The following is a 44,991-nucleotide window of genomic DNA, read 5'->3' on the forward strand; positions in this document are numbered from 1 at the left end:
CGATCGTGGACGGAGAACCTGTCGCGGATTTCTTCGCCCTCGACGCTCGCGAACTCGCCGACGCCGCATGGCGCGACCCGCACCGTGGATACATCGACCCCGGCACTTTCACCGATGAACAGCGAGCGATGCAGTTGGCGAATAGGAACACCATGGAAACCCTGGCGGGCAGGAACATGAGCGATCCGACTCTGATGGCGCGGCTCGACGCAATCACAGTGCCGACGCTCGTGGTGTGGGGAGAGAGCGACCGAATTGTCACACCGGCCTACGGACGGGCCATCGCCGACGCGATCTCCGGCGCGCAGTTCGTCGAAATCGCCCACGCCGGACACCTGCCCCACTTGGAAGCGCCGGACGCGACCTGGACGGCTATCGATCCGTTCCTGGCGGACATCTGAAAGTTCATCGGACAATGCGCGGGCCGTCGAAGAGCCGTTGGGTCAACCGTTCGGATGGTTCAGCGACTCGATGATGGTCGACAGAATGCGCCGGGTCGCGACCTGGTCCTGATCGGACAACCCTGCGAGCATCTGCTTCTCGATTGCCCTGACGGCCACCGTCGCCCGGGCCAATCTCCGTCGCCCGGCGGCAGTGAGACTGGTGGGCAGGGCCTTGCCGACGGGTGCGCGAGCGGGCCGACTTACATATCCGTCGCGTTCGAGTGACTGCAGGAGAACATTCATCGCCTGCCGCGTGACAAAGGTGCCCCGTGCCAGATCCGAATTCGACAGGCCCGGACGTTGCGACAGAAGCTCGAGGCACGAGTAGTGGGTCACCGTCATCCCGAGGGGCCGAAGGGCCGCTTCCATAGCGGCACGAAGCGCACTGGAAGCCTCCTTCAGTTGATATCCCAGAGACGTCTTCAAGTCGATACCCTCATCCGCTTGACTCATGTCAGTAGTTTGACATAGCTTGATGTGTGTCAACAAACTGACAAACGAAACGGAGCATCACCATGGCTGTCACCGGACCCGACTTCATCAACCTCCAAGCAACCGACCTCGCCGCATCGCAGTCGTTCTACGAGCACTACCTCGGTCTCGTGCGTTCGCAGGCCGGCCCGCCTCACGCCGTCGTTTTCGAGACGTCCCCGATCGCATTCGCGCTCCGCGACGTCATCCCCGGCACCGACATCGCGTCCACCCCGCAGCCCGGCATCGGTGCGGCAATCTGGTTGCACGCCACAGATGTTCAGGCCATCCATGATGCCCTCGTCGCCGATGGCAAGACGATCGTCTCCGCGCCGATCGACGGACCCTTCGGCCGCACGTTCACATTCGCCGACCCCGACGGCTATCACATCACCCTCCACGACCGTGCCTGAACCGCGCACGAAGATCATGACGAGCCACACGCCCCCGAAGACCCGCCCGAGGCCCGCCACGGACAAGCCGGAGCAGCGGTTCTGGATCAACACCGTCAGCCTGGACCACGTCGAGGCAGCCACCAAGGGTGGCTTCACGCAGGCCGATCACGGCGCGAGAACGCGTCTCGGTCGACCTCGGCCGGGCGACGAAATGATCTTCTACTCCCCCCGCACGAGCCTCCAGAACGGTACTCCCGTCCGACAATTCACAGCATGGGCGACCATCACCGGGGACGAGCCCTATCGAGTCGACATCACCGAGAACTTCCGGCCGTGGAGACTGGCCGCCACGTTCCACCCCTGCACACCCGTGGACGCACGACCGCTTGTCGATCGACTGTCGTTCATTCCAGACGCTGCCCACTGGGGTCTTCCCTTTCGTCGCGGACTGTTCACCATTCCCCGAGAAGACTTTTCGATGATCTGTGCCCGGATGCGCCGCTGACCTCTCCACAACCACGTCACACCGCCAACGTGGATGGAGACGTCACAACGGCCACCATGCTCACAGCCGACTCGGCGAGCAAAGCAACCAAGTCAGCGCGCCTCGATTGATATCTCCCTGAGCGATCAGAGTCCGCCACGGCCTGACCGCGCCCGGGTCATGCCGAGCAGCACCAGCGCTGCAGCCGCCGCCGTGATGACGAACCCCGCTACGGTCACTCCGGTTTGGAAAGAGGCCGCTTGCTCGGCGCTCCACGTGGTACTCGAGATGTTGCCCGTGAAGAGAGCGGCGAGGATGGTGCCGGTGACGGTGATCCCGACGCCGGTAGCGACCTGACTCGATGTGTCGACCATGGCGGCCCCGATGGTGGTGCGGCTCTCCGGGAGACCTGCCATGACGTTGGTACCTGCGACGACACCGACTATGCGCATACCTACCGCGACGAGGACGAGGGCAAAAGCGACCCAGACATACCCGAATCGGCTACCAACGGCGAAGACGGCCAGCCCCAGCACCACCGCCGCCGCGCTCATCCAGGCGGCGTGGTTCATCCCCACTCGTCGCAGGAACGGTGCGACGAGTCGGCCGCCCACGAGCAGCACAACGACCTGAGGGAGCATCCCTATCGATGCGAGGGCCGGCGACCATCCCCATGCGAACTGCAGCTGCAGTGTGACCATGTAGCCGAGGCCGGCGATGGCGAGACCGGACGCGGCTTTGTAGGCGAGACCGCTGGACACGAGGGGAAGCGCGACGAGTTTCAGGTCCAAGAGCGGGTACCTTGCCGTGCGCGCGCGGACGACGAACAGCGTTGCCGCAGCGAGGGTTCCGGTAGTTGCTGCCCACGGCGTCCATGATTCGGGACCCACCTCGACGAACAGGGTCGGCGCGACGAGCGCCAGGACGATGGTGGCCGTCCCGAAAAACGCCCCAACGACATCGAGGGGGTCGCGGTGCAACTCCTCGGGAAGGTCTTTCATGACGCCCACGCGGATTCCGATGAACGCGAGAATCGCAATGGGTACGTTGATCACAAGCAGGACCTGCCAGGGCGCGAAAGCGAGAACGAAGCCTCCTGCGGTCGGTCCGATCGCCAACCCGACCAGACCGACTGTCGATATCAGGGTGAGGGCTCGAACGCGTAAGGACTCCTCACCGAAGAGCCGGAACGCGAGCGCCATGGAGCCGGGGGTGGTCATGGCCGCCGCGACACCCATCGCGGCACGCACTGCGATGAGCTGCTCGGGAGTCTCGACGACGGACGTAGCCGCGCTGGCAACCGCCAGTAATACCAGGCCGCTCAACATCATTCGACGTCGCCCGAATCGGTCTGCGATGGCACTGAACAGCAACATCAGTCCCCCGAACACGACCGCGTACACGCCGGAGACCCACTGCAGCGCGGTGGTCGACGCACCGAGTTCACGCCCGATGGTAGGAAGGGCAACGTTGAGGATCGAGTTGTCGAGCATCTCGAAAAGAAACACTGCAGAAAGGCCGGCCAGTGCTACCGCGGCGGCTTTCAAAGTCTGCGGACGGTGCCGCGTCGAAGAGGCCTGCGCCTCATCTGTGTTGGCTGGTCGCTCATTTTTCAGGCTCATACACGTCTCCATCCAAGGGAGAAGTGGCAGCTCGGTGAGCGGCGTATGAACGGGGCTGACAGCCCTCGCTTTTACTTCCGGTAATCCGACTCTAACAGGCAGCAGCAAGCGAGGGGAGCCCGACTTCGTTGCTGGAATGTTCCGGATTTCCGCCCCGACCGGGGTCCAAAACCAGCCGGCTACCGGACCACCAGATTCGGCGATTCGATGTGAGCGCGCGTGGCCGGTGCACACAACTATCACGATGATCTAATATCTCGACTATCGAGACACTTAGGAGGTTCGGTGAGTCGGTTCTCTGATAGCACCGCAGCTGAGAGATTCTTTTCGGCCTACGACCGCGTGCTGGGGAAGTGGCCGCTGCCCATCGACACCATCGACGTCGAATCCGACTACGGCACAACCCGAGTCAACGCCTCCGGACCCGCCGACGGACCTCCGGTGGTGCTGCTGCCCGGTGGCGGATCAACCTCGACCGTCTGGTTCGCCAACGTCGCGGCCCTGGCCCGGGAGAACCGGGTCTTCGCAATCGAGCCGATGGGTGACCCCGGACGAAGCGTGGTCGGTCCGAAAACGATCCGCACGGTCGATAACCTGATGTCCTGGCTCGATCAAGTCCTCGAAACACTCGTTGCCACGCGAACTTCGGTGGTCGGACATGGGTACGGGGCAACGGTGGCGCTCGCATAGGCGCTGCACCGACCGGAGCGCGTCGGCGCGCTCGTCCTGCTGGATCCCCCTTCGTGTTTCGTCGGCATGCGGCTGGCGTATTTTCTGCGCGCGGTGCCACTTCTGGTGCGACCGACTCGCGAACGGATGCGTTCTCTGATCCGGTGGGAAACGCAGAATTCGCAGCGCGACGCCGACTGGCTCGACCTCACAGAGCGAGGCACCGACTCCCGTCGGCGAAACCAGTGGTTCCTCGCCGCCCCAAGGGAGGTCGATGGGCGACGCTGTCCGCGGACGTCACCGTCGTCTTTGCCGGTGAGAGTGAGGTGCACAACGGTTCTCGTGTTGCCGAAGCTGCTGGGAAAGTTCTCCCGAACGCACACACCGTCGTCCTGACCGGCTGCAGCCACCACATGCTGCCGATGCTCCCGGCCGGGGAACTCGATGCCGTGCTGCTGACCGCCCTACGTTGACACATGTTGTCTGATCACCGCCAGCTGTATCTGGGCAGCGATCGAGAGGGCGGGAACCCGCTGTTCTTGTTCACAACGCTGGATTCGTAGGAACTTCGATGCCCCAGTCGGACTCGAACCGACACTGTGCGAATTCCAAGGGAACCAGGGGCCGCGGGTGTGACCCGCGGGGACGTCCCCATTTTTGCGTTCTCCGACCACCTCGCACTGTACGGTGACCGCGGGGATGGATACGGTTCGAGAAGAATGTCGGGGGATCATGACTCTGTTCGGTGTGCTCGATCGCGTACTGACTCGACGACTGCCCCTGGAGTCTCCGGACGATCCCCATGCCGCTATCCTCCCGACGCCGATCGACAACGACGCCTTCTTCCTCACCCCTCCCGGCATCGAGGACCTCGCGCCCGGTGCGGTGATCCGGCAGCGCACGACTCGCGGTCTGGTGCCTCGGCCGCGAACCGCCCTGCATCAGTTCATGGTGCGATCGACCGACGCGCGGGGTCTCCCCGCCGGCGTCACCGCCTCGCTGCTGATCCCGAGGCGGCCGTGGACCGGCCGCGGACCGCGGCCCGTCGTCGCCCACAACGTGGCCATCGATTCTCTCGGAGCCAAGAGCACGCCGTCGTACCGGCTCGTGCACGGTGTCGGTGCCGACCTCCCGCCGGTGATGCCGCTCTGGCTCGCCCGCGGATACGCCGTCCTCGTCGCCGATCACCAAGGCCCGCGGATGTCGTACTCCGAAGGCACGATGGCCGGGCATGCCGTCCTGGACTCGTTACGCGGGATGGCGGTCGTCGCCCCGGAGCTCGCCGACAGCCCAGTGGTGGCCTACGGCTATAGCGGAGGCGCGATCGCCACCACGTGGACGGCACAACTGCAGCCGAGGTACGCGCCGGACGTGAGGTTGGTGGGCGCCGTCGCCGGTGGAACACCCACCGACTTCTCGATGCTGCTGGACACCATGAACGGCACCATCGCGGCCGGCCTGCTGGGTGCGGCGAGCATGGGTCTCGCGCGTGAGCACCCCGAGATGGTCGAGCTGTTCGGCCCGAAGGCGCTGCTGTTGGCGTCCTGGGTCAAGGACATGTCCGTCCTCCCCCTGGCCTTGGGCGGGTTGGCACACATGCGAATCGAGGACTTGGCGTCCGAGCCCGACCCGTTCGACTCCGACATCGCGCGGCGGGTGATCGCCGCGAACCGTCCGGGTGCCGAAGCGCCGTCGGCACCGGTCGCGTTCTTCCACGGTTCCGAGAGCAAGTGGATCGGCGATCGCTTCATCCCCGAGGCCGGCGTGACTGCCCTGATCGAGCAGTGGCGCACCAAGGGTGCCGACGTGCACTACGAGCCCGTGGCGGGCGACCACTTCATCGGTGCCATGACTGGACTTCCGTTCGTTTTGCGTTGGACCGCAGGGCAATTCGCGATCAACGGTTCGGGTTAGCTCACCGAGGCGACATAGCGCTGTGACCTGAGGAATTCTGGTGCCCCCAGTCGGACTCGAACCGACACTGTGCGGATTTTAAGTCCCTAGAAGTGGATCCACCCAGACTTCAGAGGACTCGATATTTGTTTATTCACAACGCTTTTCGTGCATGACCGTCCAGCCCAGTCCAGGTCCGAACGTACCGACTTGTGACACTCTCGTGACACCGAACTGCCACCGATTCTCCGACACCGGACAGTCCTGATCGGTGTCGGACAGCCACGGTATCGGATGGACGAAGAGCGTCCTGGCGATCGACGCTCTGTGCGGACTCGTGACAACGAGACTCATTCGTCGCGAATCCATATCGCCCTCGAGTCAGTGGGACCGTGCGACTGCGGGCTCCACAGCGACGACTTTGCATCAGCGCACTTCAGCGTCGAACGGGCAGGTTTCGTCGCTGCCCTTGTACCGGCCGGGTTTCGCTACCCGGCCGCCTGCTTGATCTGTCTTTGGAGTTGCGGAGCCGCCAGAGCCGCGGTGCGCCTGGAGTGCTCTGGCGGTTCAGCAAAAAACCAACTCTCTCTGACGCAGTCGACGCTGTTCTCGGGCCACCGACCTAGCGGTCACGCTGCCAGGACATGACATCTGTCATGTCCTGCCGATGATGTTGTCACCACATCCAATGTTTGTGTGCACTGTTGTGTCCCGGTCGCCGAGACGACAGTAGGGGATGCACAGAGCGAACCGAAGCATCGACGAGGAGGGCACCATGAACAGGCCGGAATCGACATCGGACGACAACAACGAGACGCAGACGGTTCCCGGTGGCAAGACCACCGAAAAGACCGATGCCACAAAGCTTCTACTCGATAACCTCGGCGGAACCAGCGGAATGATCTACACCGCTGTTCCGGTCGTGGCATTCGTCACCGCCAACGCTTTGGTGGCCCTCCCCATCGCCGTCGGCGTCGCGATCGCCATCGCGCTGGTGATCACTGTTCTTCGCGTCAAGCGAGGCGAGCCGATCGCGCAGGCCAGTGGCGGTCTCCTGGGCGTCGTTGTCGCAGGTGGCGTTGCGGCGTGGACAGGGTCGGCAGGCGGATACTTCCTCATCGGCATCTGGCTGAGCTTGGGCGGAGCCGCACTGATGCTGATCTCGATACTCGCCCGACGGCCGTTGACCGGACTGCTGTGGAATGCGCTGCACGGCAACGAATACAGGTGGCGGTCGAATCGCTCCGTCGCCCGCGCCCACTACATCGCGACGTCGACATTCGCCGTATTGTTCGGTGCCCGCTACGTCGTTCAGGACTGGTTGTACAACACCGACGCCACCGGTTGGCTGGCGTTCGCCCGGATCGCAATGGGCACCCCGTTGCTCGCACTGGCAGTGCTCGTCACCGTCTGGGCCTTCCGCCACTCCACAACGCAGTTGATTCACCCGAACCCTGCGTAGACCCTGCTGCACGAGTTGGCCCTTGACTATGCCGTTAGGTCACAGTCCACACTGATTCCGACCGAAACGATCCGGAGGAGAGCGATATGGGCTGGAGCACCCGGCAGATCGCCGACCTCGCCGGCACCACCCTGAAGTCGGTGCGGCACTATCACGAAGTCGGACTACTCGATGAGCCCCAGCGTGCATCGAACGGCTACAAGCAGTACGGCGTCCCGCATCTCGTACGGCTGATGCAGATCAGACGCCTGACCGATCTAGGATTTTCGTTGGCCGACATAGCCGCTCTGGGAGATGGGCGCGACCATCCCGAACAGGCACTGCGCACCCTGGATGCAGAACTCGGGGCGACGATCGAGCGCCTTCAGCGAGCACGGTTGGAGATCGCGATGCTTCTCCATGAATCCCTTCCGACCGATCTGCCACCCGAACTCGGATCCGCTGCAGCACATCTGACGACAGCAGACCGACAGTTCATCACCTTCGCCAGCACGGTACTGAACCCGACGGCCCTCGACGCCTACTGCGACCTACTGCGGTCCACTCCGCAGCTACCCACCGATGCCGAGTTCGACGACCTCCCGGCCGACGCCGACAGCGACACCACCAGAGATCTGGCGGAACGGATGGCCCCACACGTTCGTCGGCTGGCGGCTCGTTTCCCGGACTTGTTCGCCGGCAACGACGCCGACCACGAAAGGAACCAGGTGAGACGCACACTCGCAGTCGCCGTGGAGGATCTGTACAACCCCGCCCAACGCGACGTGCTGCGACAGGTAGCGGCACTCAACGCCGCCGATTCCGAATAGATCACCATCACAATGCAATTCGACAGGAGCCGACCGACCATGCCCATATTCGACAACAGGAGAGCCAGATGGTTCGCTGCAGCGTCAGCGTCGACACTGCTCCTCGGTGCCTGCAGCCAGTCGCCGCCGGAACCGGACGCAGACTCCAAGCCGGCGGCCGATCTGCAGCAGTTCTACGACCAGACCGTGGCATTCGAACCGTGTGCGGGCTACGGCACCACCACAACCGACGACCAACTGTTCGCCAGCGACCCCAGGTTCGAGTGCGCCCGCGTGGACGTACCGCTGGACTACAACGATCCGGACGGGCGCACGGCGCAGATCGCGCTGCTCAAGGCCCCTGCACGCGGAGAGAAAGTGGGCTCGCTACTGCTCAACTCCGGCGGGCCGGGTGGGCCGGGGATGAGCATGGCGGCGTCAGGTGCGACGTCGACGTGGACGCAGAGCCCGCTGACCGAACGATTCGACCTGATCGGATTCGATCCCCGCGGCGTCGGTGCATCCACACCTGCCATCGACTGCTTCACCGATGAGGAGCACGACGCAGGAGAGGCCTACACCACGGTCCTCACCGGCTCGAGAACCCTCACCGAGGACGGTGCACGGCAGCTGGTACGCCAGTGCTCCGAACGATCCGGCGGCGACGACGTCCTCCAACACGTCGGAACGCGTGACGCGGCCCGCGACATGGACATTCTCCGGGCCGTTCTCGGCGACGACACCCTGAGCTATCTGGGCCAGAGCTACGGAACACGACTCGGTGCCGTCTACGCCGAGATGTTTCCGGAGAACGTGCGCGCGATGGTCCTCGACGGCGGAATCGATCCCGGGCAAGGCACCGCAGAGCGCAGGATCTACCAGTACACCAACTTCCAGAAGGCATTCGACGACATGGCGGCGTCATGCGCGAACGCCCCGGACTGCCCGTTGGGCACCGATCCGAGCAGGGCTGTCGACAATTTCCAACAGATCGTCAGACCGTTGATCGACAATCCGATCGTCACCCCCGATGGTCGCGCCATGGACTTCGACGCCGCATACGGTGCCGTGATAGCAGGGCTCTACGACTCCTCGGCGTGGCCGGTCATCACCAAGGGCATCGCCGAACTCCAAGCAGGACAGGCCGATACCCTTCTGAAGATCAACGATATCTTCGGCGGACGCGGCGCCGACGGCACCGTTCCGAACTTCTCTGAGGCGCTGCACGCGATCAACTGCATGGACGAGCAGCGCCACACCCCGGCACAGGAAGTGGACCTCAAACGGCAGATTCAAGAGATAGCACCGTTCACCGACGCGGGCCTGGGACCGGACGGCGCTCGCGATCCCTGCGAATTCTGGCCTGCAGAACCGACTCTCGACATCCCGTACGCCGCCGACGTCGACGGACTACCCGACACTCTGACCATCTCCGTGACCGGCGACCCGTCCACTCCGTACGAGGGAGGCGTCAACTTGGCGAACACCTTGGGCGGCTCGCTACTCCCCGTCGACGGCGAACAACACACCGTGGCGTTCGGCGCAACGAGCACCTGCGTCAACGACATCGTCGCGAACTACCTCGTCGATCTCGAATCCCCACCGACCGACGCCCGCTGCGCTCTGTGACAACCGAACGAAAGGACCAACCATGACTACACCCCCACTGATCTCGGTCGAGGATTTCTTCGGCCCACCCGTTCGCTCCGGTGCCTCTATTTCACCGGAGGGCAACAGGATGGCGTTTCTCGCGCCGTGGAAGAACCGTATGAACGTGTGGATCGAGGACCTGTCGCCCGGCAGCAAACCACGCTGCGTCACTGCGGACGAGACACGCAGTGTGCACGATTTCCAGTGGACGGACGGCCCCCGCTGGCTGCTGTATCTGCAGGACACCGGCGGTGACGAGAACAACCACGTGTTCCGCGTCGACCTGGACGACCCCGATGCCGTAGCAGTCGACCTGACACCGTTCCCCGGTTCCCGCGCGGTGTCCATCGAACCCGTGCGGGGCAAGGCTGGGGTGTACACCGTTCTGATCAACGCCAGGACCCTCGGCGAGTTCGACCTTTACCAAATCGAGATCGCCACAGGTGAACTGACGATGATCAGGCAGAGCCCCGGCGTCGGCCGGTACCCGATGCTCGGTGCCGACGGCGACGTATTCGTCTTCGCGATGACCACGGCCGGCACCATCGACATCACGCGGTTGGACGAGTCCGGCGCAGAAACCACGGTGGCGTCGTTCGACGGCACCGACTACCCGATGGGTATCAGTCCGATGCAGATCACCGCGGACGGTACCGGCATGTGGCTTTATTCCAATCGAGGGCGCGACTTGGCCTATCTGATTCGCCTCGATCTGAAGACCGGCGAGGAGACGATCGTCGACAGTCACCCGACGCTCGAACTCGACGGGGTGCGACGAGCCGTCGAGCAGACCTCGTCACCGCTGATCTGCGACAGTGCAACAGGAGAGCTCATCGGTGTTCGGTATCTGGGAGAACGCCAGGTGATCCATGCACTGGAACCAGGTTTCGCAGAGATCCTGAAGAATCTGGAGCAACTGTTCGACGGTGACATCGGAGCACTGTCCTCCGACGAGAGCGGACAGAGGTGGATCGTCAGCTTCGTCCACGACCGCGATCCGTCCGTCACTTACTACTACGATCACGCGACCGGATCGAGTCGCCAACTGTTCCGCCCGTACCCACATCTGGATCCCGAGGACATGGCCCCGATGGTGCCGGTGAGCATCCAGGCGCGCGACGGACTGACTCTGCCGTCATATCTGACGCTTCCGGTGGGCGTGAAACCCGTGGGCCTGCCGCTGGTTCTGGTGGTGCACGGCGGCCCCTGGTATCGAGATTCGTGGAACTTCGATCCCATCGCGCAGATGCTGGCGAACCGCGGATATGCAGTGTTGCAGGTCAACTTCCGCGGGTCGGTCGGGTACGGCACAGCACACATGAACGCCGGGGTCGGCGAATTCGCGGGCGCGATGCACGACGATCTGATCGATGCAGTGAACTGGGCAGTCGATGCGGGATACGCCGATCGCGAGCGGGTGGCGATCATGGGCGGCTCCTACGGCGGCTATGCGGCGCTGGTGGGTGCATCGTTCACTCCCGACACGTTTGCCGCGGCGATCGACTGCGTGGGCATCTCGGACCTCTCGAACTTCATGCGGACCCAACCGGCCTTCATCGGTCCGGGAATCATCAACAGCTGGTACCGCTTCGTGGGCGACCCCGCTGATCCCGATCAGCTGGCCGACATGCTCGCACGATCACCCATCTCCAAGCTCGACGCGATACGCGCCCCGCTCCTGATTGCGCAGGGGGCCAACGATCCTCGGGTCGTCAAGGCAGAATCGGACAATGTCGTCGAGCACCTGAGGTCGCGTGGTGTCGACGTCGACTACCTCGTGTTCGACGATGAGGGGCACGGATTCGTCAACCCGGAGAACAGTATTCGCTACTACCACGAGGTGGAGAAGTTTCTCGCCGAGCACCTCGGCGGCCGTAGTCTGCAGTGATCGGCAAACACAGTGGATGTCGATGCGATTCGACAGGATGTGACACCGGGCAATCGAACTCGAGCTCGTCGTCGAAGTCAGTCCGAGTCGCCCTTCGGTGTGGGTGCAGCGGTGCGAAAGAGCATCGAAATAGCGTGCTGCAGAACGTCTGTTTCCGAGCGAAGTCGAGCAGCGTCGGTCGGGAGGGCTCGTGCTACGGACAGCCCGTCGAGTACCACGTTGAGGTAGGCGGCGCGCTGGGTGTTGTCGCCCGGCGGCAGGGCACCTTCTTTGTCGAGGACGTCCAGCCAGTGTTCTATGTGCCGGAGTCCGGCCGCGCTGAGAGCGAGGTACGTGTCGATGGCATCAGCGTTGAGCTCCGAGCTGAGGTACGTGCCGAACGTCCGCCGCCACGTATCTCGGGCTTGCTCACCCGTCCCGGAGGCCGACAACACCTGCTGCATACACGCCAATAGTCGCCCCTCGGCAGGCACAGTGGCGTCGTCGATGACATTTTTGTTCGCCACCAGCCCGGTGATTCCCGCGGCGACTTCGTCCATCAGTGCTCGCTGCGTGGGAAAGAAATGACGCAGTGATCCTGTACTGACCCCGGCTCGCGCGGCGACCGCTCGGACGCTGAGCCGGGTACCCGGATCCTCGGACACCATCGTCGCGGCTGCGATCAGAATCCGATCCCTGGTGCTGGGTTCGCTTGCGCGAGTCTCCACATTGTCCGACACCTCCCCGATCCTAATACAGCGTGCTATCTTGAGCTCACTATTACGCTGTACTAGTCGCGCCGCGGGGGAGAACAACACAGCGCTCGCACCCATGCCGCCGAGCCTCTGAGAGAGGAATTACGATGCTCCACACTCGATCGCGCCGGACGTCAGTGCTCGAAACCGCCGCAGTGACAATGGCCGGATTGTGGGCCCTCACCTCATGCAGCGCACCGTCCTCGGTCGAGCCGCAGCCTTCACCTGCACCGACCCGCTACGAACAACAAACGCTCGACTTCTCTGCGTGCGACCCTGCTGTCACAGGCATCACCGACCACAGGGCCGAATGCACAACGCTCGAAGTACCGCTCGACTACGGCAACCTCGACGGACGCACCATCGAGCTCGGCATTTCCCGCATTCGAGCCACCGGAAACGATCGCGTCGGATCGGTCGTACTCAATCCCGGCGGCCCGGGAGCCCCGAGTCTCGGATTCGTGACCGCGGTCGCAGACTCCTGGGGGAACGGTCCCGCTCGCGAACACTTCGACATCGTATCGATGGATCCACGTGGCGTCGGGAGCTCGCAACCGGCCATCGACTGCTACACCGACCAGGAACGAGACGATGACGCCATCGTGTCCGGAGTTCCCGCTGGGGCGTTGGCCTGGACCGCGGAATCGACCCGCTCGGTTCTCGATCAGTGCGCTCGACGCAGCGGCGGTATGAATGTCCTGGGACAGATGGGTACCCAGAACGTGGCCCGAGATCTCGATGTCCTGCGCGCGGCGCTCGGCGACGAGCAGCTGACGTTCCTCGGTGCCAGCTACGGAACACGTTTGGGCACGATTTATGCGCGACAGTTTCCGCACCGGGTCCGTGCGATGGTTCTCGACGGTGCAGTCGACCCGCGCAAGAATGTTCTCGAACGCCAGATCCAGACGTTTTCCGGCGTACAGCGTTCCTTCGACGAGCTGGCTCGGTACTGCATCGAACGAGGAAACTGTCCTCTGGGAAGCGAACCGGCCCAAGCGACCGATGCGACCCAGAATTTGCTTCGACCACTTGTCGACGATCCGGTCCGAACTGCTGACGGTCGTCGGCTGACCTACTACTCGGCGATCGAAGCCATCACCCTCGGTCTCTACTCGAACCAGGCCTGGGACAGCGTCATCGGCGGTTTGGCCGACCTTCGGGCCGGACGCGGTGAGGTACTGCTCGCGCTGCGAGATCTCTCGGCGCAGCGCGGACCCGACGGAACGTATACCAACTCTTCCGAAGCCACTCTCGCCATCAACTGCCTCGACGAAATACGACCGACACCGGAGCAAACGACATCCGCCGTCGCCGAGATCAATTCCGCGGCACCGTACATGGATCCAGGTTTCGACGTGGACACACACTACGGGTGCGAGGGCTGGCCTGACGAACACGTACTCGACTATCCCTACGGCGAGAACATCACCGGCCTCCCGCAGACACTCGTGGTATCGGTCACCGGCGACGGACTGACACCACACGAAGGCGGTGTGGCACTGGCAGACAACCTCGGCGGGCGGCTCCTCACCGTAGACGGCGAACAGCACGGCGCCACCACCGCAGCGAACCCATGCGTCAACGCGATCGTCGAACGCTATCTGGTCGATCTCACCACTCCCGACGGCGACTTGCGTTGCACTCTGTAGAGCCACGACCGGCACGACGCTTAGCACCCAGCATCGCCGCGGCCCAACGGATCTGGGTACATGTCTGGTTGCTTCTACTCAACATTCGCGTCTGCTTTTCCGTGACCATGTTCCATCACAGTGTGCTAGCGTCATCGGCGACTATCACGCTGTACTAGTAGAGATCGAGGATCGAGGAGATGGGAATCGAACAGTGGCGCTACCGCCGCATTCGCGCCGGATCGGGTGAACCGCTCCGCCGCTACCGCTGGTGGCAGATGTTCGGCAGATCGCTCCGGTCGATCACGCTCACCGCACCCGACGGCACGACGTCGATCTATGCAGTCGATGTACGACACATGGGCGACGCAAAGGACGGTGAGGTGCGCGCTCGCCTCTACGTCGACGGGGCTCTGCAGTCGTACGCGAGGGTGCCGACCCGCTTCCCCGTCCCCGGTGGGCACATCGAGGTCGCACCCACCGGATTCGGGCTCAAACGATGCCTTTACGAGCGTGAGGACGGCACCGAACAACAGCTCTCTCCCGATCCCGCATCCGCAGAGGGACGCCGCGCTCGGCTGCACCACCGGCACCCCGGTCCCAGTCGCGTCATCGGTCTCATCTCGATGCTGCTCGTCATCGGCGGCCTCTGCGTGGAGGTGCCGCAGATCATCGCGTCCCTCTCTCTCATTCCCCCCATTGCCGACTCGATCGGAACATTCACCTCACCAATCCGACTCCCGCTCCACGTCAACCTGCTCATCGGATTCGCCGCCGCCATCGGCAGCACCGAACGAGCTCTACGGATGCGATCGAGCTGGATCGACGAACTCGCCAGCTGAACCCCGCCGAAGGAACACCACCATGACCGACACAGATACCCGACCGAAGAACGACGAACGACGGCGATTGCCGAAGCCGGTGATGGCGGCGGCCGCCGCTGCGTCAGTGCTCCTCCTCGCCGGATGCTCCAGTGCAGCACCGAATGATGACGACAGCGCGAACGGGATTGGCCTCGAACGGTTCATGGAGCAGGAGCTCGCGTTCGGGGCGTGCGACGCCAGCATCGTGGACTCCCAGCCGCCCGTTCCCGAAGTCATCGAGGCGGCAGAGAAGGCGAGGTGCGCGATGCTCACTGTCCCGATGGATTACGAGGATCTCGACGGCGGGACCATCGAGATCGCCGTGTCCCGCATTTCCGCCACCGGCGACAACCCGATCGGCTCTGTCCTGCTGAACCCGGGCGGTCCCGGAGCGGCGGGGACGACGCTCGCCCCGCTGGTGAATGCCCTGTGGACGGGAGGCCCCATCCCCGAACGCTTCGACATCGTCGGCTTCGATCCGCGTGGAGTCGGTCTCAGCAATCCGGCAATCGACTGCTATTCCGATGAGGAGCGCGACGCCGATGCACCCCTGTCGGCTCTCGGCAAGTGGACCGAAGAATCTGCGCGCGCCATCGTCGACAAATGCGCTGACGGCTCCGGGAGCGAAGAGGTACTTGCCCACCTCGGGACACGGGATGTCGCTCGCGACATGGATGTGCTCCGCTCCGCACTCGGCGATGACAAGCTCACCTATGCGGGAGTCAGCTACGGCAGTCGACTCGGTTCGGTGTACGCCGAGATGTTCCCCGAGAATGTCCGTGCTCTCGTTCTCGACGGCGCGGTGGATCCACTCATGGACACCGCGGATCGCAGGATCCAGCTCAGTGAAGGAGTTCAGGCTTCGTTTCAGCGTTTCGCCGACTTCTGCGTGACGCAGACCGCGTGCCCGCTCGGAACCGACTCGGCGCGGGCGACCGCTACAGCGCGGGAGCTCCTCCAACCTCTCGAGGAAGAGCCGCTGGTGGCCGCTGACGGACGAAAGGTCGGCTTCCTCGCCGCCAGCGAAGGAATTGTCTCCGGCCTCTACTCCGAAGCCAGCTGGCCCGCCATCGTCGCGGGGGTGACGGAACTGAAAGCCGGACGGCCCGACGCTCTCCTCGCGATTCGCGACGGGTACTACGGCCGGTCCGACAGTGGGGAGTACACCAATTCGTTCGAGGCGCTCTTCGCCATCAACTGCCTCGACGAGGAACGGTTCACCGGAGAAGAGATGACCCAGCTCGGCCGCGATCTCAACGAGGCCGTGCCGTTCCTCGACCCCGGATCCACTCCCCCTGCGCAGGACGGGTGCGAGTTCTGGCCGGCCGAACCCACACTCGGATACCCCTACGCCACCGACATCGACGGCCTTCCCGAGGTGCTCGTGGTCTCGGCCACCGGGGACCCCGTGACGCCTCACGAAGGAGGCATCAGCCTGGCCGACACCCTCGGTGCGCGGTTGCTCACGGTCGAGGCCAACCAGCACGGGACGCTCATCTCCGCCAACGCCTGTGTCGACGGGGCGCTCGCCGACTACCTGATCGACCTCGAACTGCCGGATGAAGGTACACGCTGCACCATCTGACCCTGCTGCTCAATCACGAGCTGCCGCAATCGCATCGGTGTGCAGCGCATCGACGTGGAAGGTCGCGGGTGTCGAGCAGGTTGAACAGGTCAGCAAGGTCCAGTTGTGACAGCCTGGTGACACCGAGCCACACGCGAGGAAAACGGTCCGCCAAAAAAACTAGGCCTGAGCTGCACGAATACGAAGTTTTGACGCCGGAAAGTGTCGAGAATACGCGGATCTGAAATCCGCTGTCTCGGTTGTCCACTCAGATCCGCAGAAAACCACCCAAGTCCACTCTACCACCCGAAAAGCACTGTCCTGGTCCGAAAATCTGGATCCATATGGACTCCAGTGCCCCCAGTCGGACTCGAACCGACACTGTGCGAATTTTAAGTCCCTGGAAGTGGATCCACTTGAACGCCTCTGGACTCGATATTTACTTATTCACAACGTTTTTCGTGCATGACCGTCCAGCCCAGTCCGGGTCCGAACGTACCGACTTGTGACACCCTCGTGACACCGAGACACCGCGGGTTCGTCAACGCAAGACGGCCGTGATCGGTCACGGACAGCCACGGTACCGGGTGGACGCAGAGCGCTAGATTGTAAAACCACTTTGTGCGGACTCGCGACAGCGAGACCCTGTAATCGAGCAGGCACAGAGCCGTCCGGTGACACGGATTTCGGCCTCCGACCGCGAATACGATGCGCGAAACATCCACAATGAACCCGTCACGATAGTGCCAGCCACGCGACGCATTCCCGAGCACAATGCAGTGCACAGCGACTACGGCTAATCGAAGCGATGAGATCGTCACTATTCGTGACCGGCCTTGTCGCGTATCGATTCGATGTCGGCGAGATCCGTGTAGTCCAAGGCATAGGTGAGTTCGCGTGATCACCGACAAGGCCGAACAATAGCTCGGTTTCAGCGCAAGAAGTGTGAGGTTCCCCCCGAAAAGTGGACAGTGGCTACGCGGCCATGATGGGCGCGTTCAGTGACTATCCGTAACTGTGAGGGCTGAGCATTCCGATTGTGGAGTGCCGTCGTCGAGTGTTGTAGAAGTTCATCCAGTTGTCAACTGCAGCAATCAATTCGGTCCTGTACGCGAACGTGTGGCGGTAGTAGTACTCGTGCTCGAACGTCGACCACAAGCTCTCCGCGCCGGCGTTGTTCCAGCAGATGCCGGTCTCGCCCATCGAGCGCCGCAACCCGTAGCGTTCGCACGCTTCCTTCATGATCGCAGCGGTCTACTGGCTTCCCCTGTCCGAGTGCATGATTGTGCCCGCAACATCGCCGCCACGTCCTGCAACTCCCATGTCCAGAGCGTCGAGGACGAGTGCGGTGCGCATGTGATCGGCGACGCCCCACCCGAGGACCTTTTTCGAGTGCTCGTCCTTGATGGCGCACAGGTACATATCGCCCTCTCCGCAGGTCAGGTACGTGACGTCCGAGGTCCACACCGCATCGACGTGCCCTGATCGAACCGGCGTTGCACCAGATCCTCGGGGAACGAGACGAAGGGGTCGACCACGGTGGTACGGATCTCGAACGTGCGTGGGCTGATCCCGACGACGCCGAGGGAGCGCATGATCTTCGCGACGGTTTTCTCGGTGATCACCTCGTCCCAGTCATGGAGTTCGGCGGTGGTTCGGGGTGCTCCGTAGACGCCTTTCGACTGCCGGTGGATCGCCAGGATCTTCACCTCCGATCAGCGCGTCGTTGTTCTCTCTCTGCCAATCTGGTTGTCACACTGCGTCCTTGGTGTTTATAGAAACCGGATGTCGAGACCTCGAGCAGTCGTGCCATCCGGTGGACTGCGGAGTTCGCGTACTCCGCGGCCATCAACGAGTAGAGCTCTACTCTTGTTGATTGGCTGCGAAGTACGCGGACGCTTTTTTAAAGAACGCGATGTCTTTCTCCTGCTCGGAGACCTGCCGGCGTAACCGGGCCAGCTCGGTGCGTTCGGCTGCTGTGAGCGGTTGATCACCTGAGGTGGCGGCGGCCTCGATCCGGCGGCGTTCGTCGGCGACCCAGCGGCCGAGCAGTCCTTCGTTGATGCCCAATTCGCGGGCGACCTCGGCGATGGTGCGGCCGGAATCGATCACCCTCCGGGCGGCCTCGACCTTGTACTTGGTCGTGAACGACCTGCGTTTGCGGGACATGAGGACACCCTTCAAGCGGAACCCTCGGTCCCGCTATCTCGGTGTCCACCAACCGGGGTAAACCTCAGCCGACAATGCTTCGTGCGACGCTGGCGGTTGTGACTGACGACGCTGCTACATCTCAGCAACCGACCCACCCCGACTGCGACGACCCTGATCGGGTCGAGGGCGTGGTGGCGTTCTCGTTCGTGCTTCCGTTCCTGCTTCCACTGGAACCGCAGGCAATACCGATCGGCGTCGACGAAGAGTACTTGCGTATCCGCGGCGTGGCACCGGCCGAGTTCGACCGGTCCTGGATGCAGATGCCGTGCAGCTGCGTGGCGATCTGGTCTGTGGTGACCGACGAAACCCATCCCGTCTACGAGGACACAAAGGTGGCATCCGCCGCGCTGGCCAAGATCACCGGTCAGGACCCTCAGCCCACCCCACCGCTCAGCGAAGACTTCGGACAGAAGCGCTCGACTGTAGTCGTTCTCATCCCCGTCAAGAACCGTGCTGCCGCCCTTACCCCACCGCGCGACGGCAAAGTAGATCCGCTGACGCTCGCACACTGGCTGATCGCTGATGCCGCGCGATCGTCACGGATAGCCTCCATGGTGCCGATACCAGAGCTTCACTACCGATCGCTGAACCCGATCGTTCCAGCCACGTTTGGGGTGATCAGTGAAGCCGGAGAGATCAACTTCAATGAGAAACAGACTGCGATTTTGCTGGACCACCTTCCCTCGATGCTCCACTCACCGGAGCCGGTCGACCCAACTGCGATCGGCAAGATCTTCCATGAACTTACTCGCGGCAGCATCAGCGCGCTGGTACGCGATCACTTCGCTCGCGCGTACGCCGAGCACTCCGCTGGTGACCGCCGCGCGTCAGTGCTCAGTCTTGCCATCACGTGTGAGCTAATGCTCGACAGCACCCTCGCCGCGTTGCTCTGGGAAGAAGGCCGAACGCCCGCCGAGGCCGCACAGATATGGGCCGCCACGAGTTGGATCACCGCACGGGTGAAAACCCTATATGCGGGCCGCCTCGGAGGCAGTTGGCACGTCGACGGTGACGGTCCAGTGAGTCGCTGGCGAGAGCACATCGTCGATGTCCGCAACAGCGTGATCCATTCCGGACGCGCTCCATCGGAACCAGAGTCGGAGAACTCCAATGCGGCGGCATCGGAATTGCTGACGTTCGTGAGCAAGCGGCTGGTGCTGAAGTGGAAGGCGTGCCCGAAATCGATGGCAGTGCTCTGCGGACCGTCCTCCGTAGAGCAGCACGCGTCGAAGAAACAACGGGACAACGTCCATGCAGAGCTCAAACGATGCTCAGCGTTCGCCGTCGAGTTTCATCAGTGGCGCGACGAGTGGCTACGCGAACGAGCGATGCTTAGCTAAGAAGCCACGCGTACCCGGACCAATCTTGGCGCAGCGGCCGAGGCCGCGCTGGAACTTTCCTTCGCCGAGTACGCACTTACGTATCCCGTACGCCCCACCCATAGTGGTAGAGAGTGCGGCGGGACTCCAAGGTGTCCGGGTGCTCGTCACCCAACAGCCGCTCACGATCAGCGAGGATTTGCTTGAACATTCTGACCGCATCTCTCCGCCGCCCCGACCAAAAGTAGGCACTGGCGAGATTGTCGCGGCACCTCAGAGTGTCCGGATGCTCGGCACCCAACAACCGCTCACGATCAGCCAGGATCCTCTCGTACAGTCCGGCCGCTTTCAGGTTGTTCGTATAGGCGTGGGCGAGATTTTCGCGGGACTTCACGGTATCCGGATGGTCGTCGCCCAACACCCGCTCACGATCAGCGAGGATCCTCTCGAACTGTTCAATCGCTTCATCTGTCCGCCCCGCCGACCAGTAGGCGTCCGCCAGATTCTTGCGGAATGTCAAAGTATGCGCGTGCTCGGCACCGAACTGCCGCTCCAGGTCTACGAGCGTCCGCTCAAACAATGAAATCACCTCACCCGTCTGCCCTGCAGACTCGTAGGCAAACGCAAGATTCTCGCGGAAGGCCAAGCTGCGGGGGTGCTCGCCGCCCAGCAGCCGCTCACGGTCGTCGAGGGTCCGCTCAAGTGCAATGATGTGCGGCAGTAGATTTCGCCAGACCGGCCAGCTGCCCGGCTTCTTATGGTCGGGCAGAGCGCGCCACATCGCGTCTATTGCGGTGGCGTGAGCGCGTTCGATCGCGACGCCGTCGCGGTGAGGGTCCAGCGGATCCGGGGTGCGGGAAACTGCTTGCACCAGCCGATGGATCGACACCGACTCACCGGCCGGATCTGCGGTGATCATGTTGTAAGCCAACAGCATCCCGATGGCAGCGTCACCACGGGCTTGATCGGTCTCGTCGCGACAAAGGGTGAGCGGAACGTTGTCGGGCGCGTACCAGGCAAGGATGCGGAGCAGTTCCACTGCGTAGGGCTCAGTCTCGGCGATGCGGTCCAACGTGACACACCAGATCCGAGTAATTGTGCGTTCGGCATCGGTGCCAGTGGCAGCGCAGTCCAGGGTCGGGCCGGGTTGGTCGTTGAGTAACTGCAGGTAGGCGCGCGGTGTGGTGAACCGCTGATGCGCCAGATACGCCCCGGCCTGATTGATTGCGAGAGGAAGGTAGCCCAACGCCTCACATAAGTCTGCGGCTCCGTCCAGGTTGCGAGGTCCGGCGGCGGTGACCAATCCAGTCAACAGCTCCTCGGCGTCGTCTGCATCGAGAACATCCAACGAGATCACCGCCGCATCGGACGGCCACAACATCGACAATCGACCGGTGACAATGATTCGCCCACCGCGAGCCCGCGCCCGGACTACAGCGATGTCCGCCGGGTTCTCCACGTTGTCGAGGATCAGCAACCACCCAGTGTGAGTGCCCAGCCACTGCAATCCGCGCTCGACCAAGGCCTCGACGGTCAGCACCTCGGCCAAAGCGGGCTGCAGCCGAGTCGCGAACGCTGCCAGACCCTGCTCGACACCGGCGCGGGAGTCCGCTCGGATCCAGACGACGAGGCCCAATCCGTGCGCGCGGGTACCCGCCCAGTAAGCGGCGAGACTGGACTTGCCGACCCCACCGAGCCCGTGCACGGCCGCCACCACAACCGTCCGGCCGCTCGTGAGCGCGTCGTCGAGCCTCGCCAACTCCACTTCCCGCCCCACGAACCGGTCAGGCCACGACTCCAGATTGCCCATTCCCGGTGGCGTAACGATCTCCGACATCGGGTGGAACGCTTCCGGTGGAAGTTGCACCACCCGTGTGGTGGAGGTAATCGCGGTAGTGAAATCACCACCGACATCGACGTGCTGGGCCGAGAACGAGACCGGGGCACGACAGAGACGGCCTCCACGCCTCTCAACGGCCCTACGGGCCTTCTTTGCGACCCGGGTATGGCCGGGTGCAGGAAATTGGCTTGACAGAACCGCTGGGGGTCACTAGCGCCTCCTCGGAAACGAAGGGGTGGCCGCAGACATCGAGTCGCCCGTTCCGTTCGTCGTTGTCAGTCCCAACTGTTGGTGCTCTTGAGGTAGTCGGAATTCAGGTAGTAGACCTTGCGCTCGCGTAGGTCCGACGTCCATCTGTCTTCCGCGACCCGGGTGATCTCACTCCGGGCGAGGCGTAGAGCTTCCAGCTCTTTCATACCCCGCTGCCAGGTGTCGTCTTTGACGAGAAAGTCTTTTCGGTCCGACGCCGAAACGTGGGCCCCCACGCTGTCCTCTCTGCCGGCGAGAACTAGCCGCAAGCACAGGTACACGTACAAGGCGCGCGCGGACATCACGCAGATCCATCCCTTGGACCAGAGTTCGATCGGGATGGTGATGTAGGGCGCTTGTTTCGGCTCGGGCAGATGGACAACGGTGAATTTGAACCCGCGGCCCCGTTCAGGGGTGCGGGTAATCCAGCCGTTCTCGTCGGGGGCACCGCGCTTCTCCAGTGCTTTCATCGCTCGTTTGACTCGCCGGGTGCCTGGTCCTGCGATGGGGTCGGCGGGATTGAGTTCCTCGTAGCCGAGAAGCTCCGCCCAGTAGTGATCCGGAATTACTCGATACAGCTCGTGTGGATCTTTACGGGTCAGCAAGACCAGCGTCAGATACACCTTGAACGCGACCTCACCCTCCGAGAAGAGCCTCGACAGAGGCGTCGACGGTTGCCCCGCTTTCGCAACCCGCGCGAACTCCGCCGACAGCTGCACGGTCGACCTCCGGCCCGACTGTTTGACAGCCTTCTCCAACAGGTGCTTCGCCGTTGGGGTCACTGTTCCCATGTGTCGCCTCCAAGCCATCTTCTCGGTTGCTACCATCTCAGCGGTCTCGACTGGACTAGTGGAGTAATGCAGTAATGGGGTGAGAGCTCCATGCAAATCCCCAGTTAGATACGCAATACTAGTCTGCTCAAATGGTCCTGACAACCAGCCAATGCAGTTCTCTGAGACGGCTAATACGGTAGCTTCTTTCCGCTATAGCGGGCTACTCTAGACGCTGACATGGTGGGTCGCACCCCCTTGTGCCCGGCCGCAAATCGGGACCATCATGGTGAGTACCGAGAGGGCAGAGCGCGCCGAGTTCCACCCTCCTGAATAAACCGAGAAAGGAGGAGGATCTCGCAATGCGTGGTGTACGACTCACGATCAAATGGGCCCGCGGGTCCATCTCGATCACGCTCGAGCCTCACTAGCTCAGGTCCATGTCGGAAACGGCGTGGACCTCAGCAACATGCTCGAACACCGCACGGACCGTGCGGACGCGTGACCTGACGTTGTGGGGACCGGCCCGCCGAAACCGGGCCGGTCCCCACACTCAGTGTCTCGCAACTACCGCCGACATACGAAACCCAATTCACTCCGCCGACGCCGTGCCGTGCCGCCAGCGGCCTGCGATCATCTGCGCGACGTGGTTCGTGTCCGGGAACTACCGTACGACCGAACCGACTGACGTACTTTGTCCAGATGGACCGGCATCGCTCAGACATCGGTTCAGTACCACCGATTCCTGCTGATCTCGAGGATCAGCTCCGCGGCACATTCGTCCCACAGAGGGCGTTCCACTACCCGGCCGCGCGTTGGTCCACGTGGCTCAACAACCTGGACGGGATCGACGAGGCCCTCGGGACGCTGCCGGCCGCGCTCGACCGGTCCATCGCGGCTGAACGAATCGACGAGCTGCTTCAAGGCGACAAGACCGCGGCAGCGTTCGTCGTCGCGATGATGTGGGGCCACGGCTCGTCTGGATACGGCCCCTTCCGCACCGCCCGAATCTTAGCCGGAGCCGCCGATCCTGCCGGTGAACCACTCTCCCCCAAGGCGCTCGAAAAGCTCACGCGCTCAGTCGACATTGCGCAGAACAGCGGCGCGGTCTCGGGATACCGGTACCTGAACAACGACGGAAGAATCACCGGGCTCGGCCCGGCGTTCTTCACGAAATGGTTGTACTTCGTCACCGCCCGCGGCAATCCAACCTCTCCACACGCCGCTCCCGTGCTCGACGCCCTGGTCATCGAGTGGTTGCGCCGACACGCGCACGTCCGGATCCGCGCCGGCCGCACCGCGGACTACGCCGCCTACCTCGACCACCTCACCGCATGGGGCACGGCAACCGGCCACACACCGGTCGACGTCGAAGAACGGATCTTCCGCCTCATCCGTAACGACGGAACACCCCACGACAGCATCACCGAGAACGACGAACGGACACCCCGATGACCAGCCCCACACCCCCGCCCGGATGGCACCCAGACCCGAGCGAACCAGGACTGATCAGGTACTGGGACGGAACACAATGGACCGAACACACCCAACCCGCCACCGAGCCGACAGCAGAGGAACCAGCGCCCACCGGTGCCGCTGAACCCGACCAGCCCGATCGGGCAGGCGTACCCCGCGCGGTCAAGATCATCGGCGGCATCGTCGCCGCGTTCGTCGTGATCGGCGTGCTCGCTGCCATCTTCGGCGAGGACGAGCCCGCCGACGACCCTCAGGCCGCTGCTCCGTCCACCACATCGAGCGCCGCGGCACAAGAAACGTCCACGCTCACCCCGTCGACAACCACACCGCCGGCCACCACCACCGTCCCGCCGACCACGACCACCTCAGCTATGGCCGCAGCTCCCCCGAAGTACACTTCCGACCCCCGATGCGCACCCGCGAATCAGTCCCTCGTGGATCTGGTCTCCTCCGGCTTCTCCGAATCAGGCCTGACCCTGACCAACGGCACCGTCATCGACGCCGGCGACTACACCTACATCGGAGGAACCACCCTTGCCGCCACAGGTGGTGTCGAGAACCGATCCGATGTCTGGGTAATCGCCAACGGCACCGTCTACTCCTCCACCGGAGGAGCCCGAAACACCACCAGCTGGCCGCGAGCCAGCTCCGAGTTGGACGTATCCCCCGGCGACCCCGACGTTCAGGCCGTCGACGCCTGCGTCGTGGACCTAACCCGATGACGCCGCCCTCAGGAGACGCTCCAGGGTCGGCCGAGAGCATTCTGCAACTGCCTCCGGACCAGAGCCAGGTGTGGACGCGAAACACCTACCTGGTTCGAGCCTGCGAGCTCGTCCTGACCCGCACGGTCGATCCCGTACCGAACAGCGCCCTCGATCGGGTCGACGCCATCTATCACTGGGAGAAGGTTTCTGTCTGGACGCGTAGTTACCTGCTCTCCTCGGCCGAGAACCTGTCACTGTGGGCCGATCTGGTGGCACCCTATGAATTCGTCCCCGGTGCCGTGAACAGAGTGCGGACGCGGCCGTATCTGCTGCTCGCGCGGTCCGGACTCGAAGCGGCCGCTCACGCCCTCTGGATCCTCGATCTCACATCTTTCGAGGAGTGCGTACAACGACACGTCCGGCTCATGCACCACGACTTCAAAATGCACAAGAAAGCACTGGTAGCCAGAAAGAGTGATCCAAGCCGAATCGAGCAACGGATCACCGATCTCGTATCCCGCGCAGCCAATCTCACGTTCGGGACCACACCGACGCGCAAGCCGCCCGGCTATGAAGATCTGGTGCGCGGCGCTGCGGAGTCCACAGGCAGCGACCCGAACGAGTGGGCGTACCTGTGGAACGCAGCCAGTGGAGCCGGCCACGGACAAAACTGGTTCGGCCTCGAAGGCTTCGACCTGGTCCCCACCGAGGAGTACGAACCAGGTCATTTTCGGACCACCTCGATTCCGGACCCCATCTACATCACAGATACCGTCGACGCTGCGACTCACGCTTTGCTGCGAGGAACAATGCGATGGCTGGAGCTGGGTGGCCACGACGAAAAGATGATCGGTGCAGTGGCACCGGAAATATTCGCCAAAATGCCGAAGACATCCGACGATCTGGGCTCCTAGGGCGGTTGAACCAGCCGCACGTCGAGACCTATCACGGGTCGATTGTGATGTGGTGCCTTGTGAACATTCGATCGAAGAAATCGGCAAACATAAGCATCGGCCGCTCTCGGTCCGGTAACTCGTAACCCCCGAACCGGTACACGGTGTAGTTGCGTAGCTGCATCTCACGGTCGTACTGGGTGTTCCGGGCATAGCGAGCGGGCGACGGTTGACCTGCCTCGTCGGTGTAGTGGCTGCTGCCATCGACCTCGAGGACAATGCGCTGATTGTTCGGGCCGAGGATCAAGAAATCCATTCGCTGTCCGAGCAAGGCTCTAGCCCCTCGCTCTCGAATGGTCTTCGGGTCCCAGTGCATCCACACTTCAGGCAACAGTGCAGGCACGGAACCGATCCGGTCCCAATAGAGCTTGTGGTAGATCCAGAACAGATAGCTCTGCGGAGGTGACGATTCCGGAATGGACGCAGCGAGTCGGTCATACAGGGGCCGCGGGGCCACCTCGACGTCGATCCCCGGGGTCTTCGCGCCCCACCATCTACGCAGCGCGTCGAAGCGCAGCCCGTCTATCCCGATCGGTGCGTCGTATACAAGTGCGTCGTGCGCATCCACGATCTCGATCTCACCGGCCACCGCATCACTGACACGCAGATCGGGCTTGCTCGAGGAGGCGAAGATGACGGTCTTCGGCCGCGATGACGGCGTCAGGGTGGATGCCAGGCGATAAACGGGATAGCCGCCGGATCTATCTACCTCACGCAACTCCAGGCTCGCCTTCCTGAGCACAGGGTTGACTAGTGACACCACACGTTCCTGATTCTCTTCCGTCGGAAGAGCGGCATGGGAGACAACCTGCTCCAAGAAACCGACGAACCGCTTGTCGACGGTCTCGAACGCACCCAACCGGTCGAGCAACATCTCCCACGACCAGTCCCCCGGGTTCTGGAAGACGTGCTGCTGGATCTGCTTGCGTACCGAGGGCGGACCACCGAAGAAGTCACCGAACACATCGTCACCTCCAAGCACCCACCATCTATCGAGCAGCGCCTCGAAACGGTCCTGGTCATGCAGAAAGTCCTCGATGGGCACCGCCGCTGTCACCTCGCGTCGAGTGCGTTCTTCGATCACGAGACCGTCGTTCCTCCAGAGAACGTCCTGCAGCCCGTTGCGCTGCGTCGCGGACGGCTGCATGTGGTCCAGAACCCATGCAGCAGCGTCTTCCAACGCGCTCGGGGTCAACGTCTCCACCAGGATCCGCACACGCTCGGCTTTCGTCGCAACCTCCTCGCTGGGCCCAACCAGCCCCATCTTCTCGAACCGGGTGGTGATGTCTTTGTGGGTGCCGGCGACGAGGAGATCGGACAGCAGCGGCCGCAAGGTCTCGACGTCCAAATCGCTCATTTTCCGATTCTCTCGCATGCGAACCCGATCGAAGTGAACTCGGTCCTAGCCCAATCCGGGCCCGGCTTGCTCACCTGCGTGAGCGCTCATACCCCTCACAAGTGGCGAACGACGCCCCGTCGAGTGCAACGAGGACCTGCCCAGGCACAAGAATCATGTTCGCGAGCCCGACCGAGCACGGTGCCCAGTCCTCGAGCTACCCGCACACCAAACCTGGGCCGTGACATAACCGCAGGTAAACACTCCACACACAAATCCGGCGCATCCAGGCACTGGCGTCAGCCCTGGCTTTTGTATTTTCTCTCGTGAAGCACTGCAGGGCCTGTTGACGGATCAGTTCGGAGTATCAGAACGTCGACGGTGTCGATAGCTCCGTGCTGGGCCAGCTCATAGATCCGGAGTGCATGTCGGCTGCACCGTGTCAGCTGCTCACCCGGATCGTAAGCAGTGTCTATCGCCGCTGGTGGGGTGAACCGCCCACCCAAGTCGTGGTCACCTCGTTTCCACTGCTCACGCCCGGACCACCACCGTGACGTGGCCTGCCTGTGGGCTGTCTCGGCGGTGACCTCGAGACCGAGGACCTGCAACTGCGTGTAGTCGGAGTCCGCGAGTTGGTCGAACACCGTCTGTTCGTATCCGGGGTACGAGAGGGTTCCCTCGATCACGATGTTCTCGCGCCGCCGGAGGCAGTGGCGACGAATACCTTCGATGACGGCTGTCGATTCTCGGTGCACCAATGCCGCGAGTTCCATCGGTGCCACCTTGTGCCCGTCAGCCAACGAGCGGCCCAACAGGTCGTCGTAGATGCCGTCTGCGAGAGCTTGCTCGACGAGATAGACCTTGACGATGTCCGCGTCGAGGACACGGTAATGACCCAGGTCGGGGATACGTTCAGCGAGGACCGTGGATTTACCGGCCCCCGGCACACCAGCGGTGACGATCGCCGACCGCCCTTCACGCGGCGGATCCTGCAACCCCAGATAGCGCTTTCGAACGCTTCGGAGAAACCGCCCACGGTTACGGGAGTCGAAGCGGTACCGTTCCGCAGTGTTGCCGGGCGCATCGGTGTGCAGCAACCCGCCCTGCGCGCACAGAGCAGCGAGCTGCTGCGCGACTTCCTCGCGCAGTAGGTCCGAGTCGTTCACTGCTGAACGTTCGACCCGTCGGTCAGCTTGAGCTGGCGGTCGGAAAGCCGATCGAACTCGTCCTGATAAATCAGATCGTTGTAGTACGCGTCCTCGATCTGGTCCCAGTCTCCGGTGATGTACGCATCGGTGGCCACGCCCCCGACCGTCGGCACCACACCGAAGGTGTACCGCCAATTCAACAACGCGGCCATCATCTCGGCCCTGGTGATCTCACCTGCGACACACCGATCGATCACCTCCGCCGGCGTCTCCCGCACAACATCCGGATCGACCGAGCACCGCTGAAGCGCCCGTGTCACGGTCGCCTGAGACATCGTCCCAAGTAGCTCACTGATGATCTTGTGCGACACCCCGCTCCTGCTGGCAGCGACAATTTCGCGGTACCGGCGGCGCTCACCGAGACGCTCCAGCGCCCCACGCTGACGCAAGCGGTCCACCACCGACGACTCGCCTCGCGTATCCAGATCCATCATGCCCACCACCTCGGACGATTCATTATGAATTGATAATACTCCGGTGCACACCCCGTGCACACCCCATGCCCAGGCTTCAGCCGGGAGTTACCGGCACCGGCGACCACGAACCTGACCGGACGGCTGTGCCAGCAGCCCTGAGTGCATCGAAGCAACCAAGATCTGCTCTGCGCGCTGTTTGCTCCCCACCGCTTTGCTGCAAAATGGATGTTCCTCAGGAATTTTGCTTCAGTTTAGGTGTATTCGCACATGGCTGGGGCCTCTGAGTGAAGGCCTCGGTCGCACAGAACTACGTCTGGACCGACAGAGAACCCTTCAGCCTGTTCCACACAGCAGCCCGGGGGCTCGAGGTATTTGTGCTGCGGTGTGTACTGCGAGCACCGTAGTCGCATCTGCGTACGACGATTGAACAGTTTGGTCTTCGGCAGCCGGTCCCTCTGCTCGGGCGGGGCGAAAATCCAGCGCTCTCGCCCTTGTTCGATCGACTTTTTCAGCAGACCACGGTCCTTGGGAGCCGCCTGTCGAATCACTGCCTTCTCGCCCGAGGGTGCGTTCGTCAGCGCGACCACGCGGTAGGGGCTCACGGGCCAGAGGATGTATGGAGCTGCCATCAGGGCGGGTCTCTTGTTGTTCAGGAAAGGCACCAGAACGGGTGTGTCGCATGTCCAGAACCGGCCTTCAGGGTCGTCCCACACCTCGATAGACCGGGTTGTCATGACGTCGGCTGATTGCCACATGCTGTTGAACAGCAGCTCGGTATGAATACCAGCGACCCGGTACGGGTCCATGGGGTCACTCATGGACTCGAACTGTTTCGGGTTCTGCGCGACGAGCCAGGCGTCATGCTGTAGTCGGAGGCGACGCTGTTGAGCAGTTCGCATCCTCTGCACGGCAACAGTAACGCCGAGGCCGATCAGGTCGTCGAATTCGAGCTCGTCAGGATCCTGTAGGTTCTCGAACAACGCTTGCACGCGGGCCAATTCCATGTCCGCGACAGAGAACATCGACTCAACTCTGTTGTGTGCCTGAGCATCTGGTCCGACCACTCGGTAGAAGTTCTCACCCACACATACATCGTTGACCGACAATGCCCGCACTTCGCCGGTAATGGTGTCCAGGTTCCAAATGCGCCGCTTCAGCTTCCCAAAGCCCCACCTTTTCAGGTACGTCCGCGGTACGTAATGGTGCCGCCTGCTGATGGGGTCCGGCTGGTTCTGCGTCTCTAATAGCCGGTCCATGTACGACCGCGATCGTCCATCGAGCGCTGCGCCGCCCGCGGTCATCGGAACGCGTCCCCAAGGGTTTCTGTGGCGACTCACAACTTGCCACTCGGGCAAAGTTGGCACGTACGGCGGACTCGTGAACTGACGTCGGCTGACCTCCGGCTCATTGGCATCCGTCACAATCGTTGCCAGCTTTCTTCTTCGAGGCTTGAGTGCAGGCGAGCCGGGGTCTGGTTCTAGACGAGGTTTACTGTCCCGACGTTATAGGCAACGTCGGGCCCAATGTTCTTAACGCTGCATTGGGCTCCTCGACTGATCTGCCCCAACCGCAAAACCAAGCGACGTCCCAACGCTATCGGTAGCGGGTGTCCATTTCCTCTGCGCGTCTATCTGCCTGCAGCGCGAACTACGGCGAGCACTAATTCTTACGTCAAACGATGGTTCGACTAATCTGTACGTCATCCATTTGATATCCAGCTAAATACGCCAGGGCTTCCTTGGCGGTCCCCGCCTGCAGACCGGACGGGGGTACGGAAGGGCCAAATGCTCTACGGAACAACTCGTCCGCATCTGCCGGGTGAGCTCCGTCCAAGATCTTTACGATCACGTCTTCCGCGTTGCCGGGCATGTACGTGAATGCCACCAGCGGTGGTATACGACGATCCATACCGTTGAAGACCGCTACACGGAGAGATTGCTCAGGGCGGGTTCCGCGATGTTCACCAATCGTGATTTGCTCGGACAGGATTTTTGCGAGTTCCATTTCTCGAACATGCGCTGTTGAGATGTAACGTTCTAATGTGTCATCCAACGGTATCTCGACTGGTGCCTGGTGTGCGTTGAACATCCGGGCTGTCCGCAGGAGATTGTTCAGGCGGCTGACCACAGGGTCCCTCCGCTGTCGGCGTACTGCCCCGCCAACGGAGTGAAACTGTGTGACCGTTTCGGAAGGACGAAGCGCAAGAATCTGTTCAAGTCGGGCGAAACGGTAGGGCTGTCCGAAGACCAACGAAGTGAGGTCGTTGCTTACTTCGAAGACCCGTCCGCTCCCCCTAAGCTCAATGAGATGAAAAGTTTTGTCCCGCTCGGCGAATGCCATTCCAGGTTTGCTGTCAAGCGCGTAGACAGCCCGCTCGAGTTCATCACAACTCGTCTGCAGTATTTTACGGATCAGGACCTGACGTGCTGCGTATTCACGCAGTGGCGCCGGGCGACTGTTGATCATGTAGATCTCGCCGTCGGGTCGTTTTGCGACTTGGCGGCCCGTTGCAAAGTGCACCGCACGTACGAAGCGCCAACTGGGTAGGGCGCGACTCGGATCGGTGAATAGTTTTGCGACCCGAATGCGCTGGCCGTATGACGTTCCGGTGACATTCTCGGCAATCTCGCGTGCCCGTTGTAGGTCGGAGTTGTTTCTGAATGTGGCTGCCAAACTGATTGTCTCGGTACCATAGTCGACCCATACTCCAAGCATGGGGTTAGCGGGGCCGAGGCTCGGTGGGGTTCGATATGGGAACCCTTCAACTCGCGCAATCAAGTCTATGGGTTCTGCGCTTCCGACGGACGAGACAACGTACGTGGCTTGTAGTCGAAGATCGTCGAAGTGATCACGTATGACACTTGCCGTGACACCGGGGGTCACAGCTCGACCGAGAACTGACTGCACCCTGCCGTGGAGAACGAGAGTGGAAGTGCTAGCGAAGTTGACACCTACCTCGGCGACTATGTCTGTGTCATGATTCCCTTGGATCGAGATGGGTAGTGACCTAATGAGGCCCTTTTCGATCAAGCCCGGCAGTGCGTCGATCGCATCGCCGCGGTCACATCCGAAGGCCGTGTTCGCGTAGATCAGCGCCTGTTCGGGCTGGGTCCACCTTTTTCCGTCGTCTGTACTCAGTTCGAGTTCGATAGTCGATGCCATGACCGCAAGTTCGGTCTCGGATAACTCCACCACTCGACGTAGCGCGGGGCTATCCGCTTGGCTCTGGCGCGCGAAGCGAGCAAGTTGGGAGATCGGGACAAGTAGCCTTGTGTAGAACTGACCCTCCTTCATGAATTGGTCGACCAAGGTGGAGAACGCCTCCTGGCCTACGTCTTCACGCTGACGTTGGTCGAGAACCTTGTTCCATAGAAATTTGCGGCGCTGTTCGTGGAACCAGAGGCGGCCGTCGCGTTCAACTGTCAATAGGTGTTCACGCTGGAGCGCGTCGCGAATTCTTCCCCAATCGATAGGAGACATGGAAAGGTATTCAGTGATGGAGTCTTCTGGCGGGGGGCTTACGAAGGCAGAGAGTCGCCTCGCACCTGAGTCTGCGGCACCATCCAAACGCGCTATAGAATCCACGACGGATTGAGTGAAAGCTGTTGGTGGTGTGTACTCGTCGATGCTTCCATCGTTTTGCAGCTGATTTATCAACCCCTCAATGATTAAGGGATATCCGCTGGACAGCAACATGAACTGGTCAATTATTGAATCATCCAGTTCGGCCTCTGCAATCCAAGTCGCAACGTCGTCGCGGGTAAGGCCCCCGATTCTGATCTCCCGGCTTCGAGTCGTCCGCAATCGGCTTAGGCTTACATTTGCAGCGTGGTCAGCGAGGGACCACGAGATGACGAACCGCGCCTTGCGAGGTGGGTTGTCGGTCAGGGACGCAAGGATCCGTTGGTCGGCGTCGGTGAGTCTCTGTACCTCATCGAGACTAATGATGAGCTGTAACTCTAATGCCGCGGCAACCTCGTCGCATAAACGGACCAATACTTTGACGACGTTGCCGTCGCTTCGCCGCCGCACATCGTGCTTGATTTCCTGTAGGGGATCGGTTCTGAGTCCCTTCACGAACGCCGCGATCCCCTCGCCGACGTGCTCGCCCAGTCACCCCTTTACCAGGGCCAGTAGCTCATGCGTAACTGCTTTGGCCAAACTCTTTCCAACTTCTGCTGCGACTTCCCGGCTGGCGTTTTCAAGGCGTCGCCTCAAGGAGCTCCAACCGGAAGCGTCCGTTGTTGTAGTGATGGCCTCCGCCAAGGAGTCCATCACTGCGACTTGCAGAGCACCGTCGTCGAAAGCACACGTCTGTACCGAGGGTGCGAGACGACCTCGTCGCAATTGCTCGTTCCGGTGCTCTAAGAGGATCAGGGATTTTCCTGTGCCCGAGTCCCCGCAAAGGACTACGACTGGTTCTGTTGTCGCGAGTAGCTCGAATAGTTCAGCTCTCACTCCTGTCCTCCACAAATGGCTACTTGCAGCGAACCCATCAGCTTCGCATCACCAGCGCACTCCACTTGCCGATCCTTGCCATTGCTCCGGCACTTCCGGGTCGCCGCCGAGTTCGCGGACGAGGTCAGCTTCGGCCTTCAGATCTTCCTGGAGCCCAGCCAACTCCTCGACGTCCACACCACTACGGACCCAACGTCTCCCAACGGTGATCATCTGGTCATTCAACGACCGGTAGCTCGCCACTGCCTCCTCCATGGAAGCGTCATCGGCAATCAGCCGTACGACACGCAGAAAGTGCGAGTAGCCGAGGACACCGGATGCATCGGTCGGCGAGGGAACGCCGCTCGCGACCACCAATCTCATGAAAATACCCATCTGGAACGCGAGCCGCTGCTTCACTCCCGCGCGGGAACGCTCGACCGATCCTGGGTCTGTCCACTCTTCTAGGCGTTCATCGTAGGAATCAAATTCGCGCCTCAGTACTTGAAGGTCGTTTAGCCAATTTCGGAGAAGTGTGTTTGGAGATGCCACGTGTGCCCTCGCTGTTCGGAGCCAGCCTGCGTTCTTGTATGGAGTCTACGAGTAGTTACCGACAAACCGGACGTACTCCCCCTCGTTCGGTGAGTCTGCTGCCTATAAGCCAATATCTAAATCAGCGTTTCCATTGATGGGCGCGTGCTCGCCGTGTAGAACTCTACGGAGCCGAGGCTGGCGTGGCCGGTCTGGCGCCTGATGGCGGATCCATCGGCAGCGTTGCGGGTACCTTGGGTAACGGATCCGGCCCGGAAGGAGCGTCCACCCGGCCTGGCGAGCGCGGCTGGGTCGAAGCCTGCGTGGTCAGCACGGCGACGGATAGTTGGGAGGATCGCGACCCCTGACAGCGCGGTTGCACTGAGGTTTCCATTCTTGGCGACGGCCCGGAAGAGTGGTGCTCAGGCGGCGGTGCGGGGCACTCCGCCGCGGCACACATGCCCGGCGAACGGCTCAGGTTTGCACAGTAGTCGGATTACCGACGACGTCCAACGACGTCGACCGCCGCGACGACCTGGATCCAGCGGACGTAGGCGCAGGGCGGATAAGTCTCATGAGACTCCCTGTAGGACAGGGCCTTCATCGCTCGCTTACCCTCCTCGTCGGTCTTAAACTTCCGTAGCCGGTTGTGAAGTCCGTCGTGCCATGCATGGTGACGTCGCCCCAGACGAGCTCGGACAGTTCGCGGCGGGGGTGAGCACCGGCGAACCCGAGAAGCAGGTTCGCCGAGTCGCGACGTTCCAGGACCTCGTTGGCCCGTCCGTGGCACCGCTGTCGGGCCCGTCTCGACCAGGAGCTCGATGTCGTCGACCAGAAGGGGAATCTCGCGGGGTGCGGGGCCGGTCCCCCGCCGCGGCATATTCGCGTCTGATGCCGGACAGGGTCGCGCCGGCGCGTTCGTCCACGGCCGGCGATCGGTGGCCGGTGATCCGGTGTTGGTGGTTAATCGCGGCGATCCATGTGCCGAAGGTGGCGACTGGATCGACCCGCTCCCTTGTTTCGGTCCGAGTGTCGGCCACATCGACAAGGTAAGTGGCAACAACTATCGGGTGTGCTGAAAGCGTCACGTAACCATTTGACTCGCACCAATGAAAGAAGGTCTCCACGCGGCCTCCCATTGCTGAGGCAAGACAGTGACGTGCGCAGTAGTTGTGCCGAGTCCGTGTACGCCGGTTTGTGTCCAGATGGCCCCTCACGAGGCAGTTGTGACAGCGTTGTGACACCGAACGACAAAGAGAGCCACACACAAGCGCGTGACCTGGGGAAATACTCTTTCATGGCTCAGGAGATCGGCGAACCTCGCGGATCTGAAATCCGCTGTCTCGGTTGTCCACTCAGATCCGCAGAAAACCACCCAAGTCCTCGCTACCACCCGAAAAGCACTGTCCTGGTCCGAAAATCTGGATCCATATGGACTCCAGTGCCCCCAGTCGGACTCGAACCGACACTGTGCGAATTTTAAGTCCCTGGAAGTGGATTCGCATGAACTTCAATGGACTCGATATTTGTTTATTTGCAACGGTTTTCGTACATCATTGTCCGGACGAGTCCATGTTCGATCGTACCGACTTGTGACACTCTCGTGACACCGAACTGCCGTCGACTCTCCGGCACCGGACCGTCCCGATCGGTGCCGGACAGCCATGGTATCGGGTGGACGGAGAGCGTCCTGACGCAATGATGCAGTGCGCGGACTCGTGACAACGAGACTCATCCGAGCGAAACCACATCGCCACGGAGTCAGCAGGAAAGCGCGACGACTTTGCATCAGCGCACTTCGATGTCGAACGATCGAGGACCGTCGCCGCGCACTCGATCGTCGCCACCCGCCGAGACATGGACCGTCTTCGCGAGGATATTCGACAGTTCTACACCCGACTCCGTTCTGCCGCAGCAGGAATGGACGCATCGAACGTCTCGTCCGTACTCGACTCCCTTCGGGTATTCCTCGAACCGGCCGCGGCGACGTCCGCCGCTCCACACGTGACCTCGCGCAAACGTGACGTGCTCTTGCTCGTGGCGTTGGGGCGATCCAACATCGCGATCGCCGAGGCGCTCGGACTCACCGTGTCCACAGTAAAGAGCTACATGAAGTCGATCATGGCCACGCTCGACGCTTCGACGAGATACGAAGCGGCGCACACTGCCCGGCGAGCAGGTCTGATTCTCTGACCCAATATGCACCTTCTCTCTCGTCCACGAGAACCAACGCGGTCGAGGAAAACGAGAGCGGTGATGCCTAGGGCCTTTCCGCGCACATCACCATCCTCATCGACGACACCACGGCACACTTCGCCAGCATCTGCTGCGGTAACGACGCCCCCGCCACCCGCCTTGCGTGGCGTAAACCATGACTGAACGCCAAGTTGGGACCACAAGCGAGCAACAAGGGCGTGCCCGATCTTCGGGTAGTCGGCAAGCAATCTGAAACTCCATTGCTTAACAACGTACTTCGCCCGTTGGGCGAACAATGCCACCGAGATCCCACTCTCGCGATCGAGGGTGCGAGCTCTGTATGCGCCACGCCATCGGCGGCCAACACACGATCCTCGCGCGCTTGGAAATCCCGATCTTGTCGTCGTCGATCGCACCCACTTCTCGGGCTGGGCACGGTCGGAATCAGCCATCAACTACGGTGCGGCGCGCACGAGTAACTCAACCGAACACAACCGGCCAACTACCTCAGGGGCACCGCACCAGCGGACGAACCAGCACCACCTTGGGAAAGTCTGGACAAGCTGATAGCCGAGCCCTCCAGCAGTTCCAAGCCTTTGACTGCCAACAGCAAGCGCTGCCGAGTTTCCGGTTCGTCCAACGACTTCCCAAGGATGTTGGAGATTCGAGCGAGCCTGTTGTACAGCGTTCGGCGTTGCACGTAGAGAATCTCAGCAGACTCGGTCTTGCGGCCATCCACGCTCAGAAAGGCGCGCAACGTCGGTAGAAGCGGGGTCGAGGATTGAGCATCCTTGGTCAGCAACGGACCCTCCTGAGCGGTCTGCGGACGTGGATCCTCGGTCGCGTCCTCAGGTTCCGCTCCTGAGTCGCATTCACCCTCAACACTAAACCTGTGGTTCCCGCCCTCGATCGGCATGCACGCAACGCGTCTACCTCAAGGCCTTCCATCCAGTGACGAATGGCCCTGTCCAGCACTGGGAGCCCGGGGCGACAGTGGTGAGGAGCCGCCGCAACGCGGTGGGAGGTCGAGGAGAGACGATGAACGATCAGCCGGATACGGCCGTGGTGGAGACGCTCGTGGAGCTCGCGTGTCGAGCGCCGTCGGTGCACAACAGTCAGCCGCACTCGACCGCGACCGTCACCCCGGCGATACGGAGTGATTGCGAAACGCCCTCGGCGATCGCCCGGTCCATCGAGGGAACGCGTGTAAAAAGCTGGCCACGTCACTGTAGCCGAGTTCGGCGGCAACCTCCGCCACCGTCACCGAACTGTCGAGTAGACGCACGGTGGCGCGTTCTTGCAGGAAAGCCTGGCGCAGTTCACGGAACGTGGTTCCCTCGGAACCGAGATGTCGCTTGAGGGTGCTGGTCGAAATGGCCTGCTGGCGCGCGCAATACGCGCTGTCGGTACATCTCGGATCGGCGGCGAAGAGCGCACGCACGGTGTCCGTGTACGACTTCGTGCGGCGCCCATCCACGGCTTTGTTCAATTCCGCGATGCCGAGTCGGTAGGACACCGAGTCCGAGAATCTGCAGGCCTCGTCGAGGATGGCCGCCGGCACGAAAACGAAAGGTGACGGTGCATCGAAGACGAACCGTCGAGTCATGTCGCCGAGGAAATCTGCAGCCGCGGACACCGGGACATCGAGGTGCAATTCGACATTCTGAGCCGAGCTCGCGAGCAGGTCGATGAGGCGGAGCAAACTGGCACCGCCGTAGGCGACTGCAATGCTGTTCAAGCCTGCATCGCCGGTGCGGCCCGCGAGCCCGATGGTCAACCCACGCTCGGTGTGGTGGATGTGCACAGCGAGCGCGGTCGAGATCAGAGGAAGATATTCCAGCAACTCGACGATCTCGGCAACCGACCCGGCACTGATCAGCGGAAGACTGAGCGGGCCGAAGGAGGTGGGCTGTACATATCGCGCGAACTCGACGCCGAGCCTGAACCCCTGCTCACGGTTCAGATTCGGGTACACCTCCCGGAACCACCGCAGCGGCACCTGGCCGTCCCGGGTGATCAGCTGTGTCGTTGTGACGTCCGAAACCGAAACTGACTTGTTTTAGTTGCAGGTCGCCAGCAATCTGCATTCAAGAGTGGTCACCGAACAACGAGGTGGCAGCATGGAGCGCGTAAACCCACCCAGGAAAGTTGCAGAACGTCCCTATCGAGGCGAAAGTGCATCCAAACGACGATCGGCACGGTCGGGCCGACTCACGAAAGCACTGCTGAACCTCGTCCAGGAACTCGGGATCGGCACCCTGACGGTAAGCGTGGTGTGCGAACGGGCGGGAGTGTCGAAGCGTCACTTTTACGAGCAATACGACAATCTCGACGGCCTCGCGGAAGAGGTACTCGAAAGTTCGTTCAGCGCTGCCAGCGAACGTATCGCGTCCAGCACACACCAGCCGACCGATGGCGCAAGCGGGGGGTTCATCGCGGCGGCCGTGGAGGCAATTCTCTCGACATTCGACGATGCGAGAATGGCCAAGCTGTACCTCGAAGCAGCAGTCAACCGCGGAATACGCGACGCCAAGGACCGAGCCGTCGCGAAGTTCGTCGACAGCATGCTCGGCGTCCTCACCGCAAACAGTTCACCCGACCCTCGAGCAAAACTCACCGCACACCTTCTGATCGCCGGCGCGTCCGAGGTTGTAGCGAAGTGGCTCGACGGCGACATAGCGCTGAGCCGCCGAGAGGTCGTCGCCTGTCTGGTCGCGATCGGGTCCGACGGCGCTCGGCGCATCGGCGACGGCAATTTCGGAACAGCCGCAGCCGAGATGCGGTCGAACCCGATACAATCCCGAGGGATCAGGTACTGATCGCGCGGATGTCGGCCACCGTGGTGCCGAGAACCGTCATGAGTGTGTGCACGTCACCGGTCTCATCGGCGATCTGGGCGTCGCCGTGTGCGATGGCAGAATCGAGAGTCGTTGAGTCACTGACCAGTTGGATGAACGTCGCCGTACTGCACATCAGATGCGCGCAGTCGGGATCGTCTGTGCGTCCCGAGACGACAGTCATGCGGCCGTCGTGGACGTCGATCACGAAGTCGTCACCCGACTGCACCTGGCAGGTGACATCGAGTCCATCGAGAGCATCTGCCGACACCAGTGTCGTCAGAACCAGCGCGATGACGTCCGGCCGGGGCTCCAGCGCGTCGACGCCACCCTGCATGAGTCCGAGCCCCCACATCGCCAGACCGATCACCGGCTGCCGAAGACCTTCGCCGAAATCGGTGAGCGTGTAGGCACCCGCCGCAGTCTTCTCGATCGCGCCCGCCTCACGAAGTCGATCGAGTCTGGAGGACAGCCTGTTCGGCCCTGCAGCCGCGAGACGTACCCCCAGCTCGCCGAACTTCTTCGGTCCCAGTAACAACTCCCGGACAACGAGGAGCGTCCACCGTTCACCGAGCAAGTCCATCGCAGTTGCGAGCGGACACGCCTGACCATAGGACCGCGGCGCTGCCTTGTCCTTCGTGGTCACCGTGGCCTCCTCGCAACTCGCTCGACTGTCCTTATCCTGCTCGATGCGCCCCGTGCCCGCATTCGCGCCCCGCACGATTTCCAGTCAATCGACCGGCGGACGGCGATACCCACCGAGCCTCTCGCCGAGGAGCGCGGCGAATTCGATCGTAGTGAGGTCGCCGCCCATCGGGCCCATGGCCTGCAGACCGACCGGCAGACCCGACGCCGTCTGGGTCACCGGAAACGCCGTCGCGGGTGACCCCGACACGTTGGCCACAGCGCTCCAGCGCACCTGATCCCAGTATGACCGCTCCTGTCCGTCGACTCTGTAAGGCCTGCCGAACCGGTCGACGAGCTTGCGATGATGCGGGATGGCCGCGGTGCCGGTGACAGGCATGAGCACGATGTCGTAGTTCTCGAAAAAGCGCGTCCACCGCTCACGGATCTCCATCCGTCTGCCGTCGACCTTCATCCACGCGTAGTGGGTCAAGAAGCTCCCACGCGCTGCGCGGGCCGCGTCACCCCGAGGGTTCTGCGCCATTCGAGCGCCCATTGCGCTCAGCATCGCCGGAGTGTTCTGGCTTCGGTCCAAACCGAGCTGACCGTACAGCAACGGCTCGAACACACTCTGCGACTCGGCGATCGTCACAGGCAACGACGCCGGATGCGAGTCGACGCTCGCTCCCGCATCCCGCAACGCCGCCACTGTGAGGTCGACCGCGCGACGGACGTCGGAATCGATGGGGCAGTCGGGATCCTCGGTCCACACCGCCACTCGAAAACCGCTGAGCTCCGTCGCTCGTGGCGAATCCAGTCGATAGGAGAACCCGCCGTCGCGCGCGAGGGTTCCGGTGAGGGCCTTGAGAACGGGGACGAAATCGCGGGGGTGACGGGTCTGCGCGCCGGAGCAGGCCAGGTCGGGTTCACTCCACCGCTGCACTCCGGGACCGGGCGAGATGTGGCCGACCAGCGGGACGGAACGAAAGGTCACCTTGTGTCCGTAAACGCCGTTGTAGTGCGCAGGGACCCGAGTCGACCCGCCTATCTCCGATCCGATGTCGAGCGACGTCAACCCCGCCGCGCTGGCGACCGACCCACCACCGGCGCTACCGCCCGATGTGCGACCGAGGTCCCAGGGGTTGTTGGTCGGACCGTAGAGCTTGTTGTCTGCCTGCACGTCCATGTTCCCCGCGGGCATGTTCGTCTTCCCCATGATCACCGCACCGGCCCTACGAAGCCGCGCAACGGCTTCGGCATCGACCGCGGGTACGTGATGCGCAAGATCGGTTCGGCCACAGGATGTCCGCATGCCCGCGGTCTCGTAGCTGTCCTTGATCGTGATCGGCAGACCGTGCAGCGGACCCAGTTGTGCGTCGCCGCGCGCGGCGGCCGCATCGGCGGCCGCGGCCTCCGCCAGGGCGCGCTCGGCGTCCAGTGTGATAACCGCGTTGAGACGGGTGTTGTGCTTGTCGAGCCGGGCCAGGTACATCTCGACCAGGTCGACGCTCGTCACTTCCTGCTTGCCGAGCAGCGTCAGTAGTTCGTGTGCGGGCGCGTACGCGAGATCATCGGACATCAGACTTCACTTCCTGTGCGGCGTGCCGCATCGATTCCGGACAGCAATTCGCCGATCCGGCTGTTCTTCATGAGCTTCCGGTCGGTAATAGGACCGACGACCCCACGCGCAGCGAACACTGCACGCCACCGCTTCGGGGCAATCACCGTGTGGGCGCGTCGCTGCAACCCGTCGACGACCGCCTTCGCGGCGGCCTCCGGTGAGATACGAACCAGGAGCGGTGCGGGTGAGGACTCTTCGAGTAGCCGTGTCACCTCGGGGCTCGCATCCACACCGTCCCTGATCATCGGGGTGTCCACCAGAGAGAAGTACACCGTCATCGCCGACGCACCCTGCGCGGCGAGTTCAACGGCAAGGCCCTGACCGAGTTTCTCCACGGCCGCCTTGCTCATCGCGTACGGCAGCGCGGCAGCACCGTTGATAACCGCGAACACCGAACTCACGACCACGATCTGTCCGCGACGCGCGATGATCGAATCCAGCGTTGCTGCAGCGGTATTGACCGCGCCGACAACGTTGACGGACATGACTTTCTCGAAGTCCGCAGACGCGAGCGACTGCAGGCGCCCCGGACGCCCGAGCACACCGGCATTTGCGATGGCCACATCGATGGGACCGAGCATCGAGGTCGTCTCGGCGACCGCCTCCTGTACCGATATCGGGTTTGTCACATCGGCATTGATCGCGATCGCACGACCGGCCGGCAGTTCGCCTGCCACACGGCGAGCGTTCACGAGGTCGATGTCGACGACCGCCACCCGAGCGCCCCGACGGTTCAGCTCGCGGGCGGTAGCCGCACCGACCCCCTGGCCGGAACCGGTGAGGAAGACGACTTTGTCCTTCAACGGGTAACGAATCATCCGTGAATCTCCTGTCAGAGTTGATTTCTCGGAAACGACTTCTTGGCTACTATACGAAACATATAGTAGCGTGGCGAGGGCGATGAGGCCATTACGCCGGAACCGATGAAACAGGAGCGATCAGTGCCCGAGACCCAGGACTACATCACACTCGACCACCTCAGCCGTCCGCGCGGCGGCGTACGGCGGTGGCGACGCGCGCTCCGGCGCGTGCTCGCCGATCGACCTGCAGGCCTGCGTTCGGTCCTGATCAACAACTCGAACTTCGGCACCTTCACGAAGATCCCGAAATTACTTCCCGCAAACGGGGCACTCGTCATGGCCTGGGACGACGCCGATGTCGCAGCAGCAGCATTCGCGGGACCGCTCGGCGATCTCGTCGACGAACCGGGGAGGTTCAGGGTCGACGGCGAGGTCACCCGCGTCCGCCTCGAGAATCCGGGCGACACCTGGCACGGATGGCTCCCCTGCGCCGAGGGTGCCGCTCCGATCACGCGCGACGAGCCCTTGATCGTTGTCGTCCACGGCATCCTGCATCCCCGACATCTCGGGACATTCGCCAACGACAACATCGACGCAGCGTCACGAGCGAGGCATCACCCCGGCCACCGAGGAAGCATCGACGTCGCCTCGAAGTTCCCCTTCGAGCACACGTCGATCAGCCTCTGGAAGACTCACGCATTGGCAATGGACTACGCCTACAAACCCGGTGGCCACAAGCCGGCCATGCAGCGGACGAAAGACGAGACCACCCACAAAACAGGGTTGTTCTTGCAGGTACGGCCGCTGGCGAGCTCCGGAAACCTCGGCATCAACGAACCCGCCTTCCCCAACCTCCCACCGGTCACCCGCCGCTGACTTCTCGATCGAACCGAACCGAGACAAGGAACCATTTTGACCACCTCGCTGAACGATCCGCTGACTCTTCCCTGCGGTCAGATCCTGCCGAATCGAATCATGAAGGCTGCGCTGAGTGAGGCGCTTGCCGACCGGGACCACGCTCCCGATACGCGTCTCGAAACGCTCTACTCGACGTGGAGTCGCGGCGGCTTCGGGCTGATCATCACGGGGAACGTGATGATCGACCGCGCCCAGCTCGGCGAGCCCGGCAATGTCGTGATCGAAGACGATCACGATCTCGACGCCCTGAAGCGGTGGGCCAAGACGACGCAGGACGGCGGGACCCCCATCTGGGTCCAACTCAATCATCCTGGCAGACAGTCGAATCCACTCAACGTCCGCCACACCCCGGTTGCGCCGAGTCCCATTACCCTCGACTTCCCCGGAGCGAGCACCCCACGCGAGCTGACCGGAGCCGAGATCGAGGACATCATCGAGCGATTCGCCACCGCAGCCGCGGTGTGCGAATCCGCAGGTTTCGACGGGGTGCAGATCCACGGGGCGCACGGATACCTGGTGGCGCAGTTCCTCTCACCGCGGTCGAACAAGCGCACCGACGAATGGGGTGGCGATCCCGAGCGTCGCATGCGGTTCGTGATCGAGATCGTCCGCCGCATCCGGTCCAGGGTGAGCCACGGGTTCGCCGTGGGCATCAAACTGAACTCGGCAGACTTCCAGCGTGGCGGCTACACCGAGGACGAGTCACGTGCGGTCATAACAGCTCTCGCCGGCGAAGGCATCGACCTCATCGAAGTCAGTGGCGGCAGCTACGAGCAGCCGGCGATGATGGGGTCCGCCGCAGCCAGCACTCGGGCGCGTGAGGCGTATTTCCTCGAATATGCCGGCACCGTGCGCGAACTCGCGAAGGCTGTCCCGCTCGCAGTCACCGGCGGGTTCCGCACCCGGACGGCGATGACCGCGGCGGTCGAATCGGGTGAGTGCGACATCATCGGTCTCGGGCGACCTACCGCCACCACCACCGACGCGGCAGACGCCATCCTCAGCGGCCGCACGGAAACGCTGTCCGCTAGAAGCATCCGAGCCGGACTACGCCCGGTCGTCGGCAAGCTCATCGACATCAAGTCGCTCGACGGACTGTTGGAGCTGTCCTGGCACGCCGATCAACTGCACCGCCTGGGCGCGGGCCTTCAACCCGATCTTCAGCGCGGACGCATCGCCACGCTGATCGCAATGGTGCGACGAAACGGTGCCGGAGCCTTCCGGCGGAAACGAGGCATCTGAGATGAGCAAGGAGTAAGGAGTAAGGAGTAAGTATCTCCCAACGACGTCCTGGCGACACCGCCGAGCGCGTTCGCCGCCGCCGCCGGACTGGAGGCTGAACTGGTCTCCGGCACGAAGGTGGTGGGACACATCGAACTCACCGAGGAACACTTCACGCTGTGGGGTGCGGTGCACGGTGGCGTCTACTCCACCGCGCTGGAGTCGGCCGCGAGCATCGGCGCCAGCGAGGCGGTCAAGGCACGTGGTCAATTCGCGGTAGGCGTGAACAACTCGACCGACTTCATCCGAGCCAGCACCGGTGGTCGGGTCGAGGTGGTCGCCGCACCGTTGCACCAAGGGCGGATACAACAACTCTGGCTCGTGGTAATCACGGCTGTCGACACTGGCAAGGTAGTCGCCCGCGGCCAAGTTCGACTCCAAAACGTGCCGCTACCCGATTGACCAACGACGCAGATGCGACCGGAACAAACACGGGCCCAGTATGAGGTCCGACCCAGGATTCCGCCGTTCCAATGCGAAGCTGTGTGGGGCCGCCGCTGGACGGCGCGAACGGCAAAGATTTCAGTCGACCAGTTATCGCACTTCAAGAACAAGCCTAGTTGTTCTTCCACGGAAACTCTTAGCCTCGATCCACTGACTGAGGTGATGTGTGTCCGTGGCCATGAAAAAGTACCCACTGGTGGCCAGGTCGAGGTCCCCACTGGTGGCCAACTGAAAGTCCCCACCCCGTGTTCGTCGTGTCGATCAGG

42 protein-coding genes (1 of these 42 cut by a window edge) are annotated in these 44,991 nt (G+C 62.4%); 22 read left to right on the forward strand and 20 right to left on the reverse strand.

Going from position 1 to position 44,991, the window contains the following annotated elements; all coding sequences use genetic code 11:
- Positions 1–401, forward strand: partial view of an alpha/beta fold hydrolase gene (locus tag CH305_RS00580; RefSeq protein ID WP_094702009.1) — the 3' portion only. 376 nt of this gene lie to the left of the window's left edge; only the last 401 of its 777 coding nucleotides appear in the window; its start codon lies beyond the left edge, outside the window; the stop codon is at positions 399–401.
- Between the two features lie 42 nt (positions 402–443).
- On the opposite strand, the gene CH305_RS00585 is transcribed toward CH305_RS00580, so the two are convergent.
- Positions 444–896, reverse strand: coding sequence for a MarR family winged helix-turn-helix transcriptional regulator (locus CH305_RS00585; RefSeq protein WP_094608211.1), 453 nt, complete (start codon positions 894–896; stop codon positions 444–446).
- A gap of 62 nt (positions 897–958) precedes the next feature.
- Here CH305_RS00585 and CH305_RS00590 point away from each other — a divergent pair, with 62 nt between their 5' ends.
- Together CH305_RS00590 and CH305_RS00595 are read left to right on the forward strand one after the other, a co-directional pair.
- Entirely contained in the window at positions 959–1,327 is a 369-nt protein-coding gene (locus CH305_RS00590; RefSeq protein ID WP_037176283.1) for a VOC family protein, read from the forward strand.
- A complete protein-coding gene (locus CH305_RS00595; RefSeq protein WP_256983419.1) occupies positions 1,320–1,814 on the forward strand; it encodes an EVE domain-containing protein in 495 nt (164 codons plus the stop codon). Before CH305_RS00590 ends, CH305_RS00595 begins: the two co-directional genes overlap by 8 nt.
- A gap of 125 nt (positions 1,815–1,939) precedes the next feature.
- Here CH305_RS00595 and CH305_RS00600 read toward each other — a convergent pair whose 3' ends face one another.
- On the reverse strand, positions 1,940–3,415 hold the full coding sequence (locus tag CH305_RS00600) for an MFS transporter (RefSeq protein WP_094702011.1): 1,476 nt from the start codon (positions 3,413–3,415) through the stop codon (positions 1,940–1,942).
- Between the two features lie 285 nt (positions 3,416–3,700).
- Between CH305_RS00600 and CH305_RS29670 the strand changes: the two genes are divergently transcribed.
- From CH305_RS29670 to CH305_RS00635, 7 genes are all read left to right on the forward strand, one after another.
- Positions 3,701–4,105 (forward strand): alpha/beta fold hydrolase, encoded by a 405-nt coding sequence (locus CH305_RS29670; protein ID WP_306436906.1) that lies wholly within the window; start codon positions 3,701–3,703, stop codon positions 4,103–4,105.
- Positions 4,106–4,329: 224 nt separating this feature from the next.
- Positions 4,330–4,557, forward strand: coding sequence for a hypothetical protein (locus CH305_RS29675; protein ID WP_306436907.1), 228 nt, complete (start codon positions 4,330–4,332; stop codon positions 4,555–4,557).
- A gap of 259 nt (positions 4,558–4,816) precedes the next feature.
- Positions 4,817–5,998, forward strand: coding sequence for a lipase family protein (locus tag CH305_RS00610; protein ID WP_094702013.1), 1,182 nt, complete (start codon positions 4,817–4,819; stop codon positions 5,996–5,998).
- Between the two features lie 754 nt (positions 5,999–6,752).
- On the forward strand, positions 6,753–7,439 hold the full coding sequence (locus CH305_RS00620) for a DUF3159 domain-containing protein (protein ID WP_256983420.1): 687 nt from the start codon (positions 6,753–6,755) through the stop codon (positions 7,437–7,439).
- Positions 7,440–7,525: 86 nt separating this feature from the next.
- The gene (locus CH305_RS00625; RefSeq protein WP_094702017.1) at positions 7,526–8,248 is read left to right on the forward strand and encodes a MerR family transcriptional regulator; all 723 of its coding nucleotides are present in this window, start codon (positions 7,526–7,528) and stop codon (positions 8,246–8,248) included.
- A 39-nt stretch (positions 8,249–8,287) separates the two neighbouring features.
- Positions 8,288–9,856 carry an alpha/beta hydrolase gene (locus tag CH305_RS00630; RefSeq protein ID WP_256983421.1) on the forward strand — a complete coding sequence of 523 codons (1,569 nt, stop codon included), beginning with the start codon at positions 8,288–8,290 and terminating at the stop codon, positions 9,854–9,856.
- A gap of 22 nt (positions 9,857–9,878) precedes the next feature.
- Positions 9,879–11,765 (forward strand): S9 family peptidase, encoded by a 1,887-nt coding sequence (locus CH305_RS00635; RefSeq protein ID WP_094702021.1) that lies wholly within the window; start codon positions 9,879–9,881, stop codon positions 11,763–11,765.
- Positions 11,766–11,842: 77 nt separating this feature from the next.
- On the opposite strand, the gene CH305_RS00640 is transcribed toward CH305_RS00635, so the two are convergent.
- Positions 11,843–12,484, reverse strand: a complete 642-nt coding sequence (locus tag CH305_RS00640) for a TetR/AcrR family transcriptional regulator (RefSeq protein WP_218828557.1) — start codon at positions 12,482–12,484, stop codon at positions 11,843–11,845.
- A 122-nt stretch (positions 12,485–12,606) separates the two neighbouring features.
- Here CH305_RS00640 and CH305_RS00645 point away from each other — a divergent pair, with 122 nt between their 5' ends.
- The 3 genes from CH305_RS00645 to CH305_RS00655 all read left to right on the forward strand — a co-directional run bounded on the left by CH305_RS00645 (position 12,607) and on the right by CH305_RS00655 (position 16,575).
- On the forward strand, positions 12,607–14,148 hold the full coding sequence (locus tag CH305_RS00645) for an alpha/beta hydrolase (protein WP_094702025.1): 1,542 nt from the start codon (positions 12,607–12,609) through the stop codon (positions 14,146–14,148).
- A 179-nt stretch (positions 14,149–14,327) separates the two neighbouring features.
- Positions 14,328–14,969, forward strand: a complete 642-nt coding sequence (locus CH305_RS00650) for a hypothetical protein (RefSeq protein WP_094702027.1) — start codon at positions 14,328–14,330, stop codon at positions 14,967–14,969.
- Between the two features lie 22 nt (positions 14,970–14,991).
- Entirely contained in the window at positions 14,992–16,575 is a 1,584-nt protein-coding gene (locus CH305_RS00655) for an alpha/beta hydrolase (protein ID WP_218828558.1), read from the forward strand.
- Between the two features lie 984 nt (positions 16,576–17,559).
- On the opposite strand, the gene CH305_RS00660 is transcribed toward CH305_RS00655, so the two are convergent.
- The 4 genes from CH305_RS00660 to CH305_RS00675 all read right to left on the reverse strand — a co-directional run bounded on the left by CH305_RS00660 (position 17,560) and on the right by CH305_RS00675 (position 18,723).
- The gene (locus tag CH305_RS00660) at positions 17,560–17,796 is read right to left on the reverse strand and encodes an integrase core domain-containing protein (protein WP_094702029.1); all 237 of its coding nucleotides are present in this window, start codon (positions 17,794–17,796) and stop codon (positions 17,560–17,562) included.
- Positions 17,797–17,808: 12 nt separating this feature from the next.
- A complete protein-coding gene (locus CH305_RS28845) occupies positions 17,809–18,021 on the reverse strand; it encodes a DDE-type integrase/transposase/recombinase (protein ID WP_179278131.1) in 213 nt (70 codons plus the stop codon).
- Positions 17,994–18,263 (reverse strand): IS3 family transposase, encoded by a 270-nt coding sequence (locus CH305_RS00670; protein ID WP_094702033.1) that lies wholly within the window; start codon positions 18,261–18,263, stop codon positions 17,994–17,996. Before CH305_RS00670 ends, CH305_RS28845 begins: the two co-directional genes overlap by 28 nt.
- 154 nt (positions 18,264–18,417) lie before the next feature.
- Positions 18,418–18,723 (reverse strand): transposase, encoded by a 306-nt coding sequence (locus CH305_RS00675; protein WP_094702035.1) that lies wholly within the window; start codon positions 18,721–18,723, stop codon positions 18,418–18,420.
- 98 nt (positions 18,724–18,821) lie between these two features.
- Here CH305_RS00675 and CH305_RS00680 point away from each other — a divergent pair, with 98 nt between their 5' ends.
- The gene (locus CH305_RS00680) at positions 18,822–20,105 is read left to right on the forward strand and encodes a hypothetical protein (protein WP_143545217.1); all 1,284 of its coding nucleotides are present in this window, start codon (positions 18,822–18,824) and stop codon (positions 20,103–20,105) included.
- A 76-nt stretch (positions 20,106–20,181) separates the two neighbouring features.
- Here CH305_RS00680 and CH305_RS00685 read toward each other — a convergent pair whose 3' ends face one another.
- On the reverse strand, positions 20,182–21,921 hold the full coding sequence (locus CH305_RS00685; protein ID WP_094702039.1) for a tetratricopeptide repeat protein: 1,740 nt from the start codon (positions 21,919–21,921) through the stop codon (positions 20,182–20,184).
- A 278-nt stretch (positions 21,922–22,199) separates the two neighbouring features.
- Entirely contained in the window at positions 22,200–22,964 is a 765-nt protein-coding gene (locus CH305_RS00690) for a hypothetical protein (RefSeq protein WP_094702091.1), read from the reverse strand.
- Between the two features lie 681 nt (positions 22,965–23,645).
- Here CH305_RS00690 and CH305_RS00695 point away from each other — a divergent pair.
- From CH305_RS00695 to CH305_RS00705, 3 genes are read left to right on the forward strand one after another with little or no spacing between them, the layout of a single operon-like run.
- Positions 23,646–24,398 carry a hypothetical protein gene (locus tag CH305_RS00695; RefSeq protein ID WP_094702041.1) on the forward strand — a complete coding sequence of 251 codons (753 nt, stop codon included), beginning with the start codon at positions 23,646–23,648 and terminating at the stop codon, positions 24,396–24,398.
- The gene (locus CH305_RS00700) at positions 24,395–25,141 is read left to right on the forward strand and encodes a DUF2510 domain-containing protein (RefSeq protein WP_094702043.1); all 747 of its coding nucleotides are present in this window, start codon (positions 24,395–24,397) and stop codon (positions 25,139–25,141) included. Before CH305_RS00695 ends, CH305_RS00700 begins: the two co-directional genes overlap by 4 nt.
- Positions 25,138–26,037: a hypothetical protein gene (locus CH305_RS00705; protein WP_094702045.1), complete on the forward strand. Its 900-nt coding sequence runs from the start codon at positions 25,138–25,140 to the stop codon at positions 26,035–26,037. The genes CH305_RS00700 and CH305_RS00705 overlap by 4 nt, the downstream gene beginning before the upstream one ends.
- Positions 26,038–26,068: 31 nt before the next feature.
- On the opposite strand, the gene CH305_RS00710 is transcribed toward CH305_RS00705, so the two are convergent.
- The 6 genes from CH305_RS00710 to CH305_RS00735 all read right to left on the reverse strand — a co-directional run bounded on the left by CH305_RS00710 (position 26,069) and on the right by CH305_RS00735 (position 34,025).
- Positions 26,069–27,433 (reverse strand): hypothetical protein, encoded by a 1,365-nt coding sequence (locus CH305_RS00710; RefSeq protein WP_094702047.1) that lies wholly within the window; start codon positions 27,431–27,433, stop codon positions 26,069–26,071.
- A 278-nt stretch (positions 27,434–27,711) separates the two neighbouring features.
- Positions 27,712–28,578 carry a zeta toxin family protein gene (locus tag CH305_RS00715; RefSeq protein ID WP_094702049.1) on the reverse strand — a complete coding sequence of 289 codons (867 nt, stop codon included), beginning with the start codon at positions 28,576–28,578 and terminating at the stop codon, positions 27,712–27,714.
- Entirely contained in the window at positions 28,575–29,054 is a 480-nt protein-coding gene (locus CH305_RS00720; RefSeq protein WP_256983425.1) for a winged helix-turn-helix domain-containing protein, read from the reverse strand. The genes CH305_RS00715 and CH305_RS00720 overlap by 4 nt, the downstream gene beginning before the upstream one ends.
- 233 nt (positions 29,055–29,287) lie before the next feature.
- Entirely contained in the window at positions 29,288–30,337 is a 1,050-nt protein-coding gene (locus CH305_RS00725) for a DUF4238 domain-containing protein (RefSeq protein ID WP_094702051.1), read from the reverse strand.
- Between the two features lie 370 nt (positions 30,338–30,707).
- Positions 30,708–33,113 (reverse strand): hypothetical protein, encoded by a 2,406-nt coding sequence (locus CH305_RS00730; RefSeq protein WP_094702053.1) that lies wholly within the window; start codon positions 33,111–33,113, stop codon positions 30,708–30,710.
- 429 nt (positions 33,114–33,542) lie between these two features.
- On the reverse strand, positions 33,543–34,025 hold the full coding sequence (locus CH305_RS00735; RefSeq protein WP_143545218.1) for a hypothetical protein: 483 nt from the start codon (positions 34,023–34,025) through the stop codon (positions 33,543–33,545).
- A 1,836-nt stretch (positions 34,026–35,861) separates the two neighbouring features.
- Between CH305_RS00735 and CH305_RS00745 the strand changes: the two genes are divergently transcribed.
- Positions 35,862–36,197, forward strand: a complete 336-nt coding sequence (locus CH305_RS00745) for a response regulator transcription factor (protein ID WP_094702057.1) — start codon at positions 35,862–35,864, stop codon at positions 36,195–36,197.
- Positions 36,198–36,702: 505 nt separating this feature from the next.
- Here CH305_RS00745 and CH305_RS00750 read toward each other — a convergent pair.
- Both CH305_RS00750 and CH305_RS00755 read right to left on the reverse strand, forming a co-directional pair.
- The gene (locus CH305_RS00750; protein ID WP_230596333.1) at positions 36,703–37,002 is read right to left on the reverse strand and encodes a helix-turn-helix domain-containing protein; all 300 of its coding nucleotides are present in this window, start codon (positions 37,000–37,002) and stop codon (positions 36,703–36,705) included.
- Between the two features lie 336 nt (positions 37,003–37,338).
- Positions 37,339–38,199, reverse strand: coding sequence for an AraC family transcriptional regulator (locus CH305_RS00755; protein WP_256983427.1), 861 nt, complete (start codon positions 38,197–38,199; stop codon positions 37,339–37,341).
- A gap of 121 nt (positions 38,200–38,320) precedes the next feature.
- Here CH305_RS00755 and CH305_RS00760 point away from each other — a divergent pair, with 121 nt between their 5' ends.
- Positions 38,321–39,019: a TetR/AcrR family transcriptional regulator gene (locus CH305_RS00760; RefSeq protein ID WP_094702061.1), complete on the forward strand. Its 699-nt coding sequence runs from the start codon at positions 38,321–38,323 to the stop codon at positions 39,017–39,019.
- Here CH305_RS00760 and CH305_RS00765 read toward each other — a convergent pair.
- The 3 genes from CH305_RS00765 to CH305_RS00775 all read right to left on the reverse strand — a co-directional run bounded on the left by CH305_RS00765 (position 39,009) and on the right by CH305_RS00775 (position 42,100).
- The gene (locus CH305_RS00765) at positions 39,009–39,683 is read right to left on the reverse strand and encodes a winged helix-turn-helix transcriptional regulator (protein WP_143545219.1); all 675 of its coding nucleotides are present in this window, start codon (positions 39,681–39,683) and stop codon (positions 39,009–39,011) included. The two genes, CH305_RS00760 and CH305_RS00765, sit on opposite strands and share 11 nt — an antisense overlap.
- An 84-nt stretch (positions 39,684–39,767) precedes the next feature.
- Positions 39,768–41,240 (reverse strand): amidase, encoded by a 1,473-nt coding sequence (locus CH305_RS00770; RefSeq protein WP_037192480.1) that lies wholly within the window; start codon positions 41,238–41,240, stop codon positions 39,768–39,770.
- Positions 41,240–42,100 (reverse strand): SDR family NAD(P)-dependent oxidoreductase, encoded by an 861-nt coding sequence (locus tag CH305_RS00775; protein WP_037192482.1) that lies wholly within the window; start codon positions 42,098–42,100, stop codon positions 41,240–41,242. Before CH305_RS00775 ends, CH305_RS00770 begins: the two co-directional genes overlap by 1 nt.
- 123 nt (positions 42,101–42,223) lie before the next feature.
- On the opposite strand from CH305_RS00775, the gene CH305_RS00780 reads away from it, so the two are divergent.
- The 3 genes from CH305_RS00780 (at position 42,224) to CH305_RS00790 (ending at position 44,683) form a co-directional block, all read left to right on the forward strand.
- Positions 42,224–42,958, forward strand: coding sequence for a hypothetical protein (locus CH305_RS00780; RefSeq protein ID WP_230596334.1), 735 nt, complete (start codon positions 42,224–42,226; stop codon positions 42,956–42,958).
- A gap of 99 nt (positions 42,959–43,057) precedes the next feature.
- Positions 43,058–44,242, forward strand: coding sequence for an NADH:flavin oxidoreductase/NADH oxidase family protein (locus CH305_RS00785; protein ID WP_218828559.1), 1,185 nt, complete (start codon positions 43,058–43,060; stop codon positions 44,240–44,242).
- Between the two features lie 48 nt (positions 44,243–44,290).
- Positions 44,291–44,683 carry a PaaI family thioesterase gene (locus CH305_RS00790; protein ID WP_094702067.1) on the forward strand — a complete coding sequence of 131 codons (393 nt, stop codon included), beginning with the start codon at positions 44,291–44,293 and terminating at the stop codon, positions 44,681–44,683.
- The last annotated feature ends 308 nt before the right edge of the window (positions 44,684–44,991 follow it).

The organism is Rhodococcus sp. 15-649-2-2, from assembly GCF_002258645.1.
Lineage (GTDB): Bacteria > Actinomycetota > Actinomycetes > Mycobacteriales > Mycobacteriaceae > Rhodococcoides.

What these genes read in the sequence shown, in the direction of transcription:
- CH305_RS00585 (WP_094608211.1), bottom strand. Translation starts at nt 896, where the DNA reads ATGAGTCAAGCGGATGAGGGTATCGACTTGAAGACGTCTCTGGGATAT.
- CH305_RS00590 (WP_037176283.1), top strand. Translation starts at nt 959, where the DNA reads ATGGCTGTCACCGGACCCGACTTCATCAACCTCCAAGCAACCGACCTC.
- CH305_RS00600 (WP_094702011.1), bottom strand. Translation starts at nt 3,415, where the DNA reads ATGAGCCTGAAAAATGAGCGACCAGCCAACACAGATGAGGCGCAGGCC.
- CH305_RS00610 (WP_094702013.1), top strand. Translation starts at nt 4,817, where the DNA reads ATGACTCTGTTCGGTGTGCTCGATCGCGTACTGACTCGACGACTGCCC.
- CH305_RS00620 (WP_256983420.1), top strand. Translation starts at nt 6,753, where the DNA reads ATGAACAGGCCGGAATCGACATCGGACGACAACAACGAGACGCAGACG.
- CH305_RS00625 (WP_094702017.1), top strand. Translation starts at nt 7,526, where the DNA reads ATGGGCTGGAGCACCCGGCAGATCGCCGACCTCGCCGGCACCACCCTG.
- CH305_RS00630 (WP_256983421.1), top strand. Translation starts at nt 8,288, where the DNA reads ATGCCCATATTCGACAACAGGAGAGCCAGATGGTTCGCTGCAGCGTCA.
- CH305_RS00635 (WP_094702021.1), top strand. Translation starts at nt 9,879, where the DNA reads ATGACTACACCCCCACTGATCTCGGTCGAGGATTTCTTCGGCCCACCC.
- CH305_RS00645 (WP_094702025.1), top strand. Translation starts at nt 12,607, where the DNA reads ATGCTCCACACTCGATCGCGCCGGACGTCAGTGCTCGAAACCGCCGCA.
- CH305_RS00650 (WP_094702027.1), top strand. Translation starts at nt 14,328, where the DNA reads ATGGGAATCGAACAGTGGCGCTACCGCCGCATTCGCGCCGGATCGGGT.
- CH305_RS00655 (WP_218828558.1), top strand. Translation starts at nt 14,992, where the DNA reads ATGACCGACACAGATACCCGACCGAAGAACGACGAACGACGGCGATTG.
- CH305_RS00660 (WP_094702029.1), bottom strand. Translation starts at nt 17,796, where the DNA reads ATGAAGGAAGCGTGCGAACGCTACGGGTTGCGGCGCTCGATGGGCGAG.
- CH305_RS00675 (WP_094702035.1), bottom strand. Translation starts at nt 18,723, where the DNA reads ATGTCCCGCAAACGCAGGTCGTTCACGACCAAGTACAAGGTCGAGGCC.
- CH305_RS00685 (WP_094702039.1), bottom strand. Translation starts at nt 21,921, where the DNA reads ATGTCGGAGATCGTTACGCCACCGGGAATGGGCAATCTGGAGTCGTGG.
- CH305_RS00690 (WP_094702091.1), bottom strand. Translation starts at nt 22,964, where the DNA reads ATGGGAACAGTGACCCCAACGGCGAAGCACCTGTTGGAGAAGGCTGTC.
- CH305_RS00695 (WP_094702041.1), top strand. Translation starts at nt 23,646, where the DNA reads ATGGACCGGCATCGCTCAGACATCGGTTCAGTACCACCGATTCCTGCT.
- CH305_RS00700 (WP_094702043.1), top strand. Translation starts at nt 24,395, where the DNA reads ATGACCAGCCCCACACCCCCGCCCGGATGGCACCCAGACCCGAGCGAA.
- CH305_RS00705 (WP_094702045.1), top strand. Translation starts at nt 25,138, where the DNA reads ATGACGCCGCCCTCAGGAGACGCTCCAGGGTCGGCCGAGAGCATTCTG.
- CH305_RS00710 (WP_094702047.1), bottom strand. Translation starts at nt 27,433, where the DNA reads ATGAGCGATTTGGACGTCGAGACCTTGCGGCCGCTGCTGTCCGATCTC.
- CH305_RS00720 (WP_256983425.1), bottom strand. Translation starts at nt 29,054, where the DNA reads ATGATGGATCTGGATACGCGAGGCGAGTCGTCGGTGGTGGACCGCTTG.
- CH305_RS00725 (WP_094702051.1), bottom strand. Translation starts at nt 30,337, where the DNA reads ATGACCGCGGGCGGCGCAGCGCTCGATGGACGATCGCGGTCGTACATG.
- CH305_RS00745 (WP_094702057.1), top strand. Translation starts at nt 35,862, where the DNA reads ATGGACCGTCTTCGCGAGGATATTCGACAGTTCTACACCCGACTCCGT.
- CH305_RS00760 (WP_094702061.1), top strand. Translation starts at nt 38,321, where the DNA reads ATGGAGCGCGTAAACCCACCCAGGAAAGTTGCAGAACGTCCCTATCGA.
- CH305_RS00770 (WP_037192480.1), bottom strand. Translation starts at nt 41,240, where the DNA reads ATGTCCGATGATCTCGCGTACGCGCCCGCACACGAACTACTGACGCTG.
- CH305_RS00775 (WP_037192482.1), bottom strand. Translation starts at nt 42,100, where the DNA reads ATGATTCGTTACCCGTTGAAGGACAAAGTCGTCTTCCTCACCGGTTCC.
- CH305_RS00785 (WP_218828559.1), top strand. Translation starts at nt 43,058, where the DNA reads ATGAAGGCTGCGCTGAGTGAGGCGCTTGCCGACCGGGACCACGCTCCC.